The 56249-nt window shown below is 63.2% G+C and carries 52 protein-coding genes and 1 tRNA gene (2 of these 53 cut by a window edge); 32 read left to right on the top strand and 21 right to left on the bottom strand.

Annotated elements, in window-relative coordinates:
- The 5 genes from cobS to CQ13_RS05890 all read left to right on the top strand — a co-directional run.
- Positions 1 to 800, top strand: partial view of a cobaltochelatase subunit CobS gene (gene cobS, locus CQ13_RS05910; RefSeq protein WP_057842055.1) — the 3' portion only. It extends 199 nt beyond the left edge of the window; 800 of the gene's 999 nt are visible here — the last part of the coding sequence; its start codon lies off the left edge, out of view; its stop codon occupies positions 798 to 800.
- A 158-nt stretch (positions 801 to 958) separates the two neighbouring features.
- Positions 959 to 2863, top strand: a complete 1905-nt coding sequence (cobT, locus tag CQ13_RS05905; RefSeq protein ID WP_057842054.1) for a cobaltochelatase subunit CobT — start codon at positions 959 to 961, stop codon at positions 2861 to 2863.
- A gap of 61 nt (positions 2864 to 2924) precedes the next feature.
- Positions 2925 to 3935, top strand: coding sequence for an esterase-like activity of phytase family protein (locus tag CQ13_RS05900; RefSeq protein ID WP_245309039.1), 1011 nt, complete (start codon positions 2925 to 2927; stop codon positions 3933 to 3935).
- 120 nt (positions 3936 to 4055) lie between these two features.
- A complete protein-coding gene (locus CQ13_RS05895; protein ID WP_057842052.1) occupies positions 4056 to 5168 on the top strand; it encodes an NADH:flavin oxidoreductase/NADH oxidase in 1113 nt (370 codons plus the stop codon).
- A 167-nt stretch (positions 5169 to 5335) separates the two neighbouring features.
- Positions 5336 to 6436, top strand: a complete 1101-nt coding sequence (locus CQ13_RS05890) for an LLM class flavin-dependent oxidoreductase (protein ID WP_057842051.1) — start codon at positions 5336 to 5338, stop codon at positions 6434 to 6436.
- A gap of 103 nt (positions 6437 to 6539) precedes the next feature.
- On the opposite strand, the gene CQ13_RS05885 is transcribed toward CQ13_RS05890, so the two are convergent.
- The 6 genes from CQ13_RS05885 to rpmB form a co-directional block, all read right to left on the bottom strand.
- Positions 6540 to 7667, bottom strand: coding sequence for a DUF2336 domain-containing protein (locus CQ13_RS05885; protein WP_057842050.1), 1128 nt, complete (start codon positions 7665 to 7667; stop codon positions 6540 to 6542).
- A gap of 226 nt (positions 7668 to 7893) precedes the next feature.
- A complete protein-coding gene (locus CQ13_RS05880; RefSeq protein WP_057842049.1) occupies positions 7894 to 9183 on the bottom strand; it encodes a T6SS phospholipase effector Tle1-like catalytic domain-containing protein in 1290 nt (429 codons plus the stop codon).
- A 621-nt stretch (positions 9184 to 9804) separates the two neighbouring features.
- A complete protein-coding gene (locus CQ13_RS05870) occupies positions 9805 to 11850 on the bottom strand; it encodes a hypothetical protein (protein ID WP_057842047.1) in 2046 nt (681 codons plus the stop codon).
- Positions 11843 to 12820 (bottom strand): RelA/SpoT domain-containing protein, encoded by a 978-nt coding sequence (locus CQ13_RS05865; RefSeq protein ID WP_057842046.1) that lies wholly within the window; start codon positions 12818 to 12820, stop codon positions 11843 to 11845. The genes CQ13_RS05870 and CQ13_RS05865 overlap by 8 nt, the downstream gene beginning before the upstream one ends.
- 258 nt (positions 12821 to 13078) lie before the next feature.
- Positions 13079 to 13798: a hypothetical protein gene (locus CQ13_RS05860; RefSeq protein ID WP_156433522.1), complete on the bottom strand. Its 720-nt coding sequence runs from the start codon at positions 13796 to 13798 to the stop codon at positions 13079 to 13081.
- A 254-nt stretch (positions 13799 to 14052) separates the two neighbouring features.
- The gene (gene rpmB / locus CQ13_RS05855; RefSeq protein WP_057842044.1) at positions 14053 to 14361 is read right to left on the bottom strand and encodes a 50S ribosomal protein L28; all 309 of its coding nucleotides are present in this window, start codon (positions 14359 to 14361) and stop codon (positions 14053 to 14055) included.
- 339 nt (positions 14362 to 14700) lie between these two features.
- On the opposite strand from rpmB, the gene CQ13_RS05850 reads away from it, so the two are divergent.
- The 7 genes from CQ13_RS05850 to CQ13_RS05820 all read left to right on the top strand — a co-directional run bounded on the left by CQ13_RS05850 (position 14701) and on the right by CQ13_RS05820 (position 24519).
- A complete protein-coding gene (locus tag CQ13_RS05850; RefSeq protein WP_057842043.1) occupies positions 14701 to 15603 on the top strand; it encodes a DUF3108 domain-containing protein in 903 nt (300 codons plus the stop codon).
- A 622-nt stretch (positions 15604 to 16225) separates the two neighbouring features.
- Positions 16226 to 19663, top strand: coding sequence for a helicase-related protein (locus CQ13_RS05845; protein ID WP_057842042.1), 3438 nt, complete (start codon positions 16226 to 16228; stop codon positions 19661 to 19663).
- Positions 19664 to 19738: 75 nt separating this feature from the next.
- Positions 19739 to 20008, top strand: coding sequence for an RNA-binding S4 domain-containing protein (locus CQ13_RS05840; protein WP_057842041.1), 270 nt, complete (start codon positions 19739 to 19741; stop codon positions 20006 to 20008).
- Between the two features lie 124 nt (positions 20009 to 20132).
- Complete coding sequence (gene fdxA / locus CQ13_RS05835; protein ID WP_057842040.1) at positions 20133 to 20471, top strand: ferredoxin FdxA; 339 nt, start codon at positions 20133 to 20135, stop codon at positions 20469 to 20471.
- A gap of 416 nt (positions 20472 to 20887) precedes the next feature.
- Positions 20888 to 21673, top strand: a complete 786-nt coding sequence (locus CQ13_RS40550; protein WP_245309037.1) for a CarD family transcriptional regulator — start codon at positions 20888 to 20890, stop codon at positions 21671 to 21673.
- A gap of 125 nt (positions 21674 to 21798) precedes the next feature.
- The gene (locus CQ13_RS05825) at positions 21799 to 22272 is read left to right on the top strand and encodes a hypothetical protein (RefSeq protein ID WP_156433520.1); all 474 of its coding nucleotides are present in this window, start codon (positions 21799 to 21801) and stop codon (positions 22270 to 22272) included.
- 678 nt (positions 22273 to 22950) lie between these two features.
- Entirely contained in the window at positions 22951 to 24519 is a 1569-nt protein-coding gene (locus tag CQ13_RS05820) for a peptidoglycan-binding protein (protein WP_057842038.1), read from the top strand.
- Between the two features lie 154 nt (positions 24520 to 24673).
- On the opposite strand, the gene CQ13_RS05815 is transcribed toward CQ13_RS05820, so the two are convergent.
- Together CQ13_RS05815 and CQ13_RS05810 are read right to left on the bottom strand one after the other, a co-directional pair.
- Positions 24674 to 26128 carry a M48 family metalloprotease gene (locus CQ13_RS05815; protein ID WP_057842037.1) on the bottom strand — a complete coding sequence of 485 codons (1455 nt, stop codon included), beginning with the start codon at positions 26126 to 26128 and terminating at the stop codon, positions 24674 to 24676.
- A gap of 135 nt (positions 26129 to 26263) precedes the next feature.
- Positions 26264 to 27055: a thermonuclease family protein gene (locus CQ13_RS05810; RefSeq protein WP_057842036.1), complete on the bottom strand. Its 792-nt coding sequence runs from the start codon at positions 27053 to 27055 to the stop codon at positions 26264 to 26266.
- A gap of 77 nt (positions 27056 to 27132) precedes the next feature.
- Between CQ13_RS05810 and CQ13_RS05805 the strand changes: the two genes are divergently transcribed.
- The 4 genes from CQ13_RS05805 to CQ13_RS05790 all read left to right on the top strand — a co-directional run bounded on the left by CQ13_RS05805 (position 27133) and on the right by CQ13_RS05790 (position 30771).
- Complete coding sequence (locus tag CQ13_RS05805) at positions 27133 to 27546, top strand: VOC family protein (RefSeq protein WP_082637333.1); 414 nt, start codon at positions 27133 to 27135, stop codon at positions 27544 to 27546.
- Between the two features lie 316 nt (positions 27547 to 27862).
- Entirely contained in the window at positions 27863 to 29071 is a 1209-nt protein-coding gene (locus CQ13_RS05800; RefSeq protein ID WP_057842035.1) for an ABC transporter substrate-binding protein, read from the top strand.
- 139 nt (positions 29072 to 29210) lie between these two features.
- Entirely contained in the window at positions 29211 to 30005 is a 795-nt protein-coding gene (locus tag CQ13_RS05795; protein WP_057842034.1) for an enoyl-CoA hydratase, read from the top strand.
- A gap of 1 nt (position 30006) precedes the next feature.
- Positions 30007 to 30771 carry a VOC family protein gene (locus tag CQ13_RS05790; protein WP_057842033.1) on the top strand — a complete coding sequence of 255 codons (765 nt, stop codon included), beginning with the start codon at positions 30007 to 30009 and terminating at the stop codon, positions 30769 to 30771.
- Positions 30772 to 30961: 190 nt separating this feature from the next.
- On the opposite strand, the gene CQ13_RS05785 is transcribed toward CQ13_RS05790, so the two are convergent.
- Genes CQ13_RS05785 through CQ13_RS05775 form a run of 3 tightly spaced genes read right to left on the bottom strand, consistent with a single transcriptional unit; the run spans position 30962 to position 34041 of the window.
- Positions 30962 to 31762, bottom strand: a complete 801-nt coding sequence (locus tag CQ13_RS05785; protein WP_057842032.1) for an enoyl-CoA hydratase/isomerase family protein — start codon at positions 31760 to 31762, stop codon at positions 30962 to 30964.
- 17 nt (positions 31763 to 31779) lie between these two features.
- Positions 31780 to 32940, bottom strand: a complete 1161-nt coding sequence (locus CQ13_RS05780) for an acyl-CoA dehydrogenase family protein (RefSeq protein WP_057842031.1) — start codon at positions 32938 to 32940, stop codon at positions 31780 to 31782.
- Between the two features lie 33 nt (positions 32941 to 32973).
- Complete coding sequence (locus tag CQ13_RS05775) at positions 32974 to 34041, bottom strand: acyl-CoA dehydrogenase family protein (RefSeq protein WP_057842030.1); 1068 nt, start codon at positions 34039 to 34041, stop codon at positions 32974 to 32976.
- Between the two features lie 280 nt (positions 34042 to 34321).
- On the opposite strand from CQ13_RS05775, the gene CQ13_RS05770 reads away from it, so the two are divergent.
- Complete coding sequence (locus CQ13_RS05770) at positions 34322 to 35104, top strand: SDR family NAD(P)-dependent oxidoreductase (protein ID WP_057842098.1); 783 nt, start codon at positions 34322 to 34324, stop codon at positions 35102 to 35104.
- A 146-nt stretch (positions 35105 to 35250) separates the two neighbouring features.
- Here the strand turns inward: CQ13_RS05770 and CQ13_RS05765 are convergent, their stop codons facing one another.
- Positions 35251 to 35529 (bottom strand): GlsB/YeaQ/YmgE family stress response membrane protein, encoded by a 279-nt coding sequence (locus CQ13_RS05765; protein ID WP_057842029.1) that lies wholly within the window; start codon positions 35527 to 35529, stop codon positions 35251 to 35253.
- Between the two features lie 71 nt (positions 35530 to 35600).
- A complete protein-coding gene (locus CQ13_RS05760) occupies positions 35601 to 36176 on the bottom strand; it encodes a YidB family protein (RefSeq protein WP_057842028.1) in 576 nt (191 codons plus the stop codon).
- Positions 36177 to 36313: 137 nt separating this feature from the next.
- On the opposite strand from CQ13_RS05760, the gene CQ13_RS05755 reads away from it, so the two are divergent.
- Positions 36314 to 37321, top strand: a complete 1008-nt coding sequence (locus CQ13_RS05755) for a 2-dehydropantoate 2-reductase (protein ID WP_057842027.1) — start codon at positions 36314 to 36316, stop codon at positions 37319 to 37321.
- A 59-nt stretch (positions 37322 to 37380) separates the two neighbouring features.
- Entirely contained in the window at positions 37381 to 37581 is a 201-nt protein-coding gene (locus CQ13_RS05750) for a hypothetical protein (protein ID WP_057842026.1), read from the top strand.
- A 162-nt stretch (positions 37582 to 37743) separates the two neighbouring features.
- On the opposite strand, the gene CQ13_RS05745 is transcribed toward CQ13_RS05750, so the two are convergent.
- Positions 37744 to 38427 (bottom strand): hypothetical protein, encoded by a 684-nt coding sequence (locus tag CQ13_RS05745; protein WP_057842097.1) that lies wholly within the window; start codon positions 38425 to 38427, stop codon positions 37744 to 37746.
- A 213-nt stretch (positions 38428 to 38640) separates the two neighbouring features.
- The gene (locus tag CQ13_RS05740) at positions 38641 to 39597 is read right to left on the bottom strand and encodes a helix-turn-helix domain-containing protein (RefSeq protein ID WP_057842025.1); all 957 of its coding nucleotides are present in this window, start codon (positions 39595 to 39597) and stop codon (positions 38641 to 38643) included.
- Positions 39598 to 39876: 279 nt separating this feature from the next.
- Between CQ13_RS05740 and CQ13_RS05735 the strand changes: the two genes are divergently transcribed.
- From CQ13_RS05735 to CQ13_RS05725, 3 genes are all read left to right on the top strand, one after another.
- The gene (locus CQ13_RS05735) at positions 39877 to 40515 is read left to right on the top strand and encodes an RraA family protein (protein WP_057842024.1); all 639 of its coding nucleotides are present in this window, start codon (positions 39877 to 39879) and stop codon (positions 40513 to 40515) included.
- 29 nt (positions 40516 to 40544) lie between these two features.
- Positions 40545 to 40913, top strand: a complete 369-nt coding sequence (locus CQ13_RS05730) for a cupin domain-containing protein (RefSeq protein ID WP_057842096.1) — start codon at positions 40545 to 40547, stop codon at positions 40911 to 40913.
- Positions 40914 to 41067: 154 nt separating this feature from the next.
- Positions 41068 to 42027, top strand: a complete 960-nt coding sequence (locus CQ13_RS05725; protein WP_057842023.1) for a Bug family tripartite tricarboxylate transporter substrate binding protein — start codon at positions 41068 to 41070, stop codon at positions 42025 to 42027.
- 101 nt (positions 42028 to 42128) lie between these two features.
- Here CQ13_RS05725 and CQ13_RS05720 read toward each other — a convergent pair whose 3' ends face one another.
- Entirely contained in the window at positions 42129 to 42644 is a 516-nt protein-coding gene (locus CQ13_RS05720) for a PRC-barrel domain-containing protein (RefSeq protein ID WP_197427251.1), read from the bottom strand.
- 401 nt (positions 42645 to 43045) lie between these two features.
- Between CQ13_RS05720 and CQ13_RS05715 the strand changes: the two genes are divergently transcribed.
- Positions 43046 to 43122 (top strand) — tRNA-Arg (locus CQ13_RS05715).
- A 31-nt stretch (positions 43123 to 43153) separates the two neighbouring features.
- Here the strand turns inward: CQ13_RS05715 and CQ13_RS05710 are convergent.
- Positions 43154 to 44116 carry an alpha/beta hydrolase gene (locus CQ13_RS05710; RefSeq protein WP_057842022.1) on the bottom strand — a complete coding sequence of 321 codons (963 nt, stop codon included), beginning with the start codon at positions 44114 to 44116 and terminating at the stop codon, positions 43154 to 43156.
- Between the two features lie 227 nt (positions 44117 to 44343).
- Between CQ13_RS05710 and CQ13_RS05705 the strand changes: the two genes are divergently transcribed.
- Complete coding sequence (locus tag CQ13_RS05705) at positions 44344 to 44586, top strand: hypothetical protein (protein ID WP_057842021.1); 243 nt, start codon at positions 44344 to 44346, stop codon at positions 44584 to 44586.
- Positions 44587 to 44688: 102 nt separating this feature from the next.
- On the opposite strand, the gene CQ13_RS05700 is transcribed toward CQ13_RS05705, so the two are convergent.
- The gene (locus tag CQ13_RS05700; protein WP_057842020.1) at positions 44689 to 46536 is read right to left on the bottom strand and encodes a di-heme-cytochrome C peroxidase; all 1848 of its coding nucleotides are present in this window, start codon (positions 46534 to 46536) and stop codon (positions 44689 to 44691) included.
- A gap of 241 nt (positions 46537 to 46777) precedes the next feature.
- Here CQ13_RS05700 and CQ13_RS05695 point away from each other — a divergent pair, with 241 nt between their 5' ends.
- The gene (locus CQ13_RS05695; RefSeq protein ID WP_057842019.1) at positions 46778 to 47461 is read left to right on the top strand and encodes an alpha/beta hydrolase family protein; all 684 of its coding nucleotides are present in this window, start codon (positions 46778 to 46780) and stop codon (positions 47459 to 47461) included.
- A gap of 77 nt (positions 47462 to 47538) precedes the next feature.
- Positions 47539 to 48273, top strand: a complete 735-nt coding sequence (locus CQ13_RS05690) for an aspartate/glutamate racemase family protein (protein ID WP_057842018.1) — start codon at positions 47539 to 47541, stop codon at positions 48271 to 48273.
- Between the two features lie 95 nt (positions 48274 to 48368).
- On the opposite strand, the gene CQ13_RS05685 is transcribed toward CQ13_RS05690, so the two are convergent.
- Both CQ13_RS05685 and CQ13_RS05680 read right to left on the bottom strand, forming a co-directional pair.
- Positions 48369 to 49148: an SDR family oxidoreductase gene (locus CQ13_RS05685; RefSeq protein WP_057842017.1), complete on the bottom strand. Its 780-nt coding sequence runs from the start codon at positions 49146 to 49148 to the stop codon at positions 48369 to 48371.
- A 23-nt stretch (positions 49149 to 49171) separates the two neighbouring features.
- Positions 49172 to 50146, bottom strand: a complete 975-nt coding sequence (locus CQ13_RS05680; protein WP_057842016.1) for a ketopantoate reductase family protein — start codon at positions 50144 to 50146, stop codon at positions 49172 to 49174.
- Between the two features lie 171 nt (positions 50147 to 50317).
- Here CQ13_RS05680 and CQ13_RS05675 point away from each other — a divergent pair, with 171 nt between their 5' ends.
- Positions 50318 to 51115, top strand: a complete 798-nt coding sequence (locus CQ13_RS05675; RefSeq protein ID WP_057842015.1) for an enoyl-CoA hydratase-related protein — start codon at positions 50318 to 50320, stop codon at positions 51113 to 51115.
- Positions 51116 to 51922, top strand: coding sequence for an aspartate dehydrogenase (locus CQ13_RS05670; protein ID WP_057842014.1), 807 nt, complete (start codon positions 51116 to 51118; stop codon positions 51920 to 51922). It begins immediately after the preceding gene.
- Positions 51923 to 51936: 14 nt separating this feature from the next.
- Here CQ13_RS05670 and CQ13_RS05665 read toward each other — a convergent pair whose 3' ends face one another.
- Positions 51937 to 52821 carry a LysR family transcriptional regulator gene (locus tag CQ13_RS05665; RefSeq protein ID WP_057842013.1) on the bottom strand — a complete coding sequence of 295 codons (885 nt, stop codon included), beginning with the start codon at positions 52819 to 52821 and terminating at the stop codon, positions 51937 to 51939.
- A gap of 107 nt (positions 52822 to 52928) precedes the next feature.
- On the opposite strand from CQ13_RS05665, the gene CQ13_RS05660 reads away from it, so the two are divergent.
- The 4 genes in view from CQ13_RS05660 to CQ13_RS05645 are tightly spaced (at most 42 nt apart) and all read left to right on the top strand, a layout consistent with a single transcriptional unit that may run on beyond the window.
- The gene (locus CQ13_RS05660) at positions 52929 to 54293 is read left to right on the top strand and encodes an FAD-dependent oxidoreductase (protein ID WP_057842012.1); all 1365 of its coding nucleotides are present in this window, start codon (positions 52929 to 52931) and stop codon (positions 54291 to 54293) included.
- Positions 54294 to 54313: 20 nt separating this feature from the next.
- On the top strand, positions 54314 to 55318 hold the full coding sequence (locus CQ13_RS05655; RefSeq protein WP_057842011.1) for an ABC transporter substrate-binding protein: 1005 nt from the start codon (positions 54314 to 54316) through the stop codon (positions 55316 to 55318).
- Between the two features lie 42 nt (positions 55319 to 55360).
- Positions 55361 to 56134, top strand: a complete 774-nt coding sequence (locus tag CQ13_RS05650; protein WP_057842010.1) for an ABC transporter ATP-binding protein — start codon at positions 55361 to 55363, stop codon at positions 56132 to 56134.
- A protein-coding gene (locus CQ13_RS05645) for an ABC transporter permease (RefSeq protein WP_057842009.1) crosses the window boundary here: on the top strand, positions 56127 to 56249 show its 5' end (the start). 705 nt of this gene lie beyond the right edge of the window; only the first 123 of its 828 coding nucleotides appear in the window; its start codon is at positions 56127 to 56129; its stop codon lies beyond the right edge, outside the window. Before CQ13_RS05650 ends, CQ13_RS05645 begins: the two co-directional genes overlap by 8 nt.

Here is a 56249-nt window from a genome sequence, read left to right as displayed (position 1 = left end):
GGAACCGCCGCGTCATGGTCACTGGCTATCACGGCACCGGGAAATCGACCCATATCGAGCAGGTCGCTGCAAGGCTGAACTGGCCCTGCGTGCGCGTCAACCTGGACAGCCACATCAGCCGTATCGACCTAGTCGGCAAGGATTCGATCGTCATCAAGGACGGCAAGCAGGTCACCGAATTCCGCGACGGCATCCTGCCCTGGGCGCTGCAGCATAACATCGCGCTGGTGTTCGACGAATACGACGCCGGCCGCCCCGACGTGATGTTCGTGATCCAGCGCGTGCTGGAAGTCTCCGGCCGCCTGACGCTGTTGGACCAGAACAAGGTGATCAAGCCGCACCCGGCGTTCCGCCTGTTTTCGACCGCCAACACGGTCGGCCTCGGCGACACCTCGGGCCTCTATCACGGCACCCAGCAGATCAACCAGGGCCAGATGGACCGCTGGTCGATCGTCACCACGCTGAACTATCTGGCGCATGACGAGGAAGTCGAGATCGTGCTGGCCAAGGCGCATCACTACCGCACCCAGGAAGGTCGCGACATCGTCAACAAGATGGTGCGGCTGGCCGATCTCACCCGTAACGCATTCGCCAATGGCGATTTGTCGACGGTGATGAGCCCGCGGACCGTGATCACCTGGGCCGAGAACTCCGACATCTTCGGCGACATCGGCTTCGCGTTCCGCGTCACCTTCCTCAACAAGTGTGACGAACTGGAGCGGCCGCTGGTGGCCGAATTCTATCAGCGCTGCTTCAACCAGGAGCTGCCCGAGAGTTCGGTGAACGTGGCGCTCAGCTAATTGTCGTCCCTGCCTAGTGCGCAATTGCGCACGGGAGCAGGGACCCATACGCCGAGGACTTTCGACCAGGGGATGCCGCCAACGTCGGGTGAAATAACGACCTCCTGTGGTTATGGGTCCGCTTTCGCGGGGACGACCCGGATAAGGCCAAGAATGTAATGACGACGTCGAACATCAAATTCCGCACCGGATCCAAGGAAGCCCCGACCGAACCGTTCAAGCGCGCGGTGACCTCGTGCCTGCGCGCGATCGCGAAGGCGCCGGAACTTGAAGTGACATTCGCGGCCGAGCGGCCCGGTCTTGCACCGGGCAAGGCACGGTTGCCGGAGCCGGCGCGCAAGATGACCAAGCGGGATGCTGCGATCGTGCGGGGTCACGCCGATTCGGTCGCGTTGAAGCTCGCCTGTCATGATCCCAAGGTGCATCGCAAGCTGATGCCGGGAAATCCGCAGGCGCGCGGCGTGTTCGAGGCGGTGGAGCAGGCCCGTGTCGAGGCCATCGGCTCGCGGCGGATGGCGGGTGTGGCGAAGAACCTTACCGCGATGCTCGACGATCACTTTCATCGCGGCAAATACGACGAGATCACCGACCGCGCCGATGCGCCGCTGTCGGACGCGCTGGCGATGCTGGTGCGCGAGCGGCTGACGGGCCTTGCGCCGCCGGCGGCTGCGAAAAAAATGGTCGATCTCTGGCGTCCGGCGCTGGAAGACAAGATCGGCACCCGGCTCGACAAGCTCAGCCGCGTCACCGAGGACCAGGCCAAGTTTGGCGATCTCGTGCACGACCTCTTGTCGGCGCTCGACCTCGGCGACGACCGCGATGCGGACGCCGATGACGACGAAAACGATGACGAGAATCAGGACGGCGAGAGCGATCAGTCCGGCTCCGAGGGCTCGCCCGATTCCGATGCCGCGCAGGAAATGAGCGCCGACCAGGCGCAGGCGTCCACCGACGAAATGTCGGAAAGCGCCATGGAGAGCGCGCAGGCTTCCACGTCAGATACGTTCGACGACGGCGAGCTCGGCGACGACGAGACGCCAGGCGAAGCGACGCGGCCGAATACGCGTGGCGCCAACGAGCCGCGCGGCCCGGAATACCACGCCTTTGCACCGAAATTCGACGAGGTCATCGCCGCCGAAGATCTCTGCGACCATGACGAGTTGGAGCGGCTGCGTTCCTACCTCGACAAGCAGCTCGCGCATCTGCAGGGCATCGTGGCGCGGCTCGCCAACCGGCTGCAGCGCCGCCTGATGGCGCAGCAAAACCGCGCCTGGGAGTTCGATCTCGAGGAAGGCATTCTCGACCCCGCAAGGCTGTCGCGCGTGGTCACCGATCCCTATCACCCGCTGTCCTTCATGCACGAGAAGGAAGCGACCTTCCGCGACACCGTGGTGACGCTGCTGCTCGATAATTCCGGTTCCATGCGCGGCCGGCCGATCACGGTGGCCGCCACTTGCGCCGATATTCTCGCGCGCACGCTGGAGCGTTGCGGCGTCAAGGTCGAGATTTTGGGTTTTACCACCCGCGCCTGGAAGGGCGGCCAGTCCCGCGAGGCCTGGCTCGCGGCCGGCAAGCCGGCCAATCCCGGCCGGCTCAACGATCTCCGCCACATCATCTACAAGTCCGCCGACGCGCCCTGGCGCCGTTCGCGCAAGAATCTGGGCCTGATGATGCGTGAAGGCCTGCTGAAGGAAAACATCGACGGCGAGGCGCTGGATTGGGCGCACAAGCGACTGCTCGGCCGCGCCGAGCAGCGCAAGATCCTGATGATGATTTCGGACGGCGCGCCGGTCGACGACTCCACGCTGTCGGTCAATCCCGGCAATTACCTCGAGCGGCATCTGCGCCACATCATCGAGGAGATCGAGACCCGTTCGCCGGTCGAACTGATCGCGATCGGCATCGGTCACGACGTTACGCGCTATTATCGCCGCGCGGTCACAATCGTCGATGCCGAGGAGCTCGGCGGCGCCATCACCGAAAAGCTCGCCGAACTGTTCAGCGAGACCCACGGCGCCGCGCCTGCCACGGGCCGCCACCGGCCGCGCCGCCTGCATTCGTGAGCGCATGCCCCCGCTCATAGGCCGCCGCCGCCTTTTGAAATATGCAGCGGCGGGGCTTTCCATGGCAGCCGTGCCCGGCGCGGTATTGGCGCAGACCGCCGTTCAGCGGCCACCGAAGCAGACCGTTCCTGACGAGTTCTCGGTCAGTGCGCCGGTTTCGATCGACGTCAATGCAAGGCCGCTGCAGTCGTTCGACACCCGCGACCGCTCGCGTGTGCGGTTCGGTGAACTCGAATTTCGCAGCGGGCTGATCCTGACCTCGCGGTTCCGCGGCTTCGGCGGATTGTCGGGCCTGCGGCTGGATCCAAAGGGCGAGCGCTTCATCGCCATCAGCGACAAGGGGGGCTGGTTCACCGGCCGCATTGTCTACAAGGGCCGCGAGATGACCGGACTCGACGATGTCGAGGCTTCGCCGGTGCTGGGTCCGGACGGCAAGCCGATCACCTCGCGCGGCTGGTACGACACCGAGGCCCTCGCGCTCGACGGCTCGCTGGTCTATGTCGGCCTCGAGCGCGTCAACCAGATACTGCGCTTCGACTTTGCCAAGGGATTTACGCGCGCGCATGGCGAATTGATTCAGTTGCCGCTGGGCGTGCGCAAGCTGCCCTACAACAAGGGAATCGAGGCGCTCGTCCTGGTGCCGAAGGGCTTGCCGCTGGCGGGAACGCTGATCGCGATCTCCGAACGCGGGCTCGACGCGCAGGGCAACATCACGGCCTTCCTGATCGGCAGGACGTTGGGGCTGTTCAGCATCCGCCGCAGCGACAATTTCGATGTCAGCGACGCGGTGCTGCTGCCGTCCGGCGGGCTGCTGCTGCTCGAACGCAAATTTTCCTGGCTCGGCGGCGTCGGCATACGCATCCGCCGCATAGCACTTGCCTCTATCGCCCCCGGGGCAGTTATCGACGGCCCCGTGATCTTCGAGGCCGACCTCGGCAGCGAGATCGACAACCTGGAAGGCATCGACGCCCATGTCACGCCGGAGGGCGAAACGGTCCTGACGCTCGTCTCCGACGACAATTTCTCGATGATCCAGCGCAATCTGCTGCTGCAATTCGCGCTGGTGGAGTAGCGCGTTCCTTCTCCCCGTATATTCGCCCGGCAGGGTTGAGCCAGGCGCGGGTTGAGCGGCGGGCGCGGCCTCGTTACACAAATAGGGCTTACTTTCCTCCGGTCCGGATCCTTATCGCCCATGAGCGCTTTGTTTACCCCGATCAAGCTGCGCGGCCTTAACCTCGCCAACCGCATCATGGTGGCGCCGATGTGCCAGTACTCGGCCGTGGACGGCGAGGCCAATGACTGGCACTTCACCCATATCAATTCGCTGGCGCTGTCGGGGGCGGGCGTCTTCTGTATTGAGGCGACCGCGGTGGAGCCGACGGGCCGGATCACGCCGGGCTGCCTCGGCCTCTACAACGACGCCACCGAAGCCGCGCTGAGGCCGATCCTGGCGTCCGTGCGCAAGCGTTCGAAGGCCGCGGTGATGATGCAACTCGCGCATGCCGGCCGCAAGGCGTCGAGCCACACGCCGTGGGATGGCGGGCAGTTGATCCCGGTGGCCGAAGGCGGCTGGCGGGCGGAGGGGCCGTCGGCCATCCCGCACAAGGAGAGCGAGCCGCCGCCCGTTGCCTTCGATGCCGTGGGCCTTGCGCGCGTGCGCGATGCGTTCGTGGCGACTACGAAGCGCGCCGAGCGCCTCGGCATCGACGCGATCGAGGTGCACTCGGCGCACGGCTATCTCCTGCACCAGTTCCTGTCGCCGATCGCCAACCGGCGCACCGATCAATATGGCGGCTCGCTGCAGAATCGCATGCGCTTTCCGCTCGAAGTGTTCGACGCGGTGCGCGCGGCGTTTCCGCACGACAAGCCGGTGGGATTGCGCGTCTCCTGCACCGACTGGGTCGAGGGCGGCTGGGATCTGGCGCAGACCATCGAGTTCGCGCAGGAGCTGAAAAAGCACGGCGTCGACTGGATCGACGCGTCCTCGGGCGGCGTGTCGCCGCTGCAAAAAATTCCGCTCGGCCCCGGTTACCAGGTGCCGTTCGCGCAAGCGATCCGCGAGGCGACCGGGCTGACCACGATTGCCGTCGGCCTGATCACCGAGCCGAAGCAGGCCGAGGAGATCGTGGCCTCCGGCAAGGCCGACATGGTCGCGCTCGCCCGCGCCATGCTCTACGACCCGCGCTGGGGCTGGCACGCCGCGGCCGAACTCGGCGGCGAGGTGTTCGCCCCGCCGCAATACTGGCGCTCGCAGCCTTCGACCCAGAAGGCGCTGTTCGGCGCGACGACGTTCGGGACGCGGTAGCCTCTTCTTCCTTCTCCCACAAGGGGAGAAGGGAAGTGCGCATCAACCCGCCGCGCGAACTCCTGCCCATCCGTTTCGTCATATCTCGGCCATACGTCCGGCGTGCTATGCTTTCGCGTGCGCGCGATAGACGCGTTTTCAATAACGACATACAGCGAGGACACCCCATGGAGATCGGATATTTCACGATGCCATCCCATCCGCCGGAGTGCGGATTGAAAGAGGGTCACGACTGGGACCTGCAGACGCTGCGCTGGCTCGACGAGCTCGGCTATCAGGAAGCCTGGATCGGCGAGCACCACACCGCGCCCTGGGAGCCGCATCCCTCGCCCGATCTCATCCTCGCGCAGGCTTTTCTGCAGACCAAAAATATCCGCCTCGGCCCCGGCGGCTTCCTCTTGCCCTATCACCACCCAGCTGAACTCGCGAACCGCGTCGCGATGCTCGATCATCTTTCCGGCGGACGATTGAACTTCGGCGTCGCCGCTTCGGGCCTGCCGAGCGACTGGGCGATGTTCAACGTCGACGGCATGTCCGGCCAGAACCGCGACATGACGCGCGAGGCGCTGGAGATCATCCTGAAAATGTGGACCGAGGACGCACCCTGGACCCACACCGGCAAGTTCTGGACCGTGAACAAGCCGGACACCATGTTCGACTTCCTCAAGCCGCACCTCAAGCCGTTGCAGGCGCCGCATCCGCCGATCGGCGTTGCCGGTCTCTCCAAGGGCTCGGATACGCTCAAGCTCGCCGGCGAGCGCGGCTACATCCCGATGAGCCTCAACCTCAACCCGGCTTACGTCGGCAGCCACTGGGAATCGGTCGAGATTGGAGCTGCGAAAACCGGACGCAAGCCGAAGCGCAGCGACTGGCGGCTGGTGCGCGAGGTCTTCATCGCCGACACCGACGAGGAGGCGTGGCGGCTTTCCGTCGGCGACATGATGGGCCGGATGATGCACGAGTATTTTCTGCCGCTGCTCGGCCATTTCGGCTTCAAGGACTACCTCAAGGCGGCGCCCGACGTCGCCGACTCCGACGTCACGGTCGAATATTGCGCACGCAACAACTGGATCGTCGGATCGCCCGCAACCGTCACCGAAAAGATCGAGCGGATCTACCACGAGGTCGGCGGCTTCGGCACGCTGCTCGTGTTCGGCTTCGACTACAAGCACAAGCCGGAAGCGTGGCACAATTCGCTCCGCCTGCTGAAGCAGGAGGTGATGCCGCGGCTGAAGCATCTCGACGCAGACCTCATCAAGGCAGCGTGAACGTCGCTCTCGAAGGATCGCGCTTTCTCCCTTTGTGGGAGAAGGTGCCTTCGCGCCAGTGATCCACCTTCTCCCACAAGGGGAGAAGGGAAGTAAGAAACCCTCAACGCGGCGGCTTCGGCGCCGGCGCTACCGGACGCACCTGCCAGAATCGCAGCAGGCGGCGGGCGTTTTCAACCGTCAGTTTTGCGTACTGCTCCCTCGCTTTCGCGAGCTCGTGCCGGCCCATCGAGCCGGCGGCGAAGCGGCTTTCGAGCACGGCGGCGACGGTGTCCCAGTTCAATCCGGCGACGCGGCAGGGGATCAGCACGCCGTCGTCGCGCAGGCTCTGCATCACCGGGCGGATCACCTCGACGCTCGAGCCTGATAGTTCGGCGAGGGCTGCGACCGTCTCGGCGTATTTCCGCTCTCTCGCAAATGCCAGGAGCGCCGGCTCGTTCAGTTTGCCGTGCTTGGCGAGCGCGGCGACGAAGCGGCGAGCGGCCGCGAAATCGCGCCTGCGCGACATTTCGCGGCTGGCGCCGGTCGAGGCGGCGGCGATTGCGTTGCGGATTTCCTCGAACAGATGCGGCGGCGCGCGCGACAACAGCCGCGTGTGCACGGCTTCCGTTGCGTTCTGCAGCAATTCCCGGCGCTGTTCGGCCGGCAGGTCGACGCGGATGCCGGTCTCGACCGCCAAATCAGGATCGGTCTCCGCCTGCTTCAGCACGATCGCAAAACCGCTCGCCGACATTCGCGCGCCGGGATTGGTCACGAGCCGCCGGCTGACCGAGGGATAATGCCGCTTCAGCAGCGCATCGGTGACGATCTCGGTCAGCCACCAGCGCCCGGAGATCGCCAGCAGATGCTGCTCGCCTTTGGTCTGCGCCAACTCCACCAGATCCTCGGCCGTCAGCCGCGCCGATTCGGTCAGCACCGGACGCGCGATCGTAATCTCGTCGTTGTGCGCGAGCCGTCGGATCACGCGAGGCGGCGCCTGCTTCGCGGACGCGAGCTGCGTGCTCAATTCGGCGAGCGCGATGCGCGCGGCGACGTCGGCCAGCGCCCGCAGCTCGATGGTCCGGATCAGCCGTTCCAGCACGTCGCCGAACAGCTCGATCTGCTCGCCGGAATAGCCGTCGGCGGACAGCAGAAACAGGTCCGAGACCTGCCTCAGCGCATCCAGATGTCTTTCCGGCGAGCCGGCCTGGATGGCCGCCTCGACCTCCTCGGTGATCGATCGTTCCAACATCGCTCGTCCTGAGCGTTTCAGGCCGGTTCTGGCAGCAGTCAGGTGAGATTAGGCAGCAGAGTTGAACGATTCGTAAACCATTTGGGTTCCGCGGCGGCAGGAATGCGGCCGTAAGGTTGCGGGGGTCCCAGGCCAGTGGCCGAGTGAGGCGGCGGTGCCGTTCTCCCTCTCCCGCAAGGAGGGAGCCGACCGCCCGTGCGGCGACGGTGTGCACATGAATGGCGGTCTACGATTCCGCCGCGACGTCCTCCGCGCTCGCATGCGCCGGCGGTGTCGGCATCGGGAATTTCTCGTACTGCTTCGGCAGGTTCACTGGCCGATAGCTCGGCAGCGCGTCCATGCGCTGCAGCGCCGACTCGTGGATCACAGCGCCGTCCGGGATCAGCCGCGGCTCGGCGTCGGGGATGTAATAGCCGAAATGGCTCTCGCGCGCCGGCCATTCCTTGTACGTCGCACGCTTCGGCAGATATTCGAGCAGCCACCACGCGCCGCGCAGCGACTCGTGCAGCTCGCCGCGCACGGCAGGCGCGACATAGGAGAACGGGCTGCCCTTGCGCTGGATGCCCCAGGCGAGCTGGTTGACGGTGGCCTGGTTGACGCGGACCCCGCATTTTGTCGCCTCGTCGATCATCCAGAGCAGCGGATATTTTGAAAGCGCGCTTTCCTTTTCCGGATAGCCGCCGCCGATATCGTCATGGACGCCTGAGAACCACACCTGCAGAATATCCTGCGGCTCGGCGTTGATGTCATTGAAGCGGTTGTGCCGGAATGTCTGCGGATCGTCCCACTTTTTCAGGCGGAACATGCGGCGTCGCTCGTCGATCGAGATCGCCTGCCGGAACGTCTGCACGCTCGGGTTCGCAGTGGTGAACGCGAGCTCCTCCAGGCTCGGCCAATAGAAGCGATCGGCCCGCGGCACGATCACGCTGGCGACCGTGTCCCAGACGCCGACGAAGCGGATCGTCGGCCAGCGCGCTGACGTGATGCGCGCGAATTGGGCGGCGTTGTCGAACGCGGTCTGCGGCAGCGGTCCTCCCGCGTCGCCGGCATCGCTGAGCAGCTTCATCTCGCGGCGCAGCTTCGGTGCTTCATCCGAGGAGAACTGCTTGTAGGCGATCAGGCCACTTCCAGCGAGATTGACCTGCTCGGGCCTGATCAATCCAATCTTGTGCACCAGCCCGGCCAGCACCCGCACGGTATAGGCGCCGCGGGAAAAGCCGAACAGATAGATCTGGTCGCCTTCGCGATAATGGTGGACCAGGAAGCAATAGGCCGCGAGCACGTTGTCATCGAGCCCATAGCCGGTGGCCAGCCCGAGGATGGCGTTGAAGTCCTGCTTCAGCTTGTGCCACGGGTCCGGCCGCTCCAGCGTGCCGACGCCGGGATCGTAGAACACCATCTGCCGCGGCTCGGTCTTCTCCGTCTTGCGCAGGCAGCGATAGAGCTTGAGCACGTTGGAGATGTTCTCGGAAATCTCGTTGCCGGTGCCGTCGCAGCAGATGATGATGTTGCGCATAGATGCGCCCCCAAATAGATGCAGCCTGAAGTTTAGAGGGTGGCTGGGGAGATGGCTATTGGGATTTGGGGAGCAGAGAGTGATTTTGATGCGCGCGCAAGATTGCGCGATCTCTCTTGGCGCTCGACCATTTTATAGTCTGGTTAGCTTTCTGCCGGGGATTAAACTCGCGAAGATATTCCTCAGTGAGAGTACGAAGCGAAGATTCATGCGAAACGCGATGAACAAAGACAAGAAAGTCAGGAGTGCGGCCGATTTCACTGAGAACTTTTAGGATCAGAATGCCTTCCACAATGACAGGACGGTTTAGGTTCGCTCTTGCATCTAGCACCTTTGCAAGATCGCCAGCGCGGAATTGCAAGGGGTTTGAGCCGCGCTCGATGTAAAGGTCTAGATGGACAGCGGGCATCTCCAGTTGCCAGCCGAGCCAAGCCGCTAAGGATGATTTTCCGGCTCCATCTAAACCATCGATTGCAATGAGAAGCGGGCGACGCTCCTGAGGAAATCCCAGAGCGCTCCTAATCGATGTTCGTAAGCTTCGGTATGACTTTGACGCCGTAAGCCACGGCGCCAACTCGTTAGCGCCGTTTGAATCGACCGGAGTTGAATGTCGTTCTATCGTCATTCGTCCTTTAGTTCGTCCGTTTGCTCGTATTGCAGCTCACGAAGGGCTTTTCGCTCTTCGGCGCGTTGTTGCTCATCCGCGATGCGGAGTTGAAGACTATGGATATGCGCGTCAGCGAATGCTCGGACTTCCGGCCTAGGATCAGTCTGCCAGCCGCGAGCGATTTCAAGCTTGTCACGTAGCGCGTCGGCAAAGCCAAACTCGCCCCTCACAATGCCGGTGCTCTCCAGGCTGATGATGACGCTCGTTCGTATGCTTTCGTCTTTCGGGAACCTCTTGATGATCCGCTTCAATACCTCCTGTGTTGTCTCTTCACCGTGATAATTTTCCATAACGGCGAGAATGAACTCTACATCTTCTTTCGTTCCTTCGTCGGCAAGCTTGGCTAGCTCTTCGGCGAAGTTAGGTGGGCAGGATGGAAACGCGATGCTCAATAGACGGCCGCCGCGAAAGCGGAATAGTCGCGGAATTTCATTAAATATCCTTCGACCAAATTCAATTGCGAGCTTGGGGTCTTTAGAAAGCTCATTTTGAAGTCCATGAAATTCATAGGGGATGGCTTCATAGCGGTCTGGAGAATCCTCCTTATTCATCCCAAGTCGCGAAGCGAAACAATCCCATACGAGTGCTGGATAACACTTCGCTATTTGAATCAGAATTTGCTCTACATAGTAGTCAACTTTGGGGACCTGAATCATTGCTGGCATCAGGAGCCTTGCTTGACGCTCCAATAGCGATGCAAAGAACGACGAAGCTTGGTCAGGCAACCAAGCTGCTCGCGTCCACCAGTATTCATGTTTACGATTTAGATATTCAATCGCCGGTTCAAAGAACGCTTCTTTGGACGGCACATCTTCGGGTTTTGCTTCCATTGCCGTTATGAGACATTCCGCCACTGCGACGTCCTGCTGAACTTCCATCGATCGCTGTAGCGTGCGCTTGGCAAGCTCAACATTGGGCGATTTCGAGAGGCGCAAATGACGCGCTAATGCCGCCAAGTATTTGCCACGCTGAAGCACTCGTTCGACTTCATTCTGATAAATCTTGTCCTCGCCACTCTCATGCAAGCCGGCAAGGATGGCAGCAAGAAATCCAGCTACCTTGTCCGACGCCAGTCCCAGCAAACGGGCTGCGGTTTGCGGTTTAGAACGCGCTAGCTGCGTGAGAAATTGAGCAAACGGCGGAAACGTCGCCATATCGTTCGATTCCACGGACGCAATGCGCTCGATAAGCGCGAGCCATTCGGCCTCGTTCTGCTCCCCAATCGCTTCGATATACTTGGCCGCTTCCGCGGCCCGATATTCTTTCTGGGTCTCATAATTGTCAGCCCTATTTTCATCGCGCTCCTTCCATTGATACGGAAAGATTGACTCGAAGCCGACCAACACCTTAAATTTTGCGAACGTCTGATCTTCGTTAAACTTGTCACGGAGCTTTTCGATAGCGGTCATAAGTCGCGTCGAAGCTTCCTGGCAATTCACCCTTGCCTTGGACCGGGAAACGTCCCGGGCGCGTCGGTATTTGTACCAGTACACATGTTCGAGCGTTTGCATAAGTTCGTAGGAGAGAGGTCCGGCCGCACCCAAGAGAAACTCAACGACCTCAGTTGCGTTCTTGAGAGTTAGATTCAACCAATCATCGGTTGCCTCGGTACGGCTGCCAGTGTGACCCGCCCGGCGTAACGTACTGAGTATTTCGCGCCGCTCGCCGTCGGCTATTGCGGCTTTGAATAGTTCGAAGAGGATCGAGATTGCCTTTTCGCGAATCTTGATGATCTCAGCATTGATCGGAATCCTTCCCGCCCGTAACGTAACCGAATTGGCATTCCAAACGGCTCCTTCCATTTCGGGGGAAAGGACGGCTTCGCACACGGCAATTACTAGGTCACGATCCTGGACGCGGTCTTCCGGCGGAAGTGCGCTTATTGCGTCAACGAGCATAACTTGAACGCCAGGGCCGACCTGCGTCCATACATCGATTTCGTAGCGGGCCAGCGATGCAACGGTTTCCAAGATCTTTTTTTGAACGCGCTCGTCATCCATGGCGGTACAACTCGCGAAGTGCGCTAAAGCTAGCCGCTATATCGGCATACCGGAACACCTCAATTGTCTCCACAACTAGCATCGTTACTTCTGCTGCGGTCTTTCCTGGGAATTTATCGAATGGAGTGACGATCGGTTTTACCGGCGTTTCCCGTGCTGCTTTCGCGGCAGCCACCATGGCGGAAAGAACATCGCCATAGATTGCAATTACGTCATCGTAATTCGGTAGCACGTCTTGTTTCAGTGAAGCTAAAATATCGCAGCGTTCGTTGTTGTCTGCGGCGAGACCTAGCCTTGTGAGTAGGTCTCGATCAAACAATTCCTTGCCTTGCTGCAGGCGTTCGTAGTCGTGCTGAACGCGTTGAAACTCATACCCGGCTGGAAGCAGATACTTATTCATGATGCGATTGAACCTGCTCTCAATCGCTTCCATGGCTCTTCCGCCGAATCCCTCCCTGGCCTCGGTTTTGTAGAGAATGTCATGTGATGTTTCAGACCATGCATGATTCAAAATGGTTTGAACCTGTATTTCACAGCGAAGGCCTTTGAATTTCGCGTACTCAGGCAAATTGGTGCGATCATCCTTGAGGCGAACCGTGTAATGGATGCCGCGATACTGCCGTTCATCGTTCTCCTTCATTGGGTGGTGAATTTTGATCCCATCCTCTTCAACTTCAAAGTTATCGGAGATGAGCCGCGAGCCCCTGAACCGATCAACATCGGTATTGGTGTAGAAAATGATGCGCGTCCCCGCGAGGTCACGACGCAGGGCTTCAATGCTGTCTGATTCCAGCGCGCCTTGTTCTTGAAGCCGCGCTTTCAGCTTTTTCGGGTCTTTCGCGCGGCATTGCATGGACTGTGGACGTGGTAGACCGGCCGCCGCGATCGCCTTTTCCAGGATGTCGCGGACCGTGCGACTGAACTCCCGATACAGGGCGACGTTCCGGCTCTCGTAATCCTGAAATCTCATTTGACCTCTCGCTCGCCGAGCGGAGTCTAAATATCGTCCGTTGGACGAGGAGATTGTGCTTGTACCAACGCAATTGTGCAACCAGTCCTCCAAAACAAAAAGCGGCTGGGTCTTTCGACCCCGCCGCTCCAAACTCTCAAATCTATCCGCTCAGCCCGGCACTCTCAGCCCACCTGCCAAATCCGCCTCATCTAGCCCTCGCGATCGGCGTGCAGAACCATCATGATCAGCAGGACCATGGATGCCGCACACCTCGCTCTACGTCCCCGCCGGCCCCTGATTAACGTCCACCACATGCCGATCCTGCCCGACAGTAATCACGATCGTGTAGCTCTTCTTTCCGCTGCCCTGATCCGTCGGCGGCGCAATGTGCAACTGGCCGCCGTACCATTCGCCGGGCATCAGCGTGTTGTCCTTGATGACCGTCTGCTCAAGCATGGCCATGTTGCGTTGTCCCGTTTCGATGGTGGCGGCGAACATGGCTTCGTTCTGGATGGCGGCGTTGTTCTGTGCGATCACAGCGGCTGTCGGGCTGTAGAACGTACCTGTGCGGCCGCTTGGTGTCGTATAGGTGCCGTGACCTGCCTGAGAGGCGCTGTAGGCGTTCGCAGCACCGGCAACACCAGTCAGAATGGCTGCCGCCACCTGCCGGTTTTTCTCCTCCTGCTGCAGCATTTCGAAGGTGACGATCTGCATCCCGAAGTCGGAGGCGCCGACGTGCTGGACGGCTTCCACTTGCGCCACGCGGAATTCCGTTGGCTGCTTGCCGATGTTGTTGATGCCGACGACAAACACCGGGCGTCCGTTCGCTTGCAATTTGCGCGATGCCGGGCGGACCAGCACCAGCGAACTCTTCTGGCGCGAGACGAGCGCCGGTTGCCCGTCGCGCATCATCGCCTGTTGCTGTGGATTGGAAGCACGAAACGCAATGGTTTCGCCGTTCGAAACGCAGCCGCCCAACGCGGCGCAAAGCGCCACGATTCCCAAATTACGCATGACATAAGCCCCCCAGACCCGATTGCATACAAGAGCAACCGCAGGAAGTGGGCAAGCGCGCATGCGCGTGAACACACACCGTGAAACTACGGTGTGTGTTCACGGCAAGAAAGACGTGGATGGCCGGGACAAGCCCGGCCATGACGGATAGGGGAGGGTGGGGCGCGCCACAACAAAAACGGCCGGGTCTTCCGACCCGGCCGCTCCGAATTTCGATCCGCCGATTTAAGCTTTGCTCAGCTCGCCTTCTTCACGGGGGCGGGCTTGCCGACTTTCTTCTCGATCGCGCGCTTCAGCTCGAGGGCGCGGGGGGAGAGGACGTCGGCCTTGGCCTTCAGGAGGTAGGCATCGAAGCCGCCATTGTGGTCGACGCTCTTGAGCGCATTGGTCGAGACGCGCAGGCGCACGTTGCGGGCGAGCGCGTCCGAGATGAAGGTGACATTGACAAGGTTCGGCAGGAAGCGCCGCTTGGTCTTGATGTTGGAGTGGCTCACCTTGTGGCCCACCTGGGGGCCCTTGGCCGTCAGTTCGCAGCGCCGGGACATCTTGCAAAATCCTTTTCCATCCCCGCCATAGCCGAGCCGCTTCTCGCAGGCGCCCGCGGGGGTCCAAAATCGCGTCCATTTCCAGGAACCGCGGACGTATAGGGGGAGACGGCCACGGGGTCAAGGTTCTTGGGCCGGTTCGCTACGCGAAATCGGCCTGTTTGTCAGGGGTTCCAGCCACTTAAGCCATCATATAAAGGGCGCAATCCGCGCCGACATCATGGCTTTCGCTTAAGGAAAGACTTTGGCCTTCCCGCGAGCCGCGGGCGGCGATGAAACGTCCCTAGGAAGCGTGGTTTTCGCGAAAACATGCGTTGCTTGCCGGATATTTCTGCCTAAATGAACACCCAATCGCGCCGATCCCTGGATTTTCCATTCGTGACTGCCAGATGCGCCGTTTCGCGCCAAACCCTCTCCGCAAGGCTCGGCCTCGCCATCGGCCTGTGCGCCGCGTGGGGCTTACTCGCGCCGCAGACAGCTTCCGCGCAGGGACGGCTGGATGCGCATTATGAGGCGACGCTGGCGGGCATTCCGGTCGGCAAGGGAAGCTGGACCATCGAAATCGGCGACGATGTGTTTTCGGCCTCGGCGCAAGGCGGCACGGCCGGGCTGTTGAAGGCGTTTGCCGGCGGCACCGGTTCCGGCGCCAGCCAGGGTCGCATCGTGAACGGCGCGCTGGTCGCGAACGCCTATACCGCGACCACCACCACGCAGAAGAAATCCGAGACTATCCGGATTTCGCTGGCCAATGGCGGCGTGAAGGAATTTTCGATCGACCCGGCGCCGCCGGTCGATCCCGGCCGCATTCCCGTCACCGACGCGCACCGCAAAAGCGTGCTCGATCCCATGACGGGCTCACTGCTGCGCGTGCCCGGCAATGGCGAAGTGCTGGCGCCGGATTCCTGCCGCACCGGAGCCGGGATTTTCGACGGACGCATGCGCTACGATCTCAAGCTCGATTACAAGCGCATGGAAACGGTCAAAGCCGAAAAGGGCTATCACGGGCCGGCGCTGGTCTGCGCGATCTATTTCAACCCCGTCGCGGGCTACATCCCCGATCGCCCCGTGATCAAATATCTCGCGAGCGAACGGCGGATCGAGATCACCTTCGTGCCGATTGCGGGGACGCGCGTCTTGGTTCCGTTCCGCATGACGATCCCGACGCCGTTTGGCCTTGCGATGCTGGAAGCGACGTCGTTCGTGACGACGGCGATGCCGCCACGGGTAGCGAAGACGAATTGAGGCCTTCTTCCCCCCTCCTCTTGTGGGAGAGGGTGGCGCCGAACGAAGTTCGGCGACGGGGTGAGGGGTTCTCCATCCGGCGCTTCGCGCCACCTTCTCCCACAAGGGGAGAAGGGAAGGTCCCGCAAGGGGCGAGGGAGAGGAGCTCCCTCCGACGAAGTCGATGCAACCGCCATGAATCATGTTGACTCTTGACCACTTCTGATTCGACTCCGGTCTTTAAGAAATTGGTCCCGAAACCGTCGCTTGTGGAGCCGCCTTAAACTTGATCTAGTGTTGCCCGCAGCGCTTCAGCGCGAGATGTTGCGGTGAACGTATCGGGTCTCGGGAGGAGTCAGCGATTCGGACGCGATTCGTTCCAGACTCGTTCCAGAGCTTAAGCCGCGACCGCATCGCCGTCGCAAAGTGAAACAGAATCGGCGCAGTTAGTGCCAAACGAAAGAGAAACTCCGCGTTTTTCCGTCATTGCGAGAAGCGAAGCGACGAAGCAATCCATACCTCCACACGTGTGGCGCTATGGATTGCTTCGCGGAGCCTGTCATCCGGCGGCGCTTTGCGCCGACCGGGTGCCTCGCAATGACGGGCTGGGCGCTCGCACCTAAATAAGAAACACCTGCACAGAATGGCTTTCTCTCCTTCCAAGTTCGCGACTGATCGCGCGCCCGGCGCGGGGGTTACCGCTGTGCTCGGGCCGACCAACACCGGCAAGACGCATCTGGCCATCGAGCGGATGCTGGGGCATTCGTCGGGCGTGATCGGCCTGCCGCTGCGGCTGCTCGCGCGCGAGGTCTACAACAAGATCGCCGCTCGCGCTGGGACTGAAGCGGTCGCGCTCGTCACGGGTGAAGAGAAGATCAAGCCGAAGAACCCGCGCTACTGGGTTTCCACCGTCGAGGCGATGCCCAGGGATCTCGACGTCTCGTTTCTCGCCGTCGACGAAATCCAGATCGCGGCCGATCTCGAGCGCGGGCATGTCTTCACCGACCGCATCCTGCACCGTCGCGGCCGCGACGAGACGCTGCTGCTCGGTGCTGCGACCATGCGCCCGATCATCGAGCGGCTGCTGCCGGGCGCTTCCATCGTCACACGTCCGAGGCTCTCGCAGCTCGAATTCGCCGGCGACCGCAAGATTACGCGCCAGCCGCGGCGCACCGCGATCGTCGCGTTCTCGGCCGATGAAGTCTACGCGATCGCCGAATTGATCCGCCGCCAGCATGGCGGCGCGGCCGTCGTGCTCGGCTCGCTCTCGCCACGTACACGAAACGCGCAAGTCGCGATGTTCCAGAACGGCGACGTCGATTATCTCGTCGCCACCGACGCCGTCGGCATGGGGCTGAATCTCGACGTCGACCACGTCGCGTTTGCCTCCGACCGCAAGTATGACGGCTATCAGTTCCGCAGGCTCAATCCGGCCGAGTTCGCGCAGATCGCGGGCCGCGCCGGGCGCGCCACACGCAACGGCACCTTCGGCACCACGGGGCGCTGTGCACCGTTCGAGCCGGAACTGGTGAACGCGCTGCAGAACCACACGTTCGACAGCGTCAAAATGCTGCAGTGGCGGAATTCGAGGCTGGATTTCTCCTCGCTCGGGAGCTTGCAGGTGTCGCTGGCGCTGCCGCCGGGGCATGACGCCTTGACCCGCGCGCCGATTGCCGAAGATTTGCGCGTGCTTGATCATGCGGCGCGCGACGGCGAGGTGAGGGACATGGCCCACGGCGCACCAGCCGTGGAACGGCTGTGGGACGCCTGCCAGATCCCGGATTACCGCAAGATCGCGCCCGCTGCCCACGCCGAGCTCGTGACCACGCTTTATGCATTCCTGATGCAGAAAGGTCGGATACCCGACGCATGGTTTGCCGCCCAGGTCGACCAGGCCGACCGCGTTACCGGCGATATCGACACGCTGTCGGGCCGGATCGCGCAGATCCGCACCTGGACCTTCGTCGCCAACCGGCCGGACTGGCTGTCCGACCCCGACCACTGGCAGGGGATCACCCGTGAGGTGGAAAATAAATTATCCGATGCGCTGCATGAACGGCTTACGGAGCGTTTCGTTGACCGGCGGACCAGTGTATTGATGCGCCGCCTGCGGGAGAACTCAGTTTTGAATACGGAAATTGGCAAGACCGGCGAAGTGATTGTGGAAGGCCACGCGATCGGCCGGCTCGATGGATTCACCTTTGCACCCGATGCGGCGGAAGCCGGCTCGGACGCGAAAGCGTTGCAGGCGGCCGCCCAGCAGGTGCTGGCGAGCGAGATCAACGCGCGCGCGGAAAAGCTCTCAGCCGCGCCCGATGACCAGTTCGTGCTGACCTCCGACGGCACCATCCGCTGGACCGGCGATGCGGTGGCAAAACTCGTCGCGGCCGACGATGCGCTGCATCCGCGCATCCGCATCATTTCCGATGAGCGCCTCTCCGGCGCGCCGCGCGAGGCCGTGCAAGCGCGGCTCGATCTGTGGCTGAAGACGCATATCGAAAAGCTGTTGGGGCCGCTGTTCGGCCTGTCGAAGGCCGAGGACATCACGGGTATTGCGCGCGGCATCGCATTCCAGCTCGTCGAAGCGCTCGGCGTGCTGGAGCGCTCGAAGATCGCGAGCGAGATGAAGGATCTCGACCAAGCCTCGCGCGCGACGCTGCGAAAGTACGGCGTGCGCTTCGGCGCCTATCACATCTATTTCCCGGGGCTTCTGAAGCCCGCGGCGCGCGCGTTGGCCTCGCTGTTGTGGGCCGAGAAGCAGGACAATGTCGATATGTCCGCGCTGTCAGGCGCGCAGCATCTGGCGAGCTCGGGGCGCACCTCGTTCCCGGTCGACAAGGCGCTGCCGCGCGATGCCTATCGCGTGCTCGGCTACCGCCAGTGCGGCGAGCGTGCGGTGCGCGTCGACATCCTGGAGCGTCTCGCCGATCTCATTCGTCCCGCTTTGGCGTGGCGCGAGACGTCGCCGGGCGAGAAGCCGGCCGGCGCGTTCGACGGCCGCGGCTTTGTGGTGACGCAGGCGATGACCTCGCTGACGGGATCCGCCGGAGAGGATTTCGCCTCGATCCTGCGCGCGCTCGGCTACCGCATGGACCGCCGCCCGCAGCTCGCCCCGAAGCCCGCGCCCGAGGCCGTCGTCGAGACGGTCTCCGCCGAAACGCCGCCGGTTCAGGCGAGCGCCGAGACGACGGCAGAGATGCCGGCGGAAGAAGTCGCGGCCGAAGTGCCTGTCAGCGACGAGCCCGCACGATCGTCGGCGTCGCTGCTGCCGGATGTGACCCCGGTGGCCGCCGAAGAACCCGCTGCTGCGGCGGAAGCTGCGCCCGCCGAGACCACACCGGCGGAAGCCGCGATCGCGGATGCGCCTCCGGAACAGGAGGCGCCGGAAGCGGTCAGCGCCGCGGAAGCGGCGGCCGAACCCGAAACCGCGAGCGAAGCGCCTACCGAAGCCGAAGCGCCTGCAGAAGCCGCTTCTGTCGAAGCGCCAGCGGCCGAAGCCAAGCCCGAGACACCGGCCGAGCCTGCACTCGTCGAAGTCTGGCGGCCCGGCGGCCGTTCCGACGAGCGCCGTCCGCATCACGACCGCAGCCGCCAGCGCCATCACCGCGCGGGCGAGGGCGCGCAAGCGGCAAGCGGCGAAGGCGGTGAGGGGGCGGCGCAGCGCGAGCAGCGCCATCGCCGTGGCCGTCGCCACAACGAGTTCAGAAAGCCGCGCGAGGGCGCACCGGCCGATGCTACGGCGGCGCCGGCCGCAGCAGAGGGCGCGCCCGCGGCAGAAGCGCGTCAGGACCGTCCGCCGCGCGAGCGTTTTGAGGGCAAGGGCCGCGACCGCGACGAGCGCCGCGACAAAGTCGATCGCAACAAGGGCGAGCGCAAGGGTGGCCGCGACAAGGGCGAGCGCGGCGGCCGTGAGTTCGGCGGACGCGACAAGGGCGGCCGTGACAAGCGCGACTCTGGCCCTTCGCATCGTCAATGGGCGACGAGCGCGAGCCCACGCGAGCGCGACCGGCCGGTCGATCCGAATTCACCGTTCGCAAAACTGGCGGCGCTGAAGGAGCAACTCGCCGGCCGCAAGGAATAGCCAAAGCGTTTTCAAGCGAAGTGGGTACCGGTTCGCGTCAAGACGATGCGTGAAAGATAAACTACGAGAGATTAGTTGGAGCGGCAGCGTCTCGACAAATGGCTGTGGCATGCGCGGGTGGTGAAGGCCCGCACCTCGGCTGCCGCGCTCGTCGAGGCCGGTCACGTCCGCATCAACGGCGTGCGTGAAATGGCGCCGGGACATTCGGTGAAGGTCGGCGACGTCTTGACGATCGGGCTCGACCGCACCGTGCGCATCCTGAAAGTGGTGGGATTTTCCGAGCGGCGCGGCGACGCTGCGGCGGCGCGCGTGCTCTACGATGATTTGCAGAACGACAAGCAATAACTATCTGGAAAGGGCACGCAGGGACGCCTGAAAAACGGCCGCTAAGGGCCCGTTGCTTCCCTTGCGGCAGCGCACCGCATGCGCTACGCAAACCCCGGAAAACTGATCCGTTTCGGAGCGTTGGATGACTTACGTCGTCACTGAAGCCTGCATCAAGTGCAAATATACCGACTGCGTTGAGGTTTGCCCCGTCGACTGCTTCTACGAGGGCGAGAACATGCTGGTCATCCATCCCGACGAATGCATCGACTGTGGCGTCTGCGAACCCGAATGTCCTGCGGATGCCATCAAGCCCGACACCGAGCCGGGCCTCGAGAAGTGGCTCGAGGTCAACACCGAGTACGCCAAGAGCTGGCCCAACATCACCCAGAAGAAGGACGCCCCGCCGGACGCGAAAGAATTCGAAGGTGTCGAGGGCAAGTTCGAGAAATATTTTTCCAAGGAACCCGGTAGCGGCGACTAAGCCTGTGGATAAGTTGAGGGCTCGCCGAGCCTGATTTCCGCCTCAATCTGAACCGAACGCGCCTGTCGGATTTAACCCTGTTAGCGGTCTTATGACGGAAACCGCCCCGTAAGGGCCCGGAACCCGGCGTAAATCATTGATTTTTGCCGAAAATGTGCTATATTGGGCACATTATAAGCCGATCCCGGCCATGCGTATCCTGTGGCCCCGGTGGGTTTCCGTAAAAACATCGAACAGGGGCGTGGCAGTTCCGCGCGCAGGCTGTGTCACAGAAAACGCGTAAAAAGAGTGCTTCCAAGACGACGAAAAAAGCCGCTCCGGCCAGCCGCAGCGCAACCAAAGGCCGTGCCAAGGCGCCCATGAAGGACGCCAAGAACGTTTCGGCCACAAAGTCCTCAAAGAACAAAAGAAGCGCAATGCCAGAAAAGACTGCCAAGACCGCCGCGAAAGCGACGGGTTCGAAGACCACTGCGTCGAAAGTTGCTGCCAAGCATCCCGTCAAGACCCCCGTGAAGGCTGCTCCCCCGAAAGCCGCCGCGCCGAAGGCTGCTGCCAAGCCGGTCGCCGCCGCGCCGCGCGTCGAGGAGCCGAAGAAGGTCGTGACCCAGCGTCAGGGCTTCAAGGCCAATGAATTCGTGGTCTATCCGGCTCACGGCGTCGGCCAGATCCTGGCCATCGAGGAGCAGGAGATCGCGGGCGCCAAGCTTGAGCTGTTCGTGATCAATTTCATGAAGGACAAGATGACGCTCCGCGTGCCGACCGCCAAGGTCGCCAATGTCGGCATGCGCAAGCTGTCCGAGCCGGCGCTGGTCAAGAAGGCCCTTGAAACCCTGAAAGGTCGTGCGCGCGTAAAACGCACGATGTGGTCGCGCCGGGCGCAGGAATACGAAGCGAAGATCAATTCGGGCGACATCGTCGCGATCGCCGAAGTGGTCCGCGACCTCTATCGCTCGGAATCGCAGCCCGAGCAGTCCTACAGCGAACGCCAGCTCTATGAAGCGGCGCTCGATCGGCTGTCACGCGAAATCGCCGTCGTGCAGCATTCGACCGAGACCGAAGCGGTCAAGGAAATCGAGAGCCAGCTCGCCAAGAGCCCGCGCCGCGGCGCCAAGGCCGAAGCCACCGAAGCTGACACTGAGGCCGACGAGGCGGATGTCGAGGCCGACGGCGACGACGCTGCCGTGGCGGATGAGGCTGCCTGAAAGAATCCCAAGGATTGAACGAAAAGCCCGGTCGAGAGACCGGGCTTTTTGTTTGGGTGTAAGCAAATTCCTTCAGCGGTCCTTCTTCCCTTCTCCCCTTGTGGGAGAAGGGAAGGACGGCAATTTTGGACAGCATTTGCAGTCACTTACGCGGAAAGTGGCCCAATTTTCGACTTTTTGTGACCAGAATCGGGGGAGAACCTCCCGCCCGCATTCAGATCAACCGCAAGGGGGATTCGATGAAAGGGCAGGTTCAGTCAGTCTTTCTCGCCATTGTCATGGCCGCGCTGCTTCCGATCAGCGCGCCGGCCGCGCAGGTGAGGGAATGCAGCGCCGCGGTGCCGTCCAATCAGCAGGGGCATTGGTCCTGGCGCCTGATCGACGGGCGCAAATGCTGGTACGCCGGCAAGACTGTAATTTCGAAATCGTTGTTGCGGTGGCCTGCCGCTGCGCCGGCACCCGCGCAAGCGAAGGCCGAGGCCGAGCCGGTAAGCATCGTCACAGAGAAGCGCAGCGAGCCCATGGATGCGCAGGCGCGGATGCTTGACGATGACAATAGTTTTGAGTCGCGGTGGCGTTCGCGTGTGACTATCGAGTAGAATTAGATCGCACAAATTCCTGGTAGCACGCAGCGCTCTCCGCGTAATTGCGAGAAGCTCGCGACAAAATTGCGGAGCAATTTTGCGCTGAAGCGACGAAGCAATCCACCTATCCCCGCGTTGGCGCGGATTGCTTCGCGGAGCCTGTCATCGGGCGCGCATTCGTGCGACCAGATGGCTCGCAATGACGGCTGAGGCGTCCTGATTAGTCCACCCCGATCTTCACGCGATCGCGCGGCTCGATCTGGGCGTGCTGGTCGAGGCCGTTGAGGATGCGGAAGCGCTCGGTGGGGCGGTCGACGCCGGTGGAAGCGAACATCCGCAGCGCCCTTTATTCAATTTATTCAATCTGCACCGCACCGGCTCGATCGAGTACGTCAATTGAGTCGTCTCGCGTCATCTCTGTTCCTCGCCACTGCAACATGTCGGCGCTGACCGACATAGGTCCACGTGCCAATCGTACAAACCGCGAGCCAGTTTCGCTCCGGAACCGCGTGTGCCGCTGGCGCAACGGCGTGAACGGGAACGAATGGCATCGGGGCTTCGTTTTCCCAGCAGATCGGAAACTCGGACGAGCGCTCGTTTGCAGCAGGTCCGTCACTCATAACGGAGCTTGAACTGCGCAGTTCGAAAGTACCGCGTCGAAAAATGCTGCGAGGCAAACGGAGGAGGTTTCACATGCACAGCATTAGAAAGAGCAGGTTCCTGCTGACCACGGCAGCGCTGCTCGCCGGCGTCAGTCTGGCGGCGGCACAAGGTATGCGTGATGGTGGCGGCGGTGGAGGAATGGGTGCCGGCGGAGGAGCAGGCGCCGGCGGCGGAATAAGCGCCGGTGGTGGAGCTGGCGGCGGTGCCGCCGAACAGAGGCAGTCGGGAGGTGGAATTTCGCAGGGCGCAGGCGGCGCATCCCGCGGTGAAGGGATGACGCAAGGCCGAGCAGGCGGCCGGGCGGAAAGCCCTGCTGCTGCGCCATCGGGCGCACAGCGTAGCGAAGGAATGAGAGAGAGCGGCCGCGCGATGGATAGTGGCGAGCGGAAGATCGGCTCGGATCGGTCGCAGCGCGGGCAAAAGGATCAGACGGTGGGGCAAGGCCGCGGCGAGCGCGACCAGACGCGTCAGACCGAACAGAAGGCGCAGCAAAAGCAGAAGCCGGCAACCGCAGAGACAACCCAGCAGCGCCGTGACCAGACCGGTGCGGCAACGGAGGGTCCGAATGCAAGGCCGGGTACGACGACCGGCGCCAACACCAGGCCAAGCGCTCCTTCCCAAGGTCAGACTACGCAGCAGGGCCAGGCGACGCAGCAGGGTCAGTCCACAACGACCGGCGCCAACACCCGCGGACAGACCGATGCGCGGGCGGAAGGCCAGGGTGCGGCCGCTCAGAGCATGTCGGGCCGCGTGTCGGTGACTGCACAACAGCAGACAACGCTGCAGCAGTCGGTGCTTGGCTCGCGCAATGTGGCGCGGGTTAACGTCAGCTCCATCAACTTCCGGATCAACACCGGCGTCGTGGTGCCACGGCATGTCTCCTTTGTGTCGGTCGCGGCATTCCCCGTATTGATCGACACGTTCCCGGCCTACCGCGACTACAGCTTCTTCGTCGTGGAGGACGAGATCGTGTTCGTGGATCGGAGCCGGAGGATCGTGGACGTTGTCCCGGCAGGACCGAGGACGCGGTTCACGGGTCGTGGCCGCATCGGCGGTGGCAGCGTCGCCGCGCTCGATCTGAGCCCCGACGAAATCCGCGTGGTGCAGCGGGTGCTCATCCAACGCGGTTTGCTGACTGGCAGAGCGGATGGTGTGTTCAGCGGCCGGACGCGCGAGGCTTTGATGGTCTTCCAGCGGCGGCAGGGCCTGCAGGCCAGCGGCACGATTGATACACGCACCGTTGCCGCGCTCGGAGTGTCCAACAAGATAAGTGCCACTCAGAGCCAGTCGACGACGGCTGGCCAGCAGCCATCGGCGCAGCGGAACGCGACCGACCAGAATACCGGTCAGGCTAATGCGCCTGCCCGCCAGAACGAGCCTACGACAACCGGTCAGGCCGGACGAAACCAGCCGGCAACCACCGGCCAGGCCGGCACGCAACGGCCTCCGGCTGGTCAGACGACTGGACAGGCCCCGGCGCGAGGCGGCAATCAGCCGAGCTCCAACCAGCCGTCCGGGCAGATCAACCAGAACAACAATGCGCCGGCACCTGCGACGAAGAACCAGTCTGATCAGGGCGGTTCGGGTCGCAAGTACTGATCATCTTGAGCCCCGCTTCGGTGGGGCTCTTTTTTCCGCTTGGACGAGACATGTGCTCGCGCGGTTATTGCGTGCGCTCGTTCGATCCACCTGTCCCACGAGGAGAGAGGGGAAGGCGAGCAGCCTCGCTGAGTGATCTTGTTTCGGCCTCGCGTCAATCCACCACGATCTTCACGCGATCGCGCGGCTTGACCTGGGCGTGCTGGTCGAGGCCGTTGAGGATGCGGAAGCGCTCGGTGGGGCGGTCGACGCCGGTCATGCGGTGGGACAGCGATTCCACGGTGTCGCCGGGCTGCACGGTGATGACCTTGATACGCAAGGGGCGCGCGGCCTGGATTTCTTCAAGCGTCAGGCGGCGGAACGAGTTGACGGTCTCGCGCGCATTGCGCTCGCTTTCGGTATTGCGCTGCTTGGCGGCGAAGATGAAGCGGTAGACGTCGCTGCCGTAACGCAGCGCATAGACCTTGAACTGCCACTGATCTCCATTCGCCGACGCCGAAGCCACCGGGAAACCGTTGATCATGAGGTCTTCGGTCGAGCCCTTGTCGACGCCTTCCATCCAGCCGGAATTGAGGTAATCGGCGAGCGACTGTTCGGCCGGCACGCGCACCACGTCGAAGCGCATCGCCTGCGTGCCGCCCTCGCGCACGCCGATCACGGCCTGCGCAGTGTTGTCGAGCGTGAACGTCTCGGGCGCTTGGAAGGTGAAGCCGAGTTTCGGATGCAGGAAGCGGCGCCCGCGTACAAAGCCCTCGCTGGGGTCCTCGCCATAGACGATGTTGTCGATGGCGGCGAGATAGGTCTCGCGGTCGCGCTCGCCGCTCTGCGGCGAGGTATATTGCCGCGCGCTGGCCTGTGCGTTCTGCACGCGCTCGGGCGTTGCCGGATGCGAGGACAGAAAGTCCTGCGCGCGCGGATCGAGCGAGGTCTTGCCGGCCTTCAGCGCCGCATTGCGTTCCATCGCGGCGAGGAAGCGCGCCGCGCCATAGGGATCGAAACGGGCGCGGGCCGAAATGCCGACGCCGATGCCATCGGCCTCGAATTCCTGCTGCCGCGAGAAGCTCGCCATCGTCAGCTTGGTTTTCGCCAGAGCCAGCGCGGTCAGATCCGGATCGTTGCTCATATCGGTGACGACGCGCGTCACCACCGCCGCCTGTCGCGCCTGGTCTTCCCGGATCGAGGCGTGTTTTGCGATGACATGCGCCATCTCGTGGCTCAGCACCGAGGACAGTTCCGAGGTGTCGCTGGCGAGCGCCACCAGCCCGCGCGTCACATAGAGCTGGCCTGTCGGCAGCGCGAAGGCGTTGACCGCGCCGGAATTGAGGATGGTCACCCGGTAGGCCTGGTCCGGACGGTCGGACGCCGCCACCAGCCGGTCGACCGTCTTGCCGATCAGGGTTGCGAGTTTCGGATCGTCATAGGCGCCGCCATAGGAGGCCAGAATGCGCTCGTGCTCGCGCTCGCTCGCCGGTGTCTGCGCGACGGTGCGGCTCGGCTTCGGCGCGGGCACCGTCGGTGCGGCCGTCTCGATCTTCCCGAGATTCCCACAGGAAGAGAGCGTGAGCGCAGCGCACAACAGCGCCGGCGCAGCCAGAAGGCGGCGGCCCATGTTTCCTTCGCGCCGTTGTGCACGATGCGTCAAATCAGCCACTAAGATCACGATCCGACCGGGATCCTTGATCTCATCCCCTCTTCTTTGCACGTGATCCCAGCGAAGACCGATGCCCAGCCCTCGAATCAAGCGCTATTTCCCGCCCAGCACCTCAATCTGCCCCACCCGAAGCACTTCAATCCGTGGTCCTCCCCGCGACGAGACAACGCCGCGGACACGAATCAGTCGATTTTCGAGCGACTTAGGTCCAAGGCCGGCGCTCTCGAACGCCGGTATGATGCGCCTTGAAATAGTCGCAGCAAAGTCCCGTGTCCAGTTCCGCCCGAAATTCAGGTAGGTGATTGCCCCAGCCTGCCGAACCGACAGCACTCTGCCCTCGACCACCATAAAGTGCCCAATCGCGGCCAGAATATCGCCCGGACTTTCCGCGTTTTTTATGGCCGTGGTTTCAGCCCAGATGCCCAATTTGGCATTTCTCGCCACGCCTTCGGCGGCGGATAGCGCTGCAGCGCAATTTTTGTCGGCTATGTCGCTCGAAACCAGTGCCTCGCCGCGGCGCAGCAGTTCGCTTTGCACCGGTTGTTCCGAGCCAGCCACGAACACAATTGCCGACTGCCGGCCGTAGCGATCCGGCGTGTCGTTCTCGCCATGCAGGGTCACGTCGCGGCCGGTGATGATGGCGGACAATGCGGCCCTGCCGTTGGCCGTGTCGGTTCCCGGCCGCTCGATGCCGGCGAGGCGGATTTCCCGGCCGTCCTCGAGGCGAAAACCGCGCGCATCGACCACGGCAGCCACGCGCCCTTCGCCGTGCCGCTCCAGCGCGCAATCGGCCGCATCGGCCTGTCCGGCGATGGACGCCGGCGCGAGAAACAATGCGGCGGATACCGTAAGCGCATCTCTGTAACGCAATGCCGGACCGGTCATAACGCCGCTCTCTGTCCCGCTCGTTCCTGTATGCTCGACCAGCAATACTACCTGAGATTGCCACGCAGGGGAAGACAATGGAAGTCAACGGCATCGCCCAAGTTTTCCTCACCGCCTCGAATTACGAACGCTCCCGCGATTTCTATCGCAAGCTGTTTGCCGCTTCTCGGCTTGAGGCCGGTCATCGATACCGAGACGGGCTACTACTGCGTCGGCGGCCGCACCGCGCTCGGCATCAGCGCACCGTCGCCAGAGCACGCAGGCGCGCCTTCGAACAGCAGTGCGTCGGCCTGCACCACCTCTGCTTCCGCGCCCGCGAGCGCGCAGATGTCGACGAGCTGCACGGCTTCCTCCAGACGCTCGGCGCTAAAATCATCCGCGCGCCGCGCGAGGATCAGTGGGCACCGGGATATTACTCAATTCTGTTTGAGGATCCCGATGGCATAAGGCTCGAGCTCAATGATGTGCCGGGGAAGGGGTTGCTGGCGTGAGCGGAGCGCGCGGTACGCTGCTGATCCGGGGGGCCCGGCTCTGCGGTGCATCGAAGAGACGCTGCACGGCGTCCGGGACACGCTGATGCGTCGGGTAGGATGGGTGGAGCGAAGCGATACCCATCATGTCGCCGCGCAAGGAATTGATGGGTTTCGCTTCGCTCTACCCATCCTACGAAATCATTCCGCTTAGCGGAAATCGCGACGCAATCCACCTTCCTTCGCGCCTTGCCGCTATGCACCCCGTGCGGCATGATCCTGCCAGAGCAAAAACTTCAAAGTCGCAGGCAATGCGGCAACCAATAGGGAGAACTCCATGAAGAGAGCAATCACAGCCGTTTTCGCCGCCGCGCTGGCGATGTCGGCGAGCGCGGCAATCGCGCAGAGCAAGCCGCCGCTCAAGCTCGGCGGCATCCTCGATATGTCTGGGCTCTACGCCGATATTACGGGGCCGGGCTCGGAGACGGCCGCGAAGATGGCGGTGGAGGATTTTGGCGGCGAGGTGCTGGGGCGCAAGGTCGAGATCGTCGCGGCCGATCATCTCAACAAGGCCGACCTTTCCGCCAGCATCGCGCGCGACATGCTCGACAATCAGGGCGTCGAGATGCTGTACGACGTAGCGGCCTCCGCGACCGCGCTGGCCGCCGGTGAGATCGCGAAGGCGCGCAACAAGATCGTGATGTATAGCGGCCCGGCCTCGATCCGGCTGAGCAACGAGGCCTGCGGCCCCTACACCGTGCATTATTCCTACGACACGTTTGCGCAGGCCAACGTCACCGGGCTCGCCACCGTCAAGAGCGGCTTCGAAACCTGGTTCTTCCTCACCGCCGACTATGCCTTCGGTCAGGACCTGGAAAAGGACACCAGCAATGTGGTGGTGAAGGCCGGCGGCAAGGTGCTCGGCAGCGTCAAGCATCCGCTCAATACGTCGGACTTCTCCTCGTTCCTGCTGCAGGCGCAGAGCTCGAAGGCAAAGGTTGTCGGCCTCGCCAATGCCGGCGGCGACACCATTAACGCGATCAAGCAGGCGGCGGAATTTGGTCTGACCAGGAGCGGCGGCCAAAAGCTCTCGCCGCTGCTTGCCTTCGTCACCGACATCGACAGCGTCGGGCTGGAGACGGCGCAGGGTCTCCTGCTTGCCGAAGCCTTCTATTGGGACCTTAACGACGACACCCGCGCCTTTTCAAAACGCTTCATGGAGCGCGTCAAGCGGCCGCCGACCGCGGCGCAGGCCAGCGTCTATTCGTCGGTCCTGCATTACCTGAAAGCCGTCAAGGCCGCGGGCACCACGGATGCGGCCGCGGTAATGAAGGTGATGAAGGAGACGCCGGTCAACGACATGTTCGCCAGGAACGGCAAGATTCGCGACGACGGCCGCATGGTGCACGACATGTATTTGTTCGAGGTCAAGAAGCCGTCGGAATCCAAGGCGCGCTGGGATTATTACAAGCTGCTGGCGACGATCCCCGGTAACGAGGCATTCCAGCCGCTGGAAGCCTCGCGCTGCCCGCTGGTGAAGAAATAGAACCGCATCTGCGTAGGGTGGGCAACGCGAAGCGTGCCGCCCTTGAGCCGCAGATCGGCGAGAGATGGTGGGCACGGGGCAAGTGCGCCTTTGCCCACCCCGCGAATTCATCTCAAACAACAACAACGAAAGCACACCCATGAGCGCAAACGAAATGGTCCTCCAGAAGTTCGAACAGGGCTTGCTCACCATCACCATGAACCGCCCCGACCGGCGCAACGCGCTCAATCCCGACATGACGCGCGGATTGGTCGAAGCCGCACGGCGCGCGGCGGAGGATCACGAGGTGCGCGCGGTACTCTTGAAGGGCGCGGGCGGCACGTTCTGCGTCGGAGGTGACGTCAAGTCGATGGCGGAGGGCAGGGCGCCGCTCGGCTTCGAGGCCAAGATGGCGAACTTGCGCCGCGGCATGGAAGTCTCGCGCATCCTGCACCAGATGCCGAAGCCGGTCGTGGCGCAGCTCGATGGCGCTGCCGCCGGCGCGGGGCTTTCGATCGCGCTGTCCTGCGACCTGCGCGTAGCCAGCGCCTCCTGCAAGATCACCACCGCGTTCGCCAAGGTCGGATTGTCAGGGGATTACGGCGGCACCTATTTCCTCACCCAGATGCTCGGAGCTGCGAAAGCGCGCGAGCTCTATCTGACCTCGCCGGTACTGAGCGCGACCGAAGCCTACAATCTCGGCATTGTGACAAAGGTGGTGCCGGACGCTGACATCGATACGGAGGCGCACGATCTCGCGATGTCGCTGGCGCAGGGACCGTCAGTGACGCTGGGCTACATCAAACGCAACATCAACAACGCCGAGACGATGTCGCTGGAGGCCTGTTTTGACGCCGAAGCCATCCATCATTCGCGCTCGGGCGACACCGCCGATCACAAGGAGGCCGCAAAAGCCTTTGTCGAAAAGCGCAAGCCGGTATTTCAGGGGCATTGAGATGGCCGGATATCTCAGGCTGCGGCAGATCTGCCTGGTGGCGCCGCATCTGGAGCCGGTGATCTCGGACATTTCCGAAATCATGGGCCTCAACGTCTGTTACCGCGACGGCAATGTCGCCAAGTACGGCTTGGAAAACGCGCTGCTGCCGGTCGATACGATCCTGCTCGAAGTGGTGGCGCCGATTCAGCCGGGCACCGCGGCGGGGCGCTTTCTCGACAAGACCGGCGGCCACGGCGGCTACATGGCTATCTTCTGCTGCGACGATCCCGACGCGCGCGGCAAGCACGCCAATGCGATCGGCGTGCGCACCGCGAACGTGATCACGCACGCGCCTTATCACGGCGTGCAACTGCACCCGCGCGATTGCCGCGCCGCCTTCATCGAGTTCAATCATACCGACGGCAGCGACGATGTGCTGGGGCCCTATCCGCCGGCGGGCCCGGACTGGCAGAAGGCGATCCGCAAGGACGTGACGCTGGCGCTGACGGAAGTCGAGATGCAGAGCCCGGATCCGCAGGGGCTCGCTGAGCACTGGGGGAAGATTCTGGGTATCGCCGTCAGCAATGGGGCAGGCAGTGAGCCTGAATTGAAGCTGCCCAATGCCAGCTTCCGCTTTGTCAACGGCGCGAGCGATTTGATGAGCGGATTGACGTTCAGGGCCGCCGATATCGCGAAAGTGCGCGATGCGGCCAAGGCGAAGGGCTGCAAGGCGTCGGGCGATGTGTTCGATCTTTGCGGCGTGACGTTCAAGCTGGTGGGGTGAGGACGTAGGGTGGGCAAAGGCGCATTTGCGCCGTGCCCACCATGCATCTCAAATCGTGATCGAGATGGTGGGCACGCTACGCTTTGCCCACCCTACAGACTGATCTCGCGCGTGGAGAGAACCCTCATCCGGCGCTTCGCGCCACCTTCTCCCACAAGGGGAGAAGGGACATCGCGCAAGCGGCGCGGCCTTAGCGTCCCTTGAAATTCGCCGCCCTTCGCTCGGCGGTGGCTTTGACGCCTTCCTTGAAATCCTCCGTCGCACGCAGTTTGGTCTGCTCGGCGAGCTCGTGGTTGGTGGCGGCCATGACGCGGTCGGCGAGGCCGGCGCGCATGGTGGCGCGGGTCGAGATCAGGCCGAGCGGGGAGCATTCGGCGATTTCGGCTGCGAGCTTCATGGCCTCGGCGCGAACCTGGTCCTGCGGCACGCAGATATTGGCAAGGCCCATGCGCGCGGCTTCCTCGCCGGTGATGCGGCGACTGGTGTAGAAGATCAGTTCGGCGTTGTTGCGGCCAACGAGTTCGGGAAGCGTCGTAGTAAGGCCGAAGCCTGGATGAAAGCCAAGTTTTGTAAAGTTGGCCGCGAAGCGTGCCTCGGGGCAGGTGACGCGGAAATCGGCCGAGACGGCTAGTCCCAGGCCACCGCCGATGGCCGCGCCGTGGACGGCGGCGACGATCGGCTTCTTGTTGCGGAAGATGCGCACGGCCTGGACGTAGAGATGGTTGATCGGCAGATTGGCGGCCGGATCATTCTGCGCGCTCGCTTCCTGCTCCTGCCGCTTCGGATCGGAAAAATCCGCGCCGGCGCAGAACGCCTTGCCTTGGGCTGCGAGCACGGAGCTGCGGATTTCGATGTCGTTGTCGAACTCCTCCAGCGCATCTGCAATCTGGTTGATCAGCGAGACGTCGAAGAAGTTCAGCGGAGGTTTTCGGATCTCGATCAGGCCGACATGGCCGTGCTTCTCGACGCCGATATCAGTGTATTTGCTCATGCGGTTTCCTCGTTGAATTAGCGCAGACCGAGCCCGCGGGCGATGATGCCGCGCAGCACTTCGGTGGTGCCGCCCTGGATCGTCAGCTTGGGCGCGGTCTTGATGGCGAAGTCGAGTTGCTTTTCCAGCGTCTCGCGGTTGGTCGCGGTTTCCTCGACAAAGGCGGCGAGCTCACGCACGCGATGCGGCAATTGCTGCTCCCAGATGGTGCCGATGTCTTTCACGATAGAGGCCTCGACCACGGGCTCCTTGCCGGCCTGCAGCATGCCCGCGACCGATACCGACATGCGCCGCATCGTGTGCACCTGCGCGACCAGGCGGCCGATGCCTTCGGCGCTGCGGGTGTCCGGGTTATTGCCAACGGCGCGGACCAGTTCGGTCAGCACGTAATAAGTTTCCAGGAAGCGCTCGGGGCCGGACCGTTCATAAGCGAGCTCTGACGTCGCCTGCTTCCAGGCGCCGTCGATTTCGCCGAGCACGTGATCGTCGGGAATGAAGTGATCGGTGAACACGACCTCGTTGAATTCATACTGCCCGGTGATCTGGGCGATCGGGTTCACCTGGATGCCGGGCTGCTTCATCTTGACCAGAAACTGCGTCAGGCCGTGGCGGCGATTTTCTTTGGTCGGCGGTGACGTCCGAAAAATCGCGATCATGTAATCGGCGATATGCGCCGAGGAGGTCCAGATCTTGGTGCCGTTGATCAGATAGCCGCCATCGGTCTTGGTCGCGCGGGTCTTTGCCGCGAACAAATCGGAGCCGGAGTTCGGCTCGCTCATGCCGATCGCAAAGCAGATCTCGCCGCGGCAGATGCGCGGCAGGATTTCCATCTTGATGTGCTCGGGTGCGTATTTCAAAAGCACCGGGCCGCTCTGGCGGTCGGCGACAAAGAAGCGCCGCGTCGGCGCATTCGCCACGCGCATTTCCTCGGTCACCACATAACGCTCGAGGAACGAGCGCTCATGGCCGCCATATTTCTTCGGCCAGGTCATGCCGAGCCAGCCGCGCGCGCCGACCTTTCGGGAAAATTCCGGCACGTCGGTATCTTCGCGGTTCGGCTTGTGCGGATCGAAGGTGCCGGCGGCGATTTCTTCGGCAAGGAAGGCGCGGACTTCCTTGCGCAACTGCTCGCATTCGCTCGGCAGGCGGATCGGATCGAAACGTAGGGCTGCGGTCATTGTTGTTCTCTATGCAGGCAAATCGAGATGATCTCAGCGCGAGGCTACGAGCGGCCACAACTCATCGGCGCCTCTTTGCGCCACGAGCTTGCCGAGCTCGACCGCCCAAAAACTCTCGGAGCCGAAATCGTCGCGCCAGGCCAGCGCGCGCAGCGAGTAGCGGTGCAGGATGTGCTCGATGGTAAAGCCGATCGCGCCGTGCACCTGATGGGCGATGCCGCCGCCTTTTTCCGCCGCCTCCGAGCAGCGGATTTTCGCCGCCACCGCCTCGAGAAACACCTCGTCGTTGAAGGAGGTCGCGTTGGCAATGGCGTCCGCGGCCGAGGTGGCCGCGGCAAGTGCGGCCGCCGACTCGCCGGCGAGCCGCGCCAGATTGTGCTGCACCGCCTGGAATTTCGAGATCTTCTTCTCGAAGGCGACGCGCTCGTTGGAATAGCGCACGGAGATTTCCAGCATCGATTCCAGCGCGCCGGCGATCTGCAGGGATCGGGCGACGCCGCCCATCAGCATCAGCCGGGCCTGGTCGAAACCCGTTGGCGCCGGCTTGATCGTGACCGGCTGCACCTTGTCCAGCGTCACGACATCAGAAGGATCGCCGCCGAGATTGAGGCCGGTCTCGATCCGGCACTTGCCGGCATCGACCAACGCGACGGAGAAATCACCCTTCGCATCGCTGGCGAGCACCGCGAAGTGTTTTGCAACCTTGGCAAACGGCACGCCGCGCGCCCTGCCCGACAGGCTGCCATCGGCATTGACGGTAATCCGGTCTTTCGGGCTCGCGGGTACTACCGTCATCTCGCCGCCAGGCGAAGTGATCTTTGCCTGCGCCAACAGCCAGCCCGCCAGCATGGTTTCGGCCAGCGGCACCGCGACGGCAAAGCGGCCGGCCGCGCTCAGCACGCTAAAGCCTTCCGCGAGAGAGGCGCCCGAGCCGCCGCAATCCTCCGGCACCCAAGACAGCGGCAGGCCGGCATCCGTCAGCGCCTGCCAGAGCGGGGCTTTCCACTCGCCCTTCTTGTCGCGATTGATGGTTTGGGCGTCGGCGAGATCGGCGAAGATTTTCTCCGCGGTCTCGGCAACGATGTTCTCACTCTCCGCCACAGCGTTCCCCGATTTGAGATTGGCATGCCAATCCCAACTGACATGGCCGGGTCGGCTGCGGTCTTTTCTTGCGCTTTATGATGGGCAAAAGCCATAGCCGTGACAAGCGCTGTCCGCAGGGCCGCATGAGGCGGCGGCATGAAGATAATCAGGCAAAAGAATAATTCCGCACAGTGGAACGTCAGCGGATTTGCACGCACATTGCGGCACGATATGGTAAGCCCGCGAGCTACGAACGGGCGGTCAAAACTTTAATTCAAGAACAACAAAGGGAATGCGGATGTCGAAGGATGGTTTGTGCGCGATTGTCACCGGTTCTGCGTCCGGCTTGGGAGCGGCGACCGCGGCCATTCTGGCAAACGGCGGCGCGCGCATCGTCGTCAACTATTCCAACAGCAAGGCGGAAGCCGAAGCGACCGCCGATCTTTGCCGCAGCGCCGGCGCCGAAATCGTGGTGGTGCAGGGCGACGTGTCGCGCGATGAAGACTGCAGGAAGATCGCAGCCGCGGCCGTGCCGTGGGGACGCCTCGACGTGCTGGTCAACAATGCCGGCACCACCAAGCATGTGCCGCATCACGATCTCGACGGGCTTTCGGCCGAGGACTTTCAGCGCATCTATGCCGTCAACACGATCGGCCCGTTCCAGATGATCCGCGCGGCGCGCGCGCTGCTCGAAGCGGGCGCTAAAGCGTCCGGCCAGCCGTCCGCCGTGGTCAACGTCTCGTCGGTCGCCGGCATTTCCGGCGGCGGCTCGTCTGTCGCCTATGCCGCAAGCAAGGGCGCGCTCAACACCATGACGCAATCGCTGGCGCGCGCGCTGGCGCCGCTGATCCGCGTCAACACGGTGTGTCCCGGCTATATCGATACGCCGTGGTTCACCAAGGGCCGCGGCGAGGCCGGCGCGAAAGCGGTGCGCGATGCTGTCGTGGCGAAGGTGCCGTTGAAAGTCGCCTCCACTGCCGACGATATCGCGCAGCTCGTCTGCTTCCTCGCTTCGCCCGCGTCGAGCAACATGACCGGCGAGTTTGTGCGCATGGATGCAGGGATGCATCTGGTGTTGTGAGGCACGGAGGCTGTCATTCCGGGATGGTGCGTTAGCACCAGACCTCAGGTGCGCAATTGCGCACCGGGGAATCTCGATATCCTCAGGTGCGCAAGTGCGCACCATAGTTCGATGCTTCACATCGGCCCGGGATGACGACTACGTCGTCACCTATTCCCCGGATCCGAGATCACCCGGCTCGCCACCAGCCGGTTCCAGATGAACAGCACCACCAGCGCGCCGATGGTAGCGGTGATGAAGCCGGCGCCCTGATTGGGACTGTAGTAGCCCATCGCCTGGCCGATGAAGGTCGCCAGAAACGCCCCGGCGATGCCGAGCACTGTGGTCAGGATGAATCCGCTCGGCTTGTTCGGGCCCGGTGAAAGCAGGCGCGCGATGATGCCGGCAACGAAGCCGACGACGATGATCCAGATAATGCCGCCCATTTCCGTCCCCTTTCCAATGCGTCGATGGTGAAGCGGCACGGCGCTTTTCGAGCGCCGCGCGTCTCGCGGCGTCAGATCCGTTCCGATATCTCGTTCTCGTTCGGCAGCCGTCCGTCCGGCGTCAGATGATTGACGACGTCGGGCAGATACTGGCTGAGGCCTTGCAGCAAATCGTCGCGCGACAATCCGCTTTGCGCCGATAGCTGATCGATCTGGTCGGCGCCGAGCGCATTGGCGAGATCGCCGGGCGAGACCTGTTTGTTCGGACCGTTGCCGACCCAGGAGTCCGCCTGGTCGCCGAGCCCCTTCTGCTGCAATTGATTCAGGAGGTCGCCGAGGCCGCCGCTCAAAACGGTGCCGGCCGCGCCTCCCGCAAGAAGCCCGCCCAAGCCCCCTTTGAGCATGTCGCTGAGTCCGCCGCCCATGCCGCCGCCGGGCATGCCGGCGTTCACATTGCCCGGCGCGGGCGCCGGTTGCGGTGCCGAGCCGGTCTGGTTGCCGCTGAAATGCTTGATGCCTTTCCAGGCCAGCAGCGCCAGGATCGCCATGGTCAAGGGCGACATTCCGCCGCTCTCGGATTGTGAGCTGGGGCGGCCCGGGCCGCGCGGTCCATTCATCATGCCGTTGAGTACGTCGAGTAAACCCATGGTTGTCTCCTCCGCGTAGCCCCGCGTGAAACATAACGGTGGCATATGACGGTTACAAGGCGCGAGCGCGCGCCTGCGATAGGCACAGTCCGCGCGCTCTGCTATTCGAAGCCGGGTTGCAACGCGGTAGGTGACAAATGGTTTCGCGCCAAACGATCAGTATCGCAGGCGCCGGCAGCATCGGCTGCTTCGTCGGCGGCATGCTGGCGGCCGCCGGCCGCCGCGTGGCGATGCTGGCGCGTCCGCGTGTGATCGCCGAGATCGAAGCAGGCGGCCTGCGGCCGACGAGTTTTGAAGGGTTTGACCAGACCATCACGCACGATCGGTTCGCATTGTCGGAAAATCCTTCTATTCTTGCAGATGCCGGCGTCGTGCTGGTCACGGTCAAGAGCGCGGATACCGCTGCGATGGCCGACGTCATTGCGAAGCACGCACCGTCCGATGCCGTCGTCGTCAGCCTGCAGAACGGCGTCGGCAACGCCGCCGTGCTGCGCAACCGCCTGCCGGGGCGGCGCGTGCTCGGCGGCATGGTGCCGTTCAATGTGATCGCGCTTCGCGCAGGGCGGTTTCATCGCGCCACCTCGGGTGACATCGTCATCGAGCAGGACGAAGCGCGCACAGCGGAGAAGCTGTCGGTGCCGGGACTGACGATGCGGCCGACCGGCAACATCGACGGCGTGCAATGGGGCAAGCTGCTGCTCAATCTCAACAACGCGCTCAACGCGCTGGCCGATCTGCCGCTGCGCCGGCAGCTCGCACAACGCCCATGGCGGCAATTGTTCGCCGATCAACTCGCCGAAGCGCTCGCGGCGATCAACGCCGAAGGCATCAAGCCGGTGTCGCCGACGCCGATCCCGCCCGCCTGGATGCCGGCTTTGTTGCGCCTGCCGGACCGGGTCTTCGAAGCGTTGCTGGGGCGGACGATGAAGATCGATCCCGAGGCGCGCTCGTCGATGTGGGAAGATCTGCAGCGCGGCCGCCGCACCGAAATCGATTATCTGCAGGGCGTCATCACCGAAATCGCCGAGCGCCGCGGACTTGAGGCACCGCTGTCGCGCCGGATCGTGGAATTGATCCGGCAGGCTGAAAGCAGTGGCAAAGGCTCGCCCGGCCTGACGCCGGAGCAGATTCGCCCCCGAAATTGATTTGCCTCGGCGCCGGTCCCGCGCGAGTTTCGTTCAGGTAAGCCGATGGGAGAAGCGACTTGAAACGAACGCGCCTCGCGCTGGTGGCGGTTGCCGTCCTAATCTTCTGGGCGTCATTGCTGCCCGCTTATGCCGTGCCGCCGACCGCGACGCCGTCGCCGGGCTATGAAGCGAGGCTGCAGGAACAGCGGGCGGCGTCGCGTGCGGTCGCAACGCCGAGTGTCAAGTCGCGTCGGGTCAGGAAGCCGCGCGCCCACTGACGCTGATATCTCCACGATCCAGCGGATTGAATGGTCGAGGTCATTCCGGAGGGTGAGAGTTGCGAGCGAACCCGGAATCTCGCGCCACGATCTCGGGGTTCTTCGATGTGCAAGCCGCACATCAAAGTTCGCGCTGCGCGCGCCCCGGAATGACGCAGAGCGTTAGCTCTTCTTCTGCTTGCTCGGCTGCTGCTGCTGTGGATTGAACAGCCGCTTCAATTCGTTGATGCTCTCCGAGAGCCGCGGCCATTCACACGAGAATTGATTCTTGGCGCATTGGGCCGCCTTGATTCGTGCGGCCTGCTTGACCGGGCTCGCCACTGGTATCGGCACTCTCTCGGTTTCGACCGGCGAAGGGGCCTGCTCCGTGCGCAGGGAGACCTGTTGTATTCCCTGTGCGGGCGGCGGCTCGGGCTGGTGCTGCTTGGCCGCCGCCGCGGCGGCGATGTGGTTGCGCCGCTCGCGCTCGAGATAGGCAGTATATTGCTCGTCGATCCTTTTCTGCTCTTCCGGCGTCGGGTTGGGACCCGCGATGTCGAACGTCCGGTCCTGCATGAAGTCGTAATAGGTGTAGCCGCCGCCGGGCTTGCGGCGGCCAGCGAATTTCGCGTTGCATTCAGCGAGTTTCGCCGTCTTTTCTTCTTTGGTCGTCGCCTTCTCGGCCACATCGGCGCAGGATTCGAAATCGAACGGTGCGCTACGCCACCACTGCGCATCTGAAGCCACCGGCGCGAGCACGAACAGCCCTCCGATTGCGGCAAAAACCAATGACGATGCACGTGAGGCGATCACGGACGATTTGCTCCGGTCGAAATTCCTGGGAACTTTGATTGAGCCGATTGTCATCATTTTGGCAGCGCTGTCACGCCGAAATTGCCCGATGTTCCCGCTGGCGTTGTGACGTTACCCGGTTCATGTGACCGATGGAACACAGTGCCAGGCCGTTACAAAACTTGAAGAAATTCGAGAGCAGGGCAAGTTCCCGCAGAGGACACTGTAGTGATTCTAAGTGTACCATCTGAGGGGCGAGCAGATAAGCACGCCACATTGTGGCAAGAATCAGTCAGCGCCCCTCGCGCGAGCCAGCGTGCGCGACGCCGTTTCATGGAACACTGCGCGATAGAGTCTTGCGAATTCGCCCATGTGATGGAAGCCGTTGGCTCGGGCGCACGACGTCACGGTGATCGCGTCGGATCCTTTCACGAGTTGCGCGCGCGCCGACCAAAGCTGCTTGAGGCGCAGATAGCGATGCAGGCTCATGCCGCGGACGCTTGCCACCGCCGTGCCCAGCGTCCTGACCGACACGCCGCATTGTTCGGCGAGGTCGGCGCTGTAGATCGCCGAGGCGGCATGAAAGGCGACATACTCGTCGATCATGCGAACAAGGCGGCAATAGCCCCTGCTTGCAATCTTGCCCGCCACTTCCGGTGTCCGGCCGCTGCGGAACATGTCGTCGATGGCGAGCAGCAGGCCTTCCTGGAGGGCCAGCGCCGAACGCGGCTCCTGCAACAGTTCCGGCCTGGCGGAAGCCGTCTGCAAAATACCAATCGTGACGAATCTGACCGTTGCGAGGGCCTCGGGGTCCGGCATGAACGGGCATAGCCGGTCCGGCGTATCGAACCATTCCCGATCCCGCAGGCCCGCGCCAAGGGTGATGATCGCGTGCAGCGACCCACGGGGTTCGACGAACTGCAGATCCACATTGCCGCGCATGCCGACAAAAGCCGGACGATCCACGGACATGCCGTTGACGGCTACGTCGTAGTCGTCCTCGATCTGGAAGATGACGACGCCATGCGCGGCGCGGTAGCTGACATCGACGATACGTGGAAACGAGCGGAGCACAGTGATCTGGCAGCAGGGCAACTGCACCGTCGCGCGCGCGGTATGGAAGTTCGCAAGATTCAGCGGGACGCTGCGCGCATCGGCGACGAATTCGACCGGCCGGAAGGCGTCGATGTCTGAAAACCGGATGATCGAAAGGGCCGGCGAGGGGGCAAGGTTCTTAAATAGCATTGTAAGACAACTGGGCGGCGCGAATCTTCGTAGCCAGCGTCGGCCGGTCTGGTTAACGCCGCATTAAGAAGTGTGGCCGAAGCGAAAATTTCGAAAGGACCGCGTGACGTGCGGGTCCCCCGGGGGCGCGCCGTCCCGGACCCATCCAAATCCATTATACCTGCTCAAGCGGAATGCTAATTGTTTTGCAGCAACCCAAGCCATCATGTGGCGGCTAATCTGGAGCCCTCGCGCCGGGCGGGCCGGAGCCGCAAGAGGAAGCAAGAGGAAACAGTCTCTATGACCATCACCACGGCCATGACGAGCGTGCCGAAGCCCGCGCCTGAGCTGATCGAGGCGTTCAGGAACGCGCCGACCTCGATCATCAGCGACAACCTTGCGCGGCTGCCGGGCGCCGTGGGCCTGCGGCCGTTTCATCGCGCCGGCCGGCTGGTCGGAGTTGCTTTTACAGTGCGCACGCGGCCCGGCGACAACCTTGCGATCCACCAGGCGCTTGAACTGGTCGGGCCGGGCGACGTAATCGTGGTTGATGGCGGCGGTGACGAGACGCGGGCGCTGGTCGGCGAGATCATGAAGAACATCGCCGAATACCGGGGCGCCGCGGGCTATGTGATCGACGGCGCCATCCGCGACGTCGCAGCCTTCGCTGCCTCCGACTTTCCCTGCTTTGCCCGCGCGGCGATCCACCGCGGCCCGTACAAGAGCGGGCCCGGCGAGATCAACGTGCCGGTTTCCATCGGCGGGTCGGTGATTTCTCCCGGTGACATTGTGGTGGGCGATGAGGACGGCGTGGTATCGTTCCCCACTGCTGTGGCCGCCACATTGCTCGAGGCGGTCCGCGCCCAGATCGCGCGCGAGGAAGACACGCTCACAGCGATCCGCGAAGGCCGCTACCAGGGCAGCTACGGCAAGTCCTGATGGGGCGCGACAGCACGCAGGGAGAAACGATGAGTCAGAGAGATGAATTTCACAGTTTGGACAATCCGCATGACGGCCTGCTTCGCGAACTCGCCGCCGGCGTCACTACACGCATCTTTTCCGGCGAGCACGCCATGCTGTCGGTGGTGACGCTGGCGCCGCATGCGCAGGGCACGCTGCATCATCACCCCGAAGAACAATGGGGCGTGCTGCTTGAGGGATCGGCGATCCGCGTTCAGGGCGGTGAGGAAATTCCGGTCAAAAAGGGCGATTTCTGGCGGACGCCCGGCAACGTGCCGCACACCATGCGGGCTGGACCGGAAGGTGCGCGTGTGCTTGACATCTTCAGTCCGCCGCGCCCCGAATACAAAAAGGCCGGGTCTGGCTTCGGCACCTAGAGCATGATCCGGAAAAGTGGGAACCGGTTTTCTGAAAAGATCATGCTCAAAGGAGAGGAGATCATGATGCGATTCCGCCTAATCGCATCATGATCTAAGACAAGTCTGCGAACAAAAACAAAAAAATCGCGATTGATAACGGGAGGAGGGTTCTGTGAAGATTACAAGACGCAACTTGCTTGCGGCGACAGCCGCGTTCGCGGTGACGCCGGCGCTGGCGCAGCCGGCCAAGAACATGACACTGGTAGTGCCGTTCCCGCCGGGTGGATCGACCGATGCGCTGGCGCGGCTATTGCAGTCTCATCTGCAGACGAAGCTCGGCCGCACCGTGCTGGTGGAGAACAAATCCGGCGCGGCCGGCTCGCTCGGTGCCGTGCAGGTCGCCAAGAGCGCGCCTGACGGCGCGACGTTCCTGGTGACGTTCGATTCGCACGCGGTCATCCCATCGATTCTCGAAAAGCCGGGGCTGGATGTCGAGAAGGATTTGGTGCCGGTGTTCCTGGTCGGCACGGCGCCGTATGTCGTCGCCGCGAACGCCGAGCGGCCGTACAAGACCTTTGCCGACGTGGTCGCGGCCTGCAAGACAACGCCTGGCGCGGTGAAATATGCCTCCGTCGGGATCGGCACGCTCGGCCATCTGGCTATGACAGTGCTGGCTAAGAGGGCCGGCGTCGAGATCACGCATGTGCCCTACCGCGGCGGCGGTCCGGCGATGAACGACGTGCTCGGCGGCCATGTCGATCTCATCGTGGGATCGGCGGCGCTGATCACGGCGCAACTCGGCACCAACAGGCTGCGGCCGATCCTGCAGATGGGCCGCGAGCGGATGCCCGTGCTGAAGGATACGCAGACCGCGATCGAAGCGGGCTTTCCCGATTTCGAGACGCTGGCCTGGTGGGGCGTTTTCGCGCCAAAGGGAACGCCGGAAGATGCCGTCGCCGGCATGGCGAAATCGGTGAAGGAGATTCTGAGTGAGCCGGCCGTAGCGGCGCAGTTGCGCGATACGCAGAACATGTCGCTGCTGCTTGCCGACGGCAAGGATTTCGGCGCCTTCTTCGCCAAGCAGGTGAGCATCTGGGGACAGGTGGTCCGCGAGAACAACATCAAGGCGTAGTGGCTGCGGGACACGCACCCGCGACACGGGCTCACTTCCTTATCCACTCATGAGAAAAGGCCCCACCAAGGTGGGGCCTTCATCATCAAGCGCCGGACGCCTCAGTTGTAGTCTGAATATTTGAACTGCGGCATTGCCTTGAGCTGCTCCTTGGTGCCGCTCATCATGGCGTGATCAGGCATCCAGTCGTTCGCATCGCCGCTGCGTCCGGTCGTCGTCGTGGCGCCCGTGGCCGCGCCCGTCGTGGTCTCGCGTTGCGTGCCTGTAGTGTCGCGCGTGGTCGCTCCGGGCGCCGTCGAGCTGGTGCGGACCGGCTCCTCGACGAATTTGAGCTTGTCCATGGAAACGGCGATGTCGTGCTCGCCCATGCCCAGGAAGCCGCCGACGCCGATGACTACAGCATTGACCTTGCCCTCCTTGTCGAGAATCAGCTCATTGATCTCGCCGAGCTTTTCATTGCCGTCATTATAGACGTCGAGGCCCATGAGCTTGGACGCGCGCCAGTTCCCCTTGAGCTCCATCTTTTCCTGCGAGCCGGCCGTCGCGGCGGGGGCGGCGGGCTGAGCTGTCTGTGCGGTCTGCGCATAGGCGGGAGCACTGAAGACGGCGGCGCTCAAGAGAGCCGCGGCTAAGAGTTTCTGCATTTTGTCCTCCTCGGAAGGTTGATCGATGTTCCTAGAACAGAACGCATGCGCGAACGTTCCACGGCATTCGGAGAAGTTCGGCATGACTTGGGAATGCGGCGTGGCGTCGGGTTTCGACTGTGTCACTCCCCGGCCACGTGCGAGAGGCCGAATCAGCCGTATGTTGAAAAGGTATGACCGCAAACAAGGTAACGGCGGTACGCGGGGCAGAAAAAGCCGCAACTGGAGCCGTCGGCGGACGGCTCCTTTTTGGTTTTGGATCGACGCGGGAATCCCTTTGCGGGGCCGAAAGGGGGCGGCCCGGAGGGGCTGGCGATGCCACGCCTGCTTTGCTATGAAGCGTCCCAAGCACCTGCCTTGCCATGCGGGTCCGCGGTCCCGTAGCTCAGCCGGATAGAGCGACGGTTTCCTAAACCGTAGGTCGGAAGTTCGAGTCTTCCCGGGATCGCCAGCACGCCAGGACCGGATAGCGCAACGCCTTGCTAGACGCCCGCTTCGAGCAGCGCCTTGAAATCCGCCCGCGCCCGCTGCGCTTCTCGCTTCGCGGTCTCCGACGCCTCGCCGAGGCCGAAATAGCCGTGGATCAGGCCAAGGCCGTCGCAATAGCTGATCGGCACGCCGGCGGCCTTTAGCGCATCGGCGTAGGCCTTGCCTTCGTCGCGGAGCGGATCGAACCACGCGGTGCAGACGATCGCCGGCGCCACGCCTGCAAGGTTCTTGGCGCGGAGCGGCGAGACGCGCCAGTCGGTGCCGTGCGTTTTGTCTTCGAGGTAATGGCCGCAAAACCACTCCATCGTGGCGCGGGTGAGGAAATAGCCTTCGGCGTTCTCGCTGCGCGAGGGGAAGCGGGCGTTTTCCGTCGCGTCTGCGAAACTTCCGGCAACGTCGGTGACGGGATAGACCAGCAACTGAGCTGATAGCCTGATGCCGGCGTCGCGGCAGGCGATCGCGGTGGTGGCGGCCAGATTGCCGCCCGCGCTGTCGCCGGCGATGCCGACGCGCGCGGCATCGCCGCCGAATTCGGCGATGCGGGCGATGACGTCCTGTGTGGCCGTGAAGGCATCGTCGAAGGCGCCGGGAAAGCGCACCTCGGGCGGGCGGCGGTAATCGACCGAGACGACGACAGCACCGGTCTCGATCGCGAGCCAGCGCGCCTGCCGGTCATGGGTTTCGAGATCGCCTGCAACCCAGCCGCCGCCGTGAAAGAACACGACCGTCGGCGATTTTTCGTTCGAGTTCCGGTAGGCCCGCGCGGCAAGGAATCCGGCCGCGCCTTTCACCTTGACGTCTTCCGTGCTCATCACCGGAGGCGGCGGAACTGCCGCGCGCGAGGCCGCCAATGCGCGGAGCGCATCGCGCGCGCTCTGCGGTGTCATGGTCGCGGGATCGCGCAGCGGCAGCAGCGGAATGATCTGGGCGACGACGGGATCGAGCGGCGGGATCATGCGGGGCCTCGTGCGGAACAGGACGGCAGCATAGGTAACGGGCGCGGCCGCCGCAATTGCGGCGTTTTCCAGAGCAGACCGGGGCCCGCCTCCTTCAATTGATCATGATTCCTTCAAGCCGATATGCGGGCGAATCGCGGTCCGTTTACTTCTGATTATCCCTAACCGAGCGTGCGCGGGAACGGCCGGGCGCGCCGATCATTACTCCTTCCAGAGGGAGTGGTGCGATGGATCAAATTGCCGGAATGGGTCGGGCGCTCGACGAAATGCTCGTGCAACTCGGCGGGATGGTGCTGAAACTGTCCAGCCCGGAAGTGACGCGGACCGCCGAGGAGCGGCGCGCACTGGCGTGCTCGGTCAATCAATATTCGCTGTGCGCGGCGCGCTCGGGTGATCCGCGCGTGCACCAGCTCAAGGCCGAGCTTGAGGAAACGATCAAACCGCATTTGCGGCTGGTGGCCAGCCGTTAGATTCCGACGCGGCGGGGCCGGCGCGCAGGTGGCGACGGCCGGGCGAAGCCCGGCCGCGAAGGCGCTCGAATGACTCAGCTCGGACGACTCAGCTCGGATGACTCAGAGCGTCTTGAGGTATTCGATCAGCGCCTTTCGATCCTCGGCCGACAGCGCCGGTCCGATGACGCCCTTGATCTCCTTTTCCTTGCTGAAGTCCTTCCTGAATTCGTGGCCCCTGTTCGAGTTGCCGCGAATGGATGTATCGAATTCGAATCCATTGGCGATCGGGTCGGTTTTGTAACCGAGCTTCACGGGGTCGTATTCGCGGCTGCCGAGATAGAATTTCGTCGGCCGCTTTTCCGGGTCGCCGAGCAGATCGTCGATGGTCGGCACCGAGCCGTTGTGCAGATAGGGCGGCGTCGCCCACACGCCGTTCAGCGGACGGACCTTGTAGGCCAGTTCGCCCCGCAGTTCGTTCGGCATGTAGCCATCCATCCGTTTCCGCTCCGGAACGCTCACAGGCGGCTTCTGCTGATCGTAGATGGTGTTGACGGTCTTCTCGACGAGTTCGCCGAGTGCGAACGCAAAACCGCTGCTTTTGATTCCGAGATGGTCGGGAACCGCGACCGTGCGGGCCAGCATGTCCGCCGCCTGCGCGGGATCGGTTCCGATGTGCGAAATCGGAACGTTCTCGACCTTGAGGATTGCCTCGCCCGCCTCGTTCTTGGTCCACCAGTCCTTGTTGTTGAAATCGTAGAACGCCTCGCTCGTCACCGGCGGCCGGTGACATTCCTGGCAATGGGTCTTGTAGAGTTCGGCGCCCTTGTCGGCCAGCTTCTGGTCGATCGGCGGCAGGATATCACCCGGCCATTTCGGAGATTTCAGGCCTGAGAATCCGTCCTTCGCGTTCGGCGGCTTCTTGCCCTTGATCATCTGCTCCATTTCGTCGAGCGACTTCAGGTCGACGCTCGATTTGTATAGACCCTTTGACGGTTCGGTCAGATTGAGCTCCGCCGATACGCCAAGCGCCTCGCCGGCGTTGCGCACCATCGGCTGCATGATCGAGCCGTTGTACTGCACCCAGTCGAACCACGGCGTGTTCCAGATCCGCGGAAAATGCACCGGCGCGGAGGAGCCGACATAGTTCTCCGGCTTCTTCAGGCCAATCGAAAACACCTGGTTGCCGATCCGGTTCAGCGCGTCGAGCCGTCCATATCCTTCCACGATGCTCTGGGAGGCGACACGTTCTTCCAGATTCTTGACCTGCTTGTATTGGGCAAGGACCTGGTCGAGCTGGTTCTTCAGCGTCTCGCGGTCGTCGACGGTGGAGTCCGGACCGAGGATGCGCTCGGCGAAGCGGTCGAACCGACCTGGCCAGTAGCGCGTGAGCAACAGCGAGATGCCCATGCCCTGCTTCATCGCGAACAGGTTGGTGAGCGCCGGTCCGCCGTCGATGACGACGGCGGTGTCCTTGTAGGTGAAGCTGCCGGTGTGGCAGGCCGCACAGGTCAGGCCGACGCCGGTCATGTTCTGCTTGTTGCGCGGGTTCTTCCACGGCGCACCGGTCGGGTCCAACATCGGACCGCCCTGCGCGAAGCCGATCGGGAGTGCCTTCTTGCCGGGGATGACGGTATCGGCAATGAAGCCATAGCGATCGAGATAGGCGGAATCACTGAACAGGCCGGGGGAGGTGAACAACAGCCACGGTATGGTCGGCTGCTCCAGCGCCATGAACCATTCGTAGGGAAAGCCGAAGGTCCGCGTTCCCTGATCGGCGTGATAGAACCAGCTCAGCTTTTCCTTGGCGATGCCCTGGTCGAGCCAGACGGTTTTCTTCGGTGTGGGATGCTCCACGATCTTGACGTGAAGATCCTGCCAGAGCTTGGCGACGTCGTCCTTGACGGCGGCGTAACCGATGCCGACGACCGCCAGCGCGATCACAATTTTCGCAATCCTTTTGCCCCGCATGGCCTGCCCTCATTAAAACCGCGCCGGTGGCGCGCAATATCGGTCTGTTATCAAAAAACGCCGCAAGGCGAATCACCCTCGGCGTGCGGTTGAATATGATGCCATCTTATAGTCGCGCCGTAGGTCTGTCCATGAATCCAAATCCTTGAGGGCCGCGGGATACGGTACTCGCCGGTCATTATTTGCCGGGCGTTTTCCAGTATAGAGTCGCCATCATGCAGAAAAGTGTCGGACAGATCACATGACGGCAGAAGCGGCGGAACACTTGCGACTCGACAACGGCCCCGACGAGGCCGTTTCGGGGCTATTGGTGCAGCCGCCACAGCCCCGCGCCTGTTACGTGTTTGCGCACGGGGCCGGCGCGGGCATGACACACAAGTCGATGGAGACGGTTGTCGCGGGCCTTGCCGAGCGCGGCATCGCGACGCTGCGCTATCAGTTTCCCTACATGGAAAAAGGCGGCAAGCGGCCCGATCCGCCTGCGGTTGCGCATGCAACGGTGCGAGCGGCCGTGGCGGAAGCCGGGCGACGCTTTGCCGCGCTGCCACTGATCGCGGGCGGCCGATCGTTTGGCGGGCGGATGACGTCGCAGGCGCAGGCGCTTTCGCCGTTGCCGGGTGTCTGCGGGTTGGTGTTTCTCGGCTTTCCGCTGCATCCGGCCGGCAAGCCGTCCAGCGAGCGGGCCAGGCATCTCGCCGACGTCACAGTCCCGATGCTGTTCTTACAAGGCACGCGCGACGCGCTTGCCGAATTCAGACTGCTCGAGCCGGTCGTGAAGAGCCTGGGATTGCGCGCGGCGCTGCATTTGCTTGATGGCGCCGATCATTCTTTCCATGTGCTGAAGAGTTCGGGGCGGAACGATCGCGAGGTGACAGACGAGGCGCTGGATGCGTTTGCGGCATGGGTAGACGAGGTCATCGGTTAGCCCTCCGATGTCGTCCCTGCGAACCGCAGGGACGACGGATATGGTTGCGCTCGTCGCTTTCTGAACTACGATACGTCATGACAAAAATCCTGATCGTCAACCCGAACACGACTACCTCAATGACGGAAACAATCGGCGCCGCCGCGCGCGTTGTCGCCGCAGCAGGCACCGAAATATCCGCCGTGACCTCGGCGATGGGGCCGGTCTCGATCGAAGGCTATTACGACGAGGCGTTTGCCGTGCCCGGCCTGATACAGGCGCTGATGAATGCACGGGATGCTGACGCTGGCATCATCGCCTGCTTCGACGACACCGGGCTCGATGCGGCGCGCACCGCCGCGCCCTTTCCGGTGGTCGGTATTTGCGAGGCCGCCCTGATAACGGCTGGTCAGATCGCAAAACGCATCGCGATCGTCACCACACTGCCGCGCTCGATCGTGCCGCTCGAAGAGCTGGTGCGCCGCTATGGCTTTGCGGAGAGGGTGCAGGTCACCGCCTGCGACGTCGCGGTGCTCGATCTCGAAAAGCCGGGCTCCGGCGCGGAAGCGAAGCTTGAAGCCGAGATTGCCCGCGCGCTGGAGAAGGGCGCGGAGGCGATCGTGCTCGGCTGTGCGGGCATGGCCGATCTCGCGCAAAAACTGTCGCGGAAGTTCGGCGTGCCGGTCGTCGACGGTGTGGCAGCCGCGGTGAAGCAGGCCGAGGCGCTGGCTGGTTTGAAGCTGACGACCTCGCGGCGCGGCTCCTATGCGTCGCCGGGCGTTAAAAACTACACCGGAATATTGCAGCCGTTCGCGCCGAAAGCCTCAGGCTAGAGCTTCGGTTCTGATCCAATCAGAACCGAAGCTCTAGATTCTTTATTTTGACGCGTTTTCTTTACGCGAACCGGCACCCACTTCGCTCGAAAACGCTATTGTTGCGGCCCGCCGTAGATCTTGTCGCGCAATCGGCGCATGCCGGCGAGCCAGCGGTCGCGGTTGGAGGCCTTGCGCCGGATGTATTCGGCAACCTGCGGGTGCGACAGGATAAGGAAGCGTTCTTCCGCCATCGCCTCGATCACCATGCGCGCCACCTCCGGCGGCTGCAATACGCCGTCGATCCGCGCCGCGCTGGGGCCGGGCGTCGTCATGCCCGTTTGCACCGATTGCGGGCACAGTACGGAGACGCGGATGCCGTGGTCGCCATACTGAATGGCGAGATGCTCGGCGAGCGCCACCGCAGCGTTCTTGGTCACCCCGTACGGCATCGAGTTCAGCGACGCCAGCAGACCCGCCGCGGACGCGGTGTTGAGGAGATAGCCGGAGCCGCGTGCGAGCATGCCGGGCACCAGCGCGCGGGCCGCGAACACATGGCTCATGACATGGACGCGCCAGCTCACCTCCCAGTCGGCGTCAGACGCGGTCTCCTGTCCCTTGCGCGAGAGGCCGGCGTTGGAGAAGAACACGTCGACCGGGCCATACTTGTCTTCGGCCGCCGCGATCAGTGCCTTGATGTCCTCCTCCAGTCCGACGTCGGCCGTGATCGGCAGCCCGTCGATGTCGCCCGCGACCTTGGCGAGCTTCTCGCGCGAGGTTTTGAGGTCGGCGACGACGACGCCACGCGCGCCGGCCTCCGCATAGGCGCGCGCCACCGCCTCGCCGATGCCGCTCGCGGCTCCCGTGACGACGCAGACCTTGTCTTTGACATGCATGATGCGGTTTCCACTTGCTGTTCTCAGGTCTGGTAGAGCCCCTTGTCGCGCGCCTGTCGGATCGCCAGCGCGGCCATCATGTCGAGCATCGGTGTCGAAAGTCCGGCGGCGCGGGCGAAGGCGGCGGGCGCGCGGACCAAAACGTCGATCTCCATAGCGCGCCCGAGTTCGTAATCCTGCAGGATCGACGGCTTGTGGTCGGGCGCGGGGCCGGATCGCGTCACGCGCTTGGCTTGTGGAAAGCAGCTTTGCGCCACGTTGTTGGCCTCATCCAGCAGGCGCGGCACGATGTCGGCGAGATCAGGATCGTCGCGGACGGCGCGCGCAGTCTGTCCGGTCAGCAAACACAGCACCGACATCGACATGTTGGTCAGGAGTTTGGACCAGATCGTCTCCCTGATCTGCGTGACCTCGGGCGAGTCGATCGAAGCTGCGTTCAGCGCGGCGCGCAGCTCCGCGACGCGCTCGCTGGCGCGGTCGTCGCACTCGCCGATCAGGAGCCGGTTGCGCTCGGGCGAGAGGTTAGCGACCACGCCCGGCGCGATGACTTCATTCGATGAAAACACCACGCCGCCAACGATGCGCTCTCTCGGGATTGCCGCACGCAGGCGTCCGCCAGGATCGAGGAAGGCCAGATCCGGCACCGGCGGATGGCTTGGCGAGAGCCCGATATCGTACCACCAGGGAATGCCGTTCTGCGCGAACACCACGGCGGCGTCACTGCCGAGCAGCGGCTGCAGCCCAGCGGCGAGGCTGGAGAGGCCTGTCGCTTTCAACGTGCAAATCACGACGTCCTGCCGGCCCAGCGCGGCGGGATCGCTGGATGCGCTGACCTTCGCCTTGAACTCGCCATCTCCAACCCGCAGGGTCAGCCCGTTGGCTTTCACGGCATCCAGATGCGCTCCCCGCATCACGCAGGAAACGTCATGTCCTGCCAGTGCGAGCCGCACCGCAAAATGGCTGCCGACGGCTCCCGCACCGAAAATGCAAATCCGCATGGACGGAAAATCCTGCTGAAGCGGCCTCTGAAGGGGTAGTTTCCACAAGCCGGCGACACTGCGCAACCGGCGATAAGGTTTGCATCACTGCCATGGCCAAAAGAGATGGATCAGCTTCCGCTGTCTCGGCATAGTCCTCCCACAACGAACGACGATAAAAGGGACCGCCGAATGACTGCCAATCCGGTTTTATGGAATCTCGACGCGCGCGGCGTCGCAACGGTCACCCTCAATCGCCCCGAGGTGAACAACGCCTATGATGGCGCACTGATCGGCGGCGTGCTCGCGGCGATGGACGATCTCGGCAAGAAGCAAAATCTTCGCGTCGTCGTGCTCAAGGGCAATGGCAAGCATTTCCAGGCCGGCGCCGACCTGAAATGGATCAACGGCGTGCGGCCGAAATCGGCTGACGAGAACGAGGCCGTGTCGCGCGCGACGTTCGAGGCCGTGCAGCGGTTGAATACGCTGCCAATCCCGACGGTCGCGCTGGTGCAGGGCGGCTGTTTCGGCGGCGGCACCGGCGTGATCTCGGCCTGCGACGTCGTGATCGCCGCCGACAATGCGCTGTTCTCGATCACCGAAGTGCGCTGGGGCCTGACCGCCGCAATCATCATTCCGCAACTCTGCGACGCCATCGGCGTCCGCCAGGTCCGCCGCTATGCGCTGACCGGCGAACGGTTCGGCGCGGAAGAGGCCCGCCGTATCGGGTTGGTGCATGAGGTGGTGCCGCTGGCGGAGCTGGAAATGGCAGGCGCCAAGGTGGTCGAGCAACTGCTCGCCAACGGTCCCGAAGCGCTGGCCGAAACCAAGCGGCTGGCGATGGAGAGCTCGTTCGGCGGCATGGGCGTCGACGACGAGGCCTACGCGCGGCTGGTGAAAATGCACTCGGCGCGGCGCCAGACGGCGGAGGCGTCGGAGGGGCTCGCGTCGTTTGCGGAGAAGCGGGCTGCGAGATGGGGAGCCGGGTAGATGTCCTCTAAACGCATCGCCATTGCCGGACTGGGCGAGATCGGCCGAACGGTGGCGCGCAAGCTTGCGCAGGGTATGCCGGGTCTCGTTCTCTGCGGCATCGCGACCAGGGATCAGGCGAAAGCGCAGGCCTGGCTTGAGCGCGAGAGTATTTCGTGTCCGCTGGTTTCGCTCGATGACTTGCCCGCACATGCCGACCTCGTTGTCGAATGCGCGCCGGCTGAAATTCTCGACCAGATCTGCCGGCCGATGCTAACCGCCGGCAAGCAGGTGATGGTGTTGAGCGCCAGCGCACTATTGCCGCGACCCGATCTCGCCGATCTGGCCCGGGCGCATGGCGGCCAGATCATCGTGCCGACCGGCGCCTTGATCGGCTTCGACGCGGTTTCAGCCGCCGCCGAAGGAACCATCCATTCGGTGCAGATGGTTACGCGCAAGCCGCCCCGAGGTCTCGCCGGCGCGCCTTATCTCGTCGAGAACGGGATCTCCATGGAGGGCCTGACATCCGCGCTGCGTGTCTTCAAGGGCTCGGCGCGCGATGCGGCCGCCGCCTTTCCCGCCAATGTGAACGTGGTGGCGGCCTTGTCGCTGGCCGGCATCGGGCCCGACCGCACCACGATCGAAATCTGGGCCGATCCGGCGGTGACGCGGAACTGCCACCAGATCAGGGTCGAATCCGACTCGGCCTCGTTCACGATGTCGATCGAGAACATTCCCTCGGAAAATCCGAAAACCGGCCGCATCACCGCGCTCTCGGTGATCGCGGCGTTGCGCAAGCTCACTTCGCCGCTGCAGGTCGGAACGTAAGCGCCTCCTGCGCCTTACAGCGCCGGCGAGAGCGCGCGTCTCAAATGCTGCAGCAGCGCCTGCACGGCCGCGGCATTCACCCGCCGCTCGGGAATGGCTGCCTTGACCCACAGTTCGGGAATCGCAAAATCCGGCAGCAGTGCCTGCAATGTGCCGCTCCGCAGCGCATCGTCCACGAGATAGTGCGAGATCAAGGCAATGCCGTTGCCTGCGATCGCGCTTTTCACCAGCACATGGCCTTCGTTTGAGCTCAACAGCGGGCGCACCTGGATGCTGGTTCGGCCACGCGGCCCGTCAAACGTCCATTCTGATCCGGTGGGGAGAAAGCTCAGGCAATGATGATCGACCAGTTCGCGCGGGTGCTGGGGCACGCCATGGGCTGCGAGATAGGCGGGCGAGGCGCATAGCAGCCGCTTGAGCGAGCAGAGCGGCTCGTCAACGACGCCGCCGAATGCATGCGGAAACGCGCCGATGGCGATATCAAATCCTTCCGTCACTGGATCGACCGGCCGGTCGATCAGCACGATTTCAAGCTTCAGCCGCGGATTCTGCGTCTGGAAGGCGCTGAATGCATCGGCAAGCCGGGCGATGGTAAGCGAGGTGGGGGCCTTGATGCGAAGGTGATCGACGAGGTCGCGGTCCTTCTCGCCCATGCGTGCGAGAAGATCGCTGGCGTCAGCCACCACGCCGCGCGCGCGATGCAGATAGCGCTGGCCTGCTTCAGTCAATCGCAACTGGCGGGTCGAGCGGCGGAACAGCGCGATGCCGATCTGGTCCTCGAGCTGCGTGACTCGCTTCGACACGACCGAGGTCGAAACGTTGAGCTTGCGGGCCGCGGCTGAAAAGCCGCCGGCCTCGGCGGAGGCCAAAAAGGCCTGGAGATTGGTGAGCGTATCCATCCACTTTTCACGTTTCGAGAAAGCTAATCGCGCAATTTGCCGGATTGTAGTCCGTTACGTGTCAATTCATAGTGCCGGCAACAAGAAACAGGGACGGAAGGCGACCAGTGTCGGCCAAAACGATCGAAGAACCCGCGCGCCGGGTACCAGTCTATGGCGAATATGATGTTGCCGTCCTCGGTGGCGGGCCCGCCGGCATCGCGGCCGCCGTGGCCGCTGCGCGCGCCGGTAGGCGCACGCTCCTGATCGAACGCTACGGCTTTCTCGGCGGCATGGGCACCGCCGCCGGCGTGACCAATTTTTGCGGACTGCATGCCAACGTGCATGGCGAGATGCGCCGGGTGGTGCAGGGGATTGCGTCCGACCTGCTCGCGCGGATCGACCGGCTCGATGGGCTCAACGCGCCGCATCTGATCCTCGGCAAGATTTTTGCGCAGGCCTATGACACCGCGGCCTACAAGATCGCGGCCGACGATCTATTGGCCGCCCACAAGGTCGATATCCTCTTTCACGCACTTGGCGCCGGTGTGGTGATGGATGATGAGAAGCGCATCCACGCGCTGATAGTGGAAACCAAGGCGGGGCGTCAGGCAGTGCGCGCGGGCATATTCATCGATTGCTCAGGCGACGGCGATCTCGCGGCCTGGGCGGGCACACCCTTCGAAGTCGGCGACAATGCCGGCAGCATGCTTTACCCATCGATGATGCTGCGCCTCAACGGCATCGATCCCGAAAGGGCAGGCGAGGCGTGGCGGACTATCCCGGCGCTGATGGAAAAGGCCGAAGCCGCGGGCACGCATCGTTTTCCGCGCAAGTTCGCGATCGTGCGGCCGCAGCGTTCGGCGATCGAGTGGCGGGTGAATTTTACCCAGCTCGCGCGCGAGGACGGCACGGCGGTCAGCGGCATCGATCCTGATCAGATGACACGCGGCGAGATCGAAGGCCGCCGTCAGGCCGTGCAGGCATTCGAATTCCTGCGCACCGTGCCCGGCTTCGAAAAATCCTACATCGTCGACCTGCCGCCGCAGCTCGGCATCCGCGAGACGCGCCGGGTGGTCGGCGGCTATATGCTGTCGGGCGAGGATGTGCTCGGCTGCGCCTCGTTCGAGGATTCCATCGGCGTCAATGGCTGGCCGATGGAGCAGCATGTCGCCGGCGACGTCCTCTTCAAGTTTCCGCCGATCCCGGAATCGCGCGGCTTCAACGAATTGCCGTATCGCATGCTGGTGCCTGAGGGCATAGACAATCTCCTGATGGCCGGACGCTGCGCCTCGATGACCCATGAGGGCCAGTCGGCGGCGCGGGTCTCCGGCGCTTGCTTTGCGATGGGGGAGGCAGCCGGTCTCGCCGCAGCATTGGCGCTATCAGGCAATACGATTCCGCGCGACATTGCAGTTGAAAAGTTGCAACAAACGTTGAAACAACAGGGTGCGTTCATCGGACGGGACCAGAGCTTGCCCGATGGACTATAGAAAGAGGCGGAGGAAACCGGATGATGAAGTTTGCGCGGCTCGCGCTGGCGGGCCTGTTGGCGATGGCGGCGGGCGGGGTGGCACGGGCCGATGATGCGCTCAAGGCAAAAATCGGCGTGCTGCGGCTGTCATCCTCGGCGCCGGTGTTTATCGCGCAGGACAAGGGCTATTTCCGCGACGCCGGGCTCGACATCGAGCTGAAATTCTTTGATGCGGCGCAGCCGATCGCGGTGGCGACCACCTCCGGCGACGTCGACTTCGGCATTACGGCATTTACCGCCGGGCTCTATAATCTCGCCGGCAAGGGCACGCTGAAGGTGATCGGCGGCATGAGCCGCGAGAAGGCCGGCTATCCGCTGATCGGCTATTTCGCCAGCAACAACGCCTATGCCGCGGGGTTGAAGACGCCGAAGGATCTCGCCGGCAAGCGCATTGCGGTCACTCAAGTCGGCTCCAGCTTTCACTATTCGCTGGGGCTGCTCGCCGACAAATATGGCTTTAAGCTTGCGGACGTGAAGGTGATGCCGCTGCAGTCGCTGTCCAATGCCGCCGCGGCGCTGAAGGGCGAAACCGTCGATGCGGCCCTGCTGCCGATCTCGACCGCACGGGCGCTGGTGGATTCCGGTGGCGCCAAGTTTCTCGGTTGGGTGGGCGATGAGACGCCGTGGCAGTTAGGCGCGGTGTTTGCTTCACCGAAGACGCTTGCCAACAAGGCGCTGGTGACGAAGCTTTTGGGCGCGCTGGTGCGCGCCGACCGCGAGTATCACGACGTGATCCTGGCCTCCGTGAAGGACGGCAAGGCCGAGATCAACGACAAGACAAAGCCGCTACTCGAGATCATCGCCAAGTACACCAATCTGCCGGTCGAGCAGGTGGTCGGCAATTGCGCCTATATCGATCCCGACGGCAAGCTCGACGTCAAGAACGTCGATAACCAGATCGCGTGGCTGCAGGAGCAGGGCTTTGTCGACAAGGGATTTGCCGCGGATGCGATCATCGAGAAGGAATATGTGAAGGCGGATTGAGAAGACTCGCAACGACGGGTTTGGCATCGAACTAGGACCCACATGGACCTGATCGCCGATCATATCAGTCATCGCTTCGGCGGCCTCGACGTACTCGACCGCGTGTCGTTCACCGTCGCCTCCGGCGAGGTGGTCGCGATCGTCGGGCCGTCAGGCTGCGGCAAGAGCACGTTGCTGTCGATCCTGGGCGGACTGTTGCGGCCGAGCGAGGGGCGGGCAGAGCTGCGCGGCGCGCCACCGGACAACAGTCTCAATCCGCTGACCTTCGTGTTCCAGGATTTTGCACTGCTGCCTTGGTGCACGGTGGAAGCGAATGTTGCGTTCCCGCTGGTTCATACCGCGCTCGATGCCGCCGCGCGCCAAGCCGTCGTCGATGACGCGCTGCGCCGCACCGGCCTGTCTGATTTTCGCGGCGCCTATCCGAAGCAATTGTCCGGCGGCATGCGCCAGCGCGTCGGCATCGCGCGGGCGCTTGCGGTGCGGCCTGCGATTCTTCTGATGGACGAGCCACTGTCGGCGCTGGATTCTCAGACCCGCGAATTGCTGATGGAGGACTTTGTCCGGCTGCTCGCCGATGGCGCGATGGGCGCGGTCTACGTCACGCATAATCTGGAAGAGGCGGTGCGGCTTGCCGACCGTGTGGTGGTGCTGTCGCGCCGACCCGGCCGCGTGCGCGAGGTCGTGAGCATCCCGATGACGCGTGCCGAACGCGGCGGCATCGACGCCCGCGGCAAGTTGCTGACGTTGCAGAACCAGTTGTGGTCGCTGATCCGCGAGGAGGCGATCGATGCCGAGCGTGAGGTTCAAAATGCTTGAGCGCGCACCCTCGCAGGATGCGCAGCAGGACGGGAGCGTTGCGCGGCCCGTCGCCTTCCGCGGCGCGGGTTTTATGCCGGGCGGTGGCCGCGCTTCCGGCTGGATCGCGCTGGCG

Source organism: Bradyrhizobium retamae (assembly GCF_001440415.1).
Classification (GTDB): Bacteria; Pseudomonadota; Alphaproteobacteria; order Rhizobiales; family Xanthobacteraceae; genus Bradyrhizobium; species Bradyrhizobium retamae.
The sequence above is the reverse complement of the archived record's forward strand: the minus strand, read 5'-3'. Positions and strand labels throughout refer to the sequence as shown.

Bases quoted from the DNA above. Each gene is read 5' to 3' on its own strand.
- cobT (WP_057842054.1), top strand. From the start codon at position 959: ATGACGACGTCGAACATCAAATTCCGCACCGGATCCAAGGAAGCCCCG.
- CQ13_RS05900 (WP_245309039.1), top strand. From the start codon at position 2,925: ATGGCAGCCGTGCCCGGCGCGGTATTGGCGCAGACCGCCGTTCAGCGG.
- CQ13_RS05895 (WP_057842052.1), top strand. From the start codon at position 4,056: ATGAGCGCTTTGTTTACCCCGATCAAGCTGCGCGGCCTTAACCTCGCC.
- CQ13_RS05890 (WP_057842051.1), top strand. From the start codon at position 5,336: ATGGAGATCGGATATTTCACGATGCCATCCCATCCGCCGGAGTGCGGA.
- CQ13_RS05885 (WP_057842050.1), bottom strand. From the start codon at position 7,667: ATGTTGGAACGATCGATCACCGAGGAGGTCGAGGCGGCCATCCAGGCC.
- CQ13_RS05880 (WP_057842049.1), bottom strand. From the start codon at position 9,183: ATGCGCAACATCATCATCTGCTGCGACGGCACCGGCAACGAGATTTCC.
- CQ13_RS05870 (WP_057842047.1), bottom strand. From the start codon at position 11,850: ATGGATGACGAGCGCGTTCAAAAAAAGATCTTGGAAACCGTTGCATCG.
- CQ13_RS05865 (WP_057842046.1), bottom strand. From the start codon at position 12,820: ATGAGATTTCAGGATTACGAGAGCCGGAACGTCGCCCTGTATCGGGAG.
- rpmB (WP_057842044.1), bottom strand. From the start codon at position 14,361: ATGTCCCGGCGCTGCGAACTGACGGCCAAGGGCCCCCAGGTGGGCCAC.
- CQ13_RS05850 (WP_057842043.1), top strand. From the start codon at position 14,701: ATGAACACCCAATCGCGCCGATCCCTGGATTTTCCATTCGTGACTGCC.
- CQ13_RS05845 (WP_057842042.1), top strand. From the start codon at position 16,226: ATGGCTTTCTCTCCTTCCAAGTTCGCGACTGATCGCGCGCCCGGCGCG.
- fdxA (WP_057842040.1), top strand. From the start codon at position 20,133: ATGACTTACGTCGTCACTGAAGCCTGCATCAAGTGCAAATATACCGAC.
- CQ13_RS40550 (WP_245309037.1), top strand. From the start codon at position 20,888: ATGCCAGAAAAGACTGCCAAGACCGCCGCGAAAGCGACGGGTTCGAAG.
- CQ13_RS05820 (WP_057842038.1), top strand. From the start codon at position 22,951: ATGCACAGCATTAGAAAGAGCAGGTTCCTGCTGACCACGGCAGCGCTG.
- CQ13_RS05815 (WP_057842037.1), bottom strand. From the start codon at position 26,128: ATGGGCCGCCGCCTTCTGGCTGCGCCGGCGCTGTTGTGCGCTGCGCTC.
- CQ13_RS05810 (WP_057842036.1), bottom strand. From the start codon at position 27,055: ATGACCGGTCCGGCATTGCGTTACAGAGATGCGCTTACGGTATCCGCC.
- CQ13_RS05805 (WP_082637333.1), top strand. From the start codon at position 27,133: ATGGAAGTCAACGGCATCGCCCAAGTTTTCCTCACCGCCTCGAATTAC.
- CQ13_RS05800 (WP_057842035.1), top strand. From the start codon at position 27,863: ATGAAGAGAGCAATCACAGCCGTTTTCGCCGCCGCGCTGGCGATGTCG.
- CQ13_RS05795 (WP_057842034.1), top strand. From the start codon at position 29,211: ATGAGCGCAAACGAAATGGTCCTCCAGAAGTTCGAACAGGGCTTGCTC.
- CQ13_RS05790 (WP_057842033.1), top strand. From the start codon at position 30,007: ATGGCCGGATATCTCAGGCTGCGGCAGATCTGCCTGGTGGCGCCGCAT.
- CQ13_RS05785 (WP_057842032.1), bottom strand. From the start codon at position 31,762: ATGAGCAAATACACTGATATCGGCGTCGAGAAGCACGGCCATGTCGGC.
- CQ13_RS05780 (WP_057842031.1), bottom strand. From the start codon at position 32,940: ATGACCGCAGCCCTACGTTTCGATCCGATCCGCCTGCCGAGCGAATGC.
- CQ13_RS05770 (WP_057842098.1), top strand. From the start codon at position 34,322: ATGTCGAAGGATGGTTTGTGCGCGATTGTCACCGGTTCTGCGTCCGGC.
- CQ13_RS05765 (WP_057842029.1), bottom strand. From the start codon at position 35,529: ATGGGCGGCATTATCTGGATCATCGTCGTCGGCTTCGTTGCCGGCATC.
- CQ13_RS05760 (WP_057842028.1), bottom strand. From the start codon at position 36,176: ATGGGTTTACTCGACGTACTCAACGGCATGATGAATGGACCGCGCGGC.
- CQ13_RS05755 (WP_057842027.1), top strand. From the start codon at position 36,314: ATGGTTTCGCGCCAAACGATCAGTATCGCAGGCGCCGGCAGCATCGGC.
- CQ13_RS05745 (WP_057842097.1), bottom strand. From the start codon at position 38,427: ATGACAATCGGCTCAATCAAAGTTCCCAGGAATTTCGACCGGAGCAAA.
- CQ13_RS05740 (WP_057842025.1), bottom strand. From the start codon at position 39,597: ATGCTATTTAAGAACCTTGCCCCCTCGCCGGCCCTTTCGATCATCCGG.
- CQ13_RS05735 (WP_057842024.1), top strand. From the start codon at position 39,877: ATGACCATCACCACGGCCATGACGAGCGTGCCGAAGCCCGCGCCTGAG.
- CQ13_RS05730 (WP_057842096.1), top strand. From the start codon at position 40,545: ATGAGTCAGAGAGATGAATTTCACAGTTTGGACAATCCGCATGACGGC.
- CQ13_RS05710 (WP_057842022.1), bottom strand. From the start codon at position 44,116: ATGATCCCGCCGCTCGATCCCGTCGTCGCCCAGATCATTCCGCTGCTG.
- CQ13_RS05705 (WP_057842021.1), top strand. From the start codon at position 44,344: ATGGATCAAATTGCCGGAATGGGTCGGGCGCTCGACGAAATGCTCGTG.
- CQ13_RS05700 (WP_057842020.1), bottom strand. From the start codon at position 46,536: ATGCGGGGCAAAAGGATTGCGAAAATTGTGATCGCGCTGGCGGTCGTC.
- CQ13_RS05695 (WP_057842019.1), top strand. From the start codon at position 46,778: ATGACGGCAGAAGCGGCGGAACACTTGCGACTCGACAACGGCCCCGAC.
- CQ13_RS05690 (WP_057842018.1), top strand. From the start codon at position 47,539: ATGACAAAAATCCTGATCGTCAACCCGAACACGACTACCTCAATGACG.
- CQ13_RS05685 (WP_057842017.1), bottom strand. From the start codon at position 49,148: ATGCATGTCAAAGACAAGGTCTGCGTCGTCACGGGAGCCGCGAGCGGC.
- CQ13_RS05680 (WP_057842016.1), bottom strand. From the start codon at position 50,146: ATGCGGATTTGCATTTTCGGTGCGGGAGCCGTCGGCAGCCATTTTGCG.
- CQ13_RS05675 (WP_057842015.1), top strand. From the start codon at position 50,318: ATGACTGCCAATCCGGTTTTATGGAATCTCGACGCGCGCGGCGTCGCA.
- CQ13_RS05670 (WP_057842014.1), top strand. From the start codon at position 51,116: ATGTCCTCTAAACGCATCGCCATTGCCGGACTGGGCGAGATCGGCCGA.
- CQ13_RS05665 (WP_057842013.1), bottom strand. From the start codon at position 52,821: ATGGATACGCTCACCAATCTCCAGGCCTTTTTGGCCTCCGCCGAGGCC.
- CQ13_RS05655 (WP_057842011.1), top strand. From the start codon at position 54,314: ATGATGAAGTTTGCGCGGCTCGCGCTGGCGGGCCTGTTGGCGATGGCG.
- CQ13_RS05650 (WP_057842010.1), top strand. From the start codon at position 55,361: ATGGACCTGATCGCCGATCATATCAGTCATCGCTTCGGCGGCCTCGAC.